The 57,384-nt window shown below is 64.8% G+C and carries 46 protein-coding genes (1 of these 46 only partly in view); 19 read left to right on the forward strand and 27 right to left on the reverse strand.

The window, feature by feature from the left end:
* Positions 1-211: 211 nt before the first annotated feature.
* Positions 212-1,252, reverse strand: a complete 1,041-nt coding sequence (locus ACODSK_RS08165) for a threonine aldolase family protein (RefSeq protein ID WP_489015225.1) — start codon at positions 1,250-1,252, stop codon at positions 212-214.
* Between the two features lie 352 nt (positions 1,253-1,604).
* Between ACODSK_RS08165 and ACODSK_RS08170 the strand changes: the two genes are divergently transcribed.
* The 7 genes from ACODSK_RS08170 (at position 1,605) to fdhA (ending at position 10,566) form a co-directional block, all read left to right on the forward strand.
* On the forward strand, positions 1,605-2,858 hold the full coding sequence (locus ACODSK_RS08170) for a serine hydroxymethyltransferase (protein WP_489015415.1): 1,254 nt from the start codon (positions 1,605-1,607) through the stop codon (positions 2,856-2,858).
* Between the two features lie 15 nt (positions 2,859-2,873).
* Positions 2,874-4,124, forward strand: a complete 1,251-nt coding sequence (locus tag ACODSK_RS08175; RefSeq protein WP_009404115.1) for a sarcosine oxidase subunit beta family protein — start codon at positions 2,874-2,876, stop codon at positions 4,122-4,124.
* Between the two features lie 14 nt (positions 4,125-4,138).
* Complete coding sequence (locus ACODSK_RS08180; protein WP_075801683.1) at positions 4,139-4,468, forward strand: sarcosine oxidase subunit delta; 330 nt, start codon at positions 4,139-4,141, stop codon at positions 4,466-4,468.
* Positions 4,465-7,482, forward strand: a complete 3,018-nt coding sequence (locus ACODSK_RS08185) for a sarcosine oxidase subunit alpha (protein ID WP_489015227.1) — start codon at positions 4,465-4,467, stop codon at positions 7,480-7,482. The genes ACODSK_RS08180 and ACODSK_RS08185 overlap by 4 nt, the downstream gene beginning before the upstream one ends.
* A gap of 143 nt (positions 7,483-7,625) precedes the next feature.
* Positions 7,626-8,258 (forward strand): sarcosine oxidase subunit gamma, encoded by a 633-nt coding sequence (locus tag ACODSK_RS08190; protein WP_489015229.1) that lies wholly within the window; start codon positions 7,626-7,628, stop codon positions 8,256-8,258.
* Between the two features lie 10 nt (positions 8,259-8,268).
* Positions 8,269-9,126, forward strand: coding sequence for a formyltetrahydrofolate deformylase (gene purU / locus ACODSK_RS08195; protein WP_489015231.1), 858 nt, complete (start codon positions 8,269-8,271; stop codon positions 9,124-9,126).
* A gap of 240 nt (positions 9,127-9,366) precedes the next feature.
* Positions 9,367-10,566, forward strand: a complete 1,200-nt coding sequence (gene fdhA / locus ACODSK_RS08200; RefSeq protein WP_489015233.1) for a formaldehyde dehydrogenase, glutathione-independent — start codon at positions 9,367-9,369, stop codon at positions 10,564-10,566.
* 152 nt (positions 10,567-10,718) lie between these two features.
* Here the strand turns inward: fdhA and ACODSK_RS08205 are convergent, their stop codons facing one another.
* From ACODSK_RS08205 to glnE, 8 genes are all read right to left on the reverse strand, one after another.
* Positions 10,719-12,161: a lipopolysaccharide kinase InaA family protein gene (locus ACODSK_RS08205; protein ID WP_489015235.1), complete on the reverse strand. Its 1,443-nt coding sequence runs from the start codon at positions 12,159-12,161 to the stop codon at positions 10,719-10,721.
* Positions 12,161-12,913, reverse strand: coding sequence for a lipopolysaccharide kinase InaA family protein (locus tag ACODSK_RS08210; protein ID WP_489015237.1), 753 nt, complete (start codon positions 12,911-12,913; stop codon positions 12,161-12,163). The genes ACODSK_RS08205 and ACODSK_RS08210 overlap by 1 nt, the downstream gene beginning before the upstream one ends.
* Positions 12,910-13,644 (reverse strand): lipopolysaccharide kinase InaA family protein, encoded by a 735-nt coding sequence (locus ACODSK_RS08215; protein WP_489015239.1) that lies wholly within the window; start codon positions 13,642-13,644, stop codon positions 12,910-12,912. The genes ACODSK_RS08210 and ACODSK_RS08215 overlap by 4 nt, the downstream gene beginning before the upstream one ends.
* Positions 13,644-14,450, reverse strand: a complete 807-nt coding sequence (gene rfaP / locus ACODSK_RS08220) for a lipopolysaccharide core heptose(I) kinase RfaP (RefSeq protein ID WP_489015241.1) — start codon at positions 14,448-14,450, stop codon at positions 13,644-13,646. Before rfaP ends, ACODSK_RS08215 begins: the two co-directional genes overlap by 1 nt.
* Positions 14,447-15,571, reverse strand: a complete 1,125-nt coding sequence (locus ACODSK_RS08225; RefSeq protein ID WP_489015243.1) for a glycosyltransferase family 4 protein — start codon at positions 15,569-15,571, stop codon at positions 14,447-14,449. The genes rfaP and ACODSK_RS08225 overlap by 4 nt, the downstream gene beginning before the upstream one ends.
* On the reverse strand, positions 15,571-16,632 hold the full coding sequence (gene waaC, locus ACODSK_RS08230) for a lipopolysaccharide heptosyltransferase I (protein WP_489015245.1): 1,062 nt from the start codon (positions 16,630-16,632) through the stop codon (positions 15,571-15,573). Before waaC ends, ACODSK_RS08225 begins: the two co-directional genes overlap by 1 nt.
* Positions 16,633-17,682: a lipopolysaccharide heptosyltransferase II gene (waaF, locus tag ACODSK_RS08235; protein ID WP_489015247.1), complete on the reverse strand. Its 1,050-nt coding sequence runs from the start codon at positions 17,680-17,682 to the stop codon at positions 16,633-16,635.
* 134 nt (positions 17,683-17,816) lie between these two features.
* On the reverse strand, positions 17,817-20,750 hold the full coding sequence (gene glnE / locus ACODSK_RS08240; protein ID WP_489015249.1) for a bifunctional [glutamate--ammonia ligase]-adenylyl-L-tyrosine phosphorylase/[glutamate--ammonia-ligase] adenylyltransferase: 2,934 nt from the start codon (positions 20,748-20,750) through the stop codon (positions 17,817-17,819).
* Between the two features lie 384 nt (positions 20,751-21,134).
* On the opposite strand from glnE, the gene aceE reads away from it, so the two are divergent.
* From aceE to ACODSK_RS08265, 5 genes are all read left to right on the forward strand, one after another.
* Positions 21,135-23,780: a pyruvate dehydrogenase (acetyl-transferring), homodimeric type gene (gene aceE / locus ACODSK_RS08245; protein ID WP_489015251.1), complete on the forward strand. Its 2,646-nt coding sequence runs from the start codon at positions 21,135-21,137 to the stop codon at positions 23,778-23,780.
* Between the two features lie 13 nt (positions 23,781-23,793).
* On the forward strand, positions 23,794-25,443 hold the full coding sequence (aceF, locus tag ACODSK_RS08250; RefSeq protein ID WP_489015253.1) for a dihydrolipoyllysine-residue acetyltransferase: 1,650 nt from the start codon (positions 23,794-23,796) through the stop codon (positions 25,441-25,443).
* A 386-nt stretch (positions 25,444-25,829) separates the two neighbouring features.
* A complete protein-coding gene (locus tag ACODSK_RS08255; protein WP_489015255.1) occupies positions 25,830-28,520 on the forward strand; it encodes a putative bifunctional diguanylate cyclase/phosphodiesterase in 2,691 nt (896 codons plus the stop codon).
* A 91-nt stretch (positions 28,521-28,611) separates the two neighbouring features.
* Positions 28,612-29,280 (forward strand): peptide-methionine (S)-S-oxide reductase MsrA, encoded by a 669-nt coding sequence (gene msrA / locus ACODSK_RS08260; protein WP_489015257.1) that lies wholly within the window; start codon positions 28,612-28,614, stop codon positions 29,278-29,280.
* A 9-nt stretch (positions 29,281-29,289) separates the two neighbouring features.
* On the forward strand, positions 29,290-29,916 hold the full coding sequence (locus tag ACODSK_RS08265) for a glutathione S-transferase (protein WP_489015259.1): 627 nt from the start codon (positions 29,290-29,292) through the stop codon (positions 29,914-29,916).
* A gap of 345 nt (positions 29,917-30,261) precedes the next feature.
* Here ACODSK_RS08265 and creD read toward each other — a convergent pair whose 3' ends face one another.
* The 4 genes from creD to rloA2 form a co-directional block, all read right to left on the reverse strand.
* Positions 30,262-31,593: a cell envelope integrity protein CreD gene (gene creD, locus ACODSK_RS08270; protein WP_489015261.1), complete on the reverse strand. Its 1,332-nt coding sequence runs from the start codon at positions 31,591-31,593 to the stop codon at positions 30,262-30,264.
* Between the two features lie 99 nt (positions 31,594-31,692).
* Positions 31,693-33,126 carry a two-component system sensor histidine kinase CreC gene (gene creC / locus ACODSK_RS08275; protein WP_489015263.1) on the reverse strand — a complete coding sequence of 478 codons (1,434 nt, stop codon included), beginning with the start codon at positions 33,124-33,126 and terminating at the stop codon, positions 31,693-31,695.
* Positions 33,126-33,815, reverse strand: coding sequence for a two-component system response regulator CreB (creB, locus tag ACODSK_RS08280; RefSeq protein ID WP_489015265.1), 690 nt, complete (start codon positions 33,813-33,815; stop codon positions 33,126-33,128). Before creB ends, creC begins: the two co-directional genes overlap by 1 nt.
* 73 nt (positions 33,816-33,888) lie before the next feature.
* On the reverse strand, positions 33,889-34,392 hold the full coding sequence (gene rloA2 / locus ACODSK_RS08285) for a retropepsin-like aspartic peptidase RloA2 (protein WP_489015267.1): 504 nt from the start codon (positions 34,390-34,392) through the stop codon (positions 33,889-33,891).
* Between the two features lie 178 nt (positions 34,393-34,570).
* Between rloA2 and yihG the strand changes: the two genes are divergently transcribed.
* Entirely contained in the window at positions 34,571-35,461 is an 891-nt protein-coding gene (gene yihG / locus ACODSK_RS08290) for a 1-acylglycerol-3-phosphate O-acyltransferase, YihG family (RefSeq protein ID WP_489015269.1), read from the forward strand.
* On the opposite strand, the gene ACODSK_RS08295 is transcribed toward yihG, so the two are convergent.
* The gene (locus tag ACODSK_RS08295) at positions 35,450-36,037 is read right to left on the reverse strand and encodes a DUF2780 domain-containing protein (protein ID WP_489015271.1); all 588 of its coding nucleotides are present in this window, start codon (positions 36,035-36,037) and stop codon (positions 35,450-35,452) included. The two genes, yihG and ACODSK_RS08295, sit on opposite strands and share 12 nt — an antisense overlap.
* 218 nt (positions 36,038-36,255) lie before the next feature.
* On the opposite strand from ACODSK_RS08295, the gene ACODSK_RS08300 reads away from it, so the two are divergent.
* The gene (locus ACODSK_RS08300) at positions 36,256-36,639 is read left to right on the forward strand and encodes a hypothetical protein (protein ID WP_489015273.1); all 384 of its coding nucleotides are present in this window, start codon (positions 36,256-36,258) and stop codon (positions 36,637-36,639) included.
* A gap of 41 nt (positions 36,640-36,680) precedes the next feature.
* Here ACODSK_RS08300 and ACODSK_RS08305 read toward each other — a convergent pair whose 3' ends face one another.
* The 7 genes from ACODSK_RS08305 to ACODSK_RS08335 form a co-directional block, all read right to left on the reverse strand.
* Complete coding sequence (locus ACODSK_RS08305; protein ID WP_489015275.1) at positions 36,681-36,836, reverse strand: hypothetical protein; 156 nt, start codon at positions 36,834-36,836, stop codon at positions 36,681-36,683.
* Positions 36,833-37,945 carry a PepSY-associated TM helix domain-containing protein gene (locus ACODSK_RS08310; protein WP_489015276.1) on the reverse strand — a complete coding sequence of 371 codons (1,113 nt, stop codon included), beginning with the start codon at positions 37,943-37,945 and terminating at the stop codon, positions 36,833-36,835. Before ACODSK_RS08310 ends, ACODSK_RS08305 begins: the two co-directional genes overlap by 4 nt.
* Positions 37,946-38,064: 119 nt before the next feature.
* Positions 38,065-40,485 carry a TonB-dependent siderophore receptor gene (locus ACODSK_RS08315; RefSeq protein WP_489015278.1) on the reverse strand — a complete coding sequence of 807 codons (2,421 nt, stop codon included), beginning with the start codon at positions 40,483-40,485 and terminating at the stop codon, positions 38,065-38,067.
* 219 nt (positions 40,486-40,704) lie between these two features.
* Positions 40,705-41,682, reverse strand: a complete 978-nt coding sequence (locus tag ACODSK_RS08320) for a FecR domain-containing protein (RefSeq protein ID WP_489015280.1) — start codon at positions 41,680-41,682, stop codon at positions 40,705-40,707.
* Positions 41,679-42,197: an RNA polymerase sigma factor gene (locus ACODSK_RS08325; RefSeq protein WP_489015282.1), complete on the reverse strand. Its 519-nt coding sequence runs from the start codon at positions 42,195-42,197 to the stop codon at positions 41,679-41,681. The genes ACODSK_RS08320 and ACODSK_RS08325 overlap by 4 nt, the downstream gene beginning before the upstream one ends.
* Before the next feature lie 118 nt (positions 42,198-42,315).
* Positions 42,316-43,026 carry a 3'-5' exonuclease gene (locus ACODSK_RS08330; protein WP_489015284.1) on the reverse strand — a complete coding sequence of 237 codons (711 nt, stop codon included), beginning with the start codon at positions 43,024-43,026 and terminating at the stop codon, positions 42,316-42,318.
* 10 nt (positions 43,027-43,036) lie between these two features.
* On the reverse strand, positions 43,037-44,974 hold the full coding sequence (locus ACODSK_RS08335; protein WP_489015286.1) for a DUF294 nucleotidyltransferase-like domain-containing protein: 1,938 nt from the start codon (positions 44,972-44,974) through the stop codon (positions 43,037-43,039).
* Between the two features lie 210 nt (positions 44,975-45,184).
* Here ACODSK_RS08335 and ACODSK_RS08340 point away from each other — a divergent pair, with 210 nt between their 5' ends.
* Positions 45,185-45,628 (forward strand): response regulator, encoded by a 444-nt coding sequence (locus ACODSK_RS08340; protein WP_489015288.1) that lies wholly within the window; start codon positions 45,185-45,187, stop codon positions 45,626-45,628.
* A 140-nt stretch (positions 45,629-45,768) separates the two neighbouring features.
* Here the strand turns inward: ACODSK_RS08340 and ACODSK_RS08345 are convergent, their stop codons facing one another.
* Positions 45,769-47,946, reverse strand: a complete 2,178-nt coding sequence (locus ACODSK_RS08345; RefSeq protein ID WP_489015289.1) for a malate synthase G — start codon at positions 47,944-47,946, stop codon at positions 45,769-45,771.
* Positions 47,947-48,385: 439 nt separating this feature from the next.
* On the opposite strand from ACODSK_RS08345, the gene ACODSK_RS08350 reads away from it, so the two are divergent.
* Entirely contained in the window at positions 48,386-48,904 is a 519-nt protein-coding gene (locus ACODSK_RS08350; RefSeq protein WP_489015291.1) for a glycine cleavage system transcriptional repressor, read from the forward strand.
* 226 nt (positions 48,905-49,130) lie between these two features.
* Here ACODSK_RS08350 and rarD read toward each other — a convergent pair whose 3' ends face one another.
* From rarD to ACODSK_RS08375, 5 genes are all read right to left on the reverse strand, one after another.
* The gene (gene rarD, locus ACODSK_RS08355; protein ID WP_489015293.1) at positions 49,131-50,018 is read right to left on the reverse strand and encodes an EamA family transporter RarD; all 888 of its coding nucleotides are present in this window, start codon (positions 50,016-50,018) and stop codon (positions 49,131-49,133) included.
* Between the two features lie 60 nt (positions 50,019-50,078).
* Positions 50,079-51,053, reverse strand: a complete 975-nt coding sequence (locus ACODSK_RS08360) for a serine/threonine protein kinase (protein WP_489015295.1) — start codon at positions 51,051-51,053, stop codon at positions 50,079-50,081.
* A gap of 200 nt (positions 51,054-51,253) precedes the next feature.
* On the reverse strand, positions 51,254-53,158 hold the full coding sequence (locus tag ACODSK_RS08365; RefSeq protein WP_489015297.1) for a PhoX family protein: 1,905 nt from the start codon (positions 53,156-53,158) through the stop codon (positions 51,254-51,256).
* A 65-nt stretch (positions 53,159-53,223) separates the two neighbouring features.
* Positions 53,224-53,988 carry a TOBE domain-containing protein gene (locus ACODSK_RS08370; RefSeq protein ID WP_489015299.1) on the reverse strand — a complete coding sequence of 255 codons (765 nt, stop codon included), beginning with the start codon at positions 53,986-53,988 and terminating at the stop codon, positions 53,224-53,226.
* 60 nt (positions 53,989-54,048) lie between these two features.
* Positions 54,049-54,786 carry a ComFC family protein gene (locus ACODSK_RS08375; protein WP_489015301.1) on the reverse strand — a complete coding sequence of 246 codons (738 nt, stop codon included), beginning with the start codon at positions 54,784-54,786 and terminating at the stop codon, positions 54,049-54,051.
* Between the two features lie 89 nt (positions 54,787-54,875).
* Here ACODSK_RS08375 and bioB point away from each other — a divergent pair, with 89 nt between their 5' ends.
* The 3 genes in view from bioB to ACODSK_RS08390 are tightly spaced (at most 7 nt apart) and all read left to right on the forward strand, a layout consistent with a single transcriptional unit that may run on beyond the window.
* Positions 54,876-55,934, forward strand: coding sequence for a biotin synthase BioB (gene bioB, locus ACODSK_RS08380; protein WP_489015303.1), 1,059 nt, complete (start codon positions 54,876-54,878; stop codon positions 55,932-55,934).
* A 7-nt stretch (positions 55,935-55,941) separates the two neighbouring features.
* A complete protein-coding gene (bioF, locus tag ACODSK_RS08385) occupies positions 55,942-57,114 on the forward strand; it encodes an 8-amino-7-oxononanoate synthase (RefSeq protein WP_489015305.1) in 1,173 nt (390 codons plus the stop codon).
* On the forward strand, positions 57,107-57,384 hold the start of the coding sequence (locus ACODSK_RS08390) for an alpha/beta fold hydrolase (protein WP_489015307.1). Its footprint extends 454 nt past the window's final position; the window shows 278 of its 732 coding nt (coding positions 1-278); the start codon lies at positions 57,107-57,109; its stop codon lies off the right edge, out of view. Before bioF ends, ACODSK_RS08390 begins: the two co-directional genes overlap by 8 nt.

Consider the following 57,384-nt stretch of genomic DNA (forward strand, 5'->3'; position numbering starts at 1 on the left):
CTCACCATGGCAATCGCGGCGGTCCGGCGTTCCGGTAAACCCGCTCCCACAGGGTTCGCGTCGCTTTTAGACCTGTTCTCTGCGCGAGAGCGCAGCCTGAAAGGCTGGGCGGACTCCCACAGGGATCCCGGTTTACCTCAGGATCCAGGTCAGACGTACAACCGGTGGGAGCTGGCTTGCCAGCGATGAGGCCTTGGAGCGCAGTAAAAACTCAGGCTTGCATGACGGCCCGGATATCCGCCGCCAGCTCCCGCACCCGGGCCTCCTCGGTATCCCACGAACACATGAACCGCGCCCCGCCGCTGCCGATGAAGGTATAGAACCTCCAGCCTTTATTACGCAGCTTCTCCAGCGCCGGTTCCGGCATTTGCAGGAACACGCCGTTGGCCTCCACCGGGAACATCAACTCGACCTGCGGAATATCCGCCACCAGCCCGCTCAGCAGTTGCGCGCAATGGTTGGCATGCTGCCCGTGGCGCAGCCAGGCGCCATTCTCCAGCAGGCCGACCCAAGGGGCCGAGAGGAAGCGCATCTTCGACGCCAGTTGCCCGGCCTGCTTGCAGCGGTAGTCGAAGTCTTCGGCCAGCTTGCGGTTGAAGAACAGGATCGCCTCGCCCACCGCCATGCCGTTCTTGGTGCCGCCGAAGCACAGCACGTCGATCCCGGCTTTCCAGGTCAGCTCCGCTGGCGAGCAGCCGAGGAAGGCGCAGGCGTTGGAGAAGCGCGCGCCGTCCATGTGCAGGTTGAGGCCCAGCTCCTTGCAGGTTTCGCTGATCGCCTTGAGCTCTTCGGGGCGGTAGACGCTGCCGACTTCGGTGGCCTGGGTGATGGTCACCACGCGGGGCTTGGGGTAGTGGATGTCCTGGCGCTTGAGTGCCACTTCGCGGATCGAGGCCGGGGTCAGCTTGCCGTTCTCGCTGCGTGCGGTGAGCAGTTTGGAGCCGTTGGAGAAGAACTCCGGGGCGCCGCATTCGTCGGTCTCGACGTGGGCGGTCTCCGAGCAGATCACGCTGTGGTAGCTCTGGCACAGCGACGACAGGGCCAGGGAGTTGGCCGCAGTGCCGTTGAAGGCGAAGAACACTTCGCAGTCGGTTTCGAACAATTGGCGGAAATGGTCGGCGGCGCGGGCCGTCCATTGGTCGTCGCCGTAGGCGCGTTCGTGGCCCTGGTTGGCCTTTTCCATGGCCGCCCAGGCTTCCGGGCAGATGCCGGAATAGTTGTCGCTGGCGAATTGCTGGCTTTGTTCTGTCATGGCTCGGGTCCTGTTAGCAAGGCAGGAGAGCACTCTAAAGCATCGCCTGAGAGGTTGCCTATACAACCTGGTTGCGATGTCGTTTTTGCGGGCCAATCGCCGGCAACGCCGGCTCCCACAAGGGCGTGATCGCCGCCGAACCCTGTGGGAGCTGGCGTTGCCAGCGATGAGGCCCTAAAGGCCTTGCACCGGGACTATCGCAAACAAGACAAAACAATGTCGTAAACGCACCTTTGCGTGGCGTGCGCAGGCATCTGGCCGGCGGGGGGCGGTCATACCATCGCTGCAAAGGATGCCATCGATGTCATGGCCTCCCACCTACAAGACTTATGCCGCTGCCGGGAGAGATGCGATGTTCAGCAAGCAAGACCAGATCCAGGGTTACGACGATGCACTGCTGGCGGCGATGAATGCCGAAGAGCAACGTCAGGAAGATCACATCGAACTGATCGCCTCGGAAAACTACACCAGCAAGCGCGTGATGCAGGCCCAGGGCAGCGGCCTGACCAACAAGTACGCCGAAGGCTACCCAGGCAAGCGCTACTACGGCGGTTGCGAGCATGTGGATAAAGTCGAGGCCCTGGCCATCGAGCGCGCCAAGCAGCTGTTCGGCGCCGACTACGCCAACGTCCAGCCACACTCCGGCTCCTCGGCCAACGGCGCGGTGTACCTGGCCCTGCTGCAGGCCGGCGATACCATCCTCGGCATGAGCCTGGCCCACGGCGGCCACCTGACCCACGGCGCCAAGGTGTCGTCCTCGGGCAAGCTGTACAACGCTGTTCAATACGGCATCGACACCAACACCGGCCTGATCGACTACGACGAAGTCGAGCGCCTGGCCGTCGAGCACAAGCCGAAGATGATCGTCGCCGGCTTCTCCGCTTACTCGAAAACCCTCGATTTCCCGCGTTTCCGCCAGATCGCCGACAAGGTCGGTGCCCTGCTGTTCGTCGACATGGCCCACGTTGCCGGCCTGGTCGCCGCTGGCCTGTACCCGAACCCGATCCCGTTCGCCGACGTGGTCACCACCACCACCCACAAGACCCTGCGCGGTCCGCGTGGCGGCCTGATCCTGGCCAAGGCCAACGAAGAGATCGAGAAGAAACTCAACGCTGCCGTCTTCCCAGGCGCGCAAGGCGGCCCGCTGATGCATGTGATCGCGGCCAAGGCCGTGTGCTTCAAGGAAGCCATGGAGCCTGGCTTCAAGGCCTACCAGCAGCAAGTGATCGACAACGCCCAGGCCATGGCTGGCGTGTTCATCGATCGTGGCTACGATGTAGTGTCCGGCGGCACCGACAACCACCTGTTCCTGGTCAGCCTGATCCGCCAGGGCCTGACCGGCAAGGATGCCGACGCCGCCCTGGGCCGTGCCCATATCACCGTCAACAAGAACGCCGTGCCGAACGACCCGCAGTCGCCTTTCGTGACCTCGGGCCTGCGCATCGGCACCCCGGCCGTCACCACCCGCGGCTTCAAGGTCGCCCAGTGCGTGGCCCTGGCCGGCTGGATCTGCGACATCCTCGACAACCTCGGCGACGCCGATGTGGAAGCCGATGTGGCGCGCAACGTGTCGGCACTGTGTGCGGACTTCCCGGTTTACCGCTGAGTGGAGCAAAGAACCATGCAACGTTATTCGGGCTTCGGCCTCTTCAAGCACTCCCTCAGCCACCACGAAAACTGGCAGCGCATGTGGCGCACGCCGACGCCGAAGAAGGTCTACGACGTAGTCATCGTCGGCGGTGGCGGCCACGGCCTGGCCACGGCCTACTACCTGGCCAAGGAACACGGCATCACCAACGTCGCGGTGATCGAGAAGGGCTGGCTGGGCGGCGGCAACACCGCCCGCAACACCACCATCGTGCGTTCCAACTACCTGTGGGACGAGTCGGCGCACCTGTACGAACACGCCATGAAGCTGTGGGAAGGCCTGTCCCAGGACATCAACTACAACGTGATGTTCTCCCAGCGCGGCGTCTACAACCTGTGCCACACCCTGCAGGACATGCGTGATTCCGAGCGTCGGGTCAACGCCAACCGCCTCAACGGCGTCGATGGCGAGCTGCTCAACGCCAAGCAGGTGGCCGAGGAGATCCCGTACCTGGACTGCTCGAAGAACACCCGCTACCCGATCATCGGCGCCACCGTGCAGCGTCGCGGCGGCGTGGCCCGTCACGATGCCGTGGCCTGGGGCTTCGCCCGTGCCGCCGACGCCCTGGGTGTCGACCTGATCCAGCAGACCGAAGTGATCGGCTTCCGCAAGGAAAACAACACCGTCATCGGCGTGGAAACCAACAAGGGCTTCATCGGCGCCAAGCGCGTCGGCGTGGTCACCGCCGGTAACTCCGGGCATATGGCGCGCCTCGCCGGCTTCCGCCTGCCGCTGGAATCCCACCCGCTGCAAGCGCTGGTGTCCGAGCCGATCAAGCCGATCATCGACAGCGTGATCATGTCCAACGCCGTGCACGGCTACATCAGCCAGTCCGACAAGGGCGACCTGGTCATCGGCGCCGGTATCGACGGCTGGGTCGGCTACGGCCAGCGCGGTTCCTACCCGGTGATCGAGCACACCCTGCAGGCCATCGTCGAGATGTTCCCGATCCTTTCCCGGGTGCGCATGAACCGCCAGTGGGGCGGCATCGTCGACACCAGCCCGGACGCCTGCCCGATCATCTCCAAGACCCCGGTGAAGAACATGTTCTTCAACTGCGGCTGGGGTACCGGCGGCTTCAAGGCCACCCCGGGCTCGGGCAATGTCTTCGCCGCCAGCCTGGCGAAAGGCGAGATGCACCCGCTGGCCAAACCGTTTTCCATCGACCGTTTCCACAACGGCGCCCTGATCGACGAACACGGCGCAGCCGCTGTCGCCCACTAACAGGAGAAACCCTCATGTTGCACATCTTCTGTCCACACTGCGGCGAACTGCGGTCCGAGGAAGAGTTCCACTCGTCCGGCCAGGCGCACATTCCGCGTCCGCTGGACCCGAACACCTGCACCGACGAACAGTGGGGCGACTACATGTTCTTCCGCGACAACCCGCGCGGCCTGCACCACGAACTGTGGATCCACGCCGCCGGTTGCCGCCAGTACTTCAATGCCACCCGCGACACCGTGACCTACGAGATCCTGGAAACCTACAAGATCGGCGCCAAGCCGCAAGTCACCGGTAAGAGCAGCGCCCCGCAGTTGGTCGCCAATGGCCAGGGAGAAAAGGTATGAGCCAGGTTTATCGCCTCTCCAGCGGCGGTCGCATCGACCGCAGCAAAGTCTTGAACTTCACCTTCAACGGCCAGACCTACCAGGGCTACGCCGGTGACAGCCTGGCCGCCGCGCTGCTGGCCAACGGCGTCGATATCGTCGGCCGCAGCTTCAAGTACTCGCGTCCGCGCGGCATCATCGCCGCCGGTGCCGAGGAGCCGAACGCCATCCTGCAGATCGGCGCCAGCGAAGCCACCCAGATCCCCAACGTGCGCGCTACCCAGCAGGCGCTGTACTCCGGCCTGGTCGCCACCAGCACCAACGGCTGGCCGAGCGTGAACAACGACGTCATGGGCATCATCGGCAAGGTCGGCGGCAAGATGATGCCGCCGGGCTTCTACTACAAGACGTTCATGTACCCGCAGTCGTTCTGGATGACCTACGAGAAGTACATCCGCAAGGCGGCCGGCCTCGGTCGTGCGCCGCTGCAGAACGATCCGGACACCTACGACTACATGAACCAGCACTGCGACGTGCTGGTGGTCGGCGCCGGCCCTGCCGGTCTCGCCGCTGCCCTGGCCGCTGGCCGTAGCGGCGCGCGGGTGATCCTCGCCGACGAGCAGGAAGAATTCGGCGGCAGCCTGCTCGACAGCCGCGAAAGCCTCGACGGCAAGCCGGCGGCCGAGTGGGTCTCGGCGGCGGTCAACGAACTGAAGGGCATGCGCGAAGTCACCCTGCTGCCGCGCTCCACCGTCAACGGCTACCACGACCACAACTTCCTGACCATTCACGAGCGCCTGACCGACCACCTCGGTGATCGCGCGCCGATCGGCCAGGTGCGCCAGCGCATGCACCGTGTCCGCGCCAAGCGCGTGGTGCTGGCTACCGGCGCCCACGAGCGTCCGCTGGTCTACGCCAACAACGACGTGCCGGGCAACATGCTGGCCGGCGCCATCTCGGTGTACATCCGCCGCTACGGCGTGGCCCCGGGGCGCAAGCTGGTGCTGTCGACCAACAACGACCACGCCTACCGCGTCGCCCTCGACTGGCACGACGCCGGCCTGCAAGTGGTCGCCATCGCCGACGCCCGCCACAACCCGCGTGGTTCGCTGGTGGAAGAGGCGCGGGCCAAGGGTATCCGCATCCTCACCTCCAGCGCCGTGGTCGAGTCCCGTGGCAGCAAGCGCGTGACCGGTGCCCGCGTTGCCGCCATCGACGTCAAGGCGCACAAGGTCACCAGCCCCGGCGAGTGGCTGGACTGCGACCTGGTGGCCAGCTCCGGCGGCTACAGCCCGGTGGTCCACCTGGCTTCGCACCTGGGCGGCAAGCCGGTCTGGCGTGAAGACATCCTCGGCTTCGTGCCGGGCGATGCACCGCAGAAACGCGTGTGCGTCGGTGGTATCAACGGCGTCTTCGCCCTCGGCGACAGCCTGGCCGACGGCTTTGCCGGCGGTGCCCTGGCGGCCAGCGAAGCCGGCTTCAAAGCCCCGGCGGTGACCGTGCCGAAAACCCTGGCGCGCCAGGAAGAAGCCACCGTCGCCCTGTTCCAGGTTCCCCACGACAAGAACACCGCCCGTGCGCCGAAGCAGTTCGTCGACCAGCAGAACGACGTCACCGCCGCCGCCATCGAACTGGCGACCCGCGAGGGCTTCGAGTCGGTCGAGCACGTCAAGCGCTACACCGCCCTCGGCTTCGGTACCGACCAGGGCAAGCTGGGCAACATCAACGGCCTGGCGATCGCCGCACGTTCCATGGGCATCACCATTCCGGAAATGGGCACCACCATGTTCCGCCCGAACTACACGCCGATCACCTTCGGCGCGGTCGCCGGGCGTCACTGCGGTCACCTGTTCGAGCCGGTGCGTTTCACCGCCCTGCATGCCTGGCACGTGAAGAACGGTGCCGAGTTCGAAGACGTCGGCCAGTGGAAACGGCCGTGGTACTTCCCCCGCGCCGGCGAGGACATCCACGCCGCCGTGGCCCGTGAATGCAAGGCCGTGCGCGACAGCGTGGGCCTGCTGGACGCCTCGACCCTGGGCAAGATCGACATCCAGGGGCCGGATGCCCGCGAGTTCCTCAACCGCATCTACACCAACGCCTGGACCAAGCTCGACGTGGGCAAGGCCCGCTACGGCCTGATGTGCAAGGAAGACGGCATGGTCTTCGACGACGGCGTGACCGCCTGCGTCGGCGACAACCACTTCATCATGACCACCACCACCGGCGGCGCGGCGCGTGTCCTGCAGTGGCTGGAGATCTACCAGCAGACCGAATGGCCGGACCTGAAGGTGTACTTCACCTCGGTCACCGACCACTACGCGACCCTGACCCTGTCCGGCCCGAACAGCCGCAAGCTGCTCGCCGAAGTCAGCGACATCGACCTGGACAAGGACGCCTTCCCGTTCATGAGCTGGAAGGAAGGCCTGGTCGGCGGCGTGCCGGCGCGGGTGTTCCGTATCTCGTTCACCGGCGAGCTGTCCTACGAGGTGAACATCCAGGCCAACTACGCCATGGGCGTGCTGGAGAAGATCGTCGAGGCCGGCAAGAAGTACAACCTGACCCCGTATGGCACCGAGACCATGCACGTGCTGCGGGCGGAGAAGGGCTTCATCATCGTCGGCCAGGACACCGACGGCTCGATGACCCCGGACGACCTCAACATGAGCTGGTGCGTGGGCCGCAACAAGCCGTTCTCGTGGATCGGCCTGCGCGGCATGAACCGCGAGGACTGCGTGCGCGACAACCGCAAGCAACTGGTGGGTCTGAAGCCGGTCGATCCGACCAAGTGGCTGCCGGAAGGTGCGCAACTGGTATTCGATCCGAAGCAGCCGATCCCGATGGACATGGTTGGCCACGTCACCTCCAGCTATGCCGCCAACTCCCTGGGCTATTCCTTCGCCATGGGTGTGGTCAAGGGCGGGCTCAAGCGCATGGGTGAGCGGGTCTACTCGCCGCAGGCCGATGGCAGCGTGATCGAGGCGGAGATCTGTTCCTCGGTGTTCTTCGATCCGAAGGGTGAGCGGCAGAACGTTTGACGCGCGACCTGTGGGGCCCCAATCGCTGGCAAGCCAGCTCCCACAGGTACTGCATGTACCGCTCTTGTGGGAGCTGGCTTGCCAGCGATGAGGCCCCCAAGAGCGACACAGGTCCAACAGAATTCAAGGCAGGTATAAAAAAGATGAGCGCCATCAACGTCTACGAACAACGCCCTGGCTCCGACGCCAAGGCCGAATCGCCGCTGCACCACGCCGACCTGTCCAGCCTGGTCGGCAAGGGCCGCAAGAACCCCGGTGTGACGCTGCGCGAAAAGAAATTCCTCGGTCACCTGACCATCCGTGGCGACGGCCATGACCCGGCCTTCGCCAGCGGCGTGTTCAAGGCCATCGGCCTGGAGCTGCCGGTGGCCCTGACCGTGGTCGCCAACGGCGACATGTCGCTGCAATGGCTCGGCCCGGACGAGTGGCTGCTGATCGTTCCCGGCGGCCAGGAAGTGCCGGTGGAGAATGCTCTGCGTGACGCGCTGGAAGGTCAGCACATCCAGGTGGTCAACGTCAGCGGCGGGCAGACCCTGCTGGAACTGAGCGGTCCCAAGGTCCGCGAAGTACTGATGAAGTCCACCAGCTACGATGTGCACCCGAACAACTTCCCGGTGGGCAAGGCGGTCGGTACCGTGTTTGCCAAGTCGCAACTGGTGATCCGCCGTACCGGCGAGGAAACCTGGGAACTGCTGATCCGCCGCAGCTTCTCCGACTACTGGTGGCTGTGGCTGCAGGACGCTTCGGCCGAGTACGGCCTGGCCATCGAAAACTAGGAGCGCAGTCATGAGCCGAGCCCCGGACACCTGGATCCTCACCGCCGACTGCCCGAGCCTGCTCGGCACCGTGGACGCGGTCACCCGCTTCCTCTACGAGCAGCGTTGCTATGTGACCGAGCACCATTCGTTCGATGACCGGTTGTCCGGGCGCTTCTTCATCCGCGTCGAGTTCCGCCAGCCCGAGGACTTCGACGAACATGCCTTCCGCGCCGGCCTGGCCGAGCGTGGCGAGGCGTTCGGCATGGGCTTCGAGCTGACCGCGCCGAACCACCGGCCGAAGGTGGTGATCATGGTCTCCAAGGCCGATCACTGCCTCAACGACCTGCTCTACCGCCAGCGCATCGGCCAACTGGGCATGGACGTGGTGGCGGTGATCTCCAACCACCCGGACCTCAAGCCGTTGGCCGAGTGGCATCACATTCCGTACTACCACTTCCCGCTGGATCCCCACGACAAGCCGGGGCAGGAGCGCAAGGTGTTGCAGGTGATCGAGGAGTCCGGCGCCGAGCTGGTGATCCTTGCCCGCTACATGCAGGTGCTGTCGCCCGAGCTGTGCCGGCGCCTGGATGGCTGGGCGATCAATATCCACCACTCGCTGCTGCCCGGCTTCAAGGGCGCCAAGCCGTATCACCAGGCCTACAACAAGGGCGTGAAGATGGTCGGTGCCACTGCGCACTACATCAACAACGACCTGGATGAAGGGCCGATCATTGCCCAGGGCGTGGAGGTGGTGGATCACAGCCACTATCCCGAGGACCTGATTGCCAAGGGGCGGGATATCGAATGCCTGACCCTGGCTCGGGCTGTTGGGTATCACATTGAACGTCGGGTGTTCTTGAACGCCAATCGAACTGTAGTGCTCTGACTGGCCTCATCGCTGGCAAGCCAGCTCCCACAGGAATCCTTGTGGGAGCTGGCTTGCCAGCGATTTGCATTTCTGAAACCGACAAAAATCCTGCCGCCTACAGATAACCCGCTGTCGCAATCAGTCACTGCATCCCCGCCAACCAAGCCCACAATTCCCCCATTCCAGTAACACATGCCGCCCATGGACGGTGGCGCTTCAACCAACGCTGCATAACTACAAGTCAAGCGAGGTAAGAGCATGTCTGGCAATCGTGGAGTGGTGTATCTCGGCTCCGGAAAGGTCGAGGTGCAGAAGATCGATTATCCGAAGATGCAGGACCCGCGTGGTCGCAAGATCGAGCACGGGGTGATCCTCAAGGTGGTCTCCACCAATATCTGCGGCTCCGACCAGCACATGGTGCGCGGTCGTACCACCGCCCAGGTCGGCCTGGTCCTGGGTCATGAAATCACCGGCCAGGTGGTCGAGAAGGGCAGTGATGTCGAAAACCTGAAGATCGGCGACCTGGTCTCCGTACCCTTCAACGTCGCCTGCGGCCGCTGCCGGTCGTGCAAGGAGATGCACACCGGGGTCTGCCTGACCGTCAACCCGGCCCGCGCCGGCGGCGCCTACGGCTACGTCGACATGGGCGACTGGACCGGTGGCCAGGCCGAGTACGTGCTGGTGCCCTATGCCGATTTCAACCTGCTGAAACTGCCGGACCGCGACAAGGCCATGGAGAAGATCCGCGACCTGACCTGCCTGTCCGACATCCTGCCGACCGGCTACCACGGCGCGGTGACCGCAGGCGTTGGCCCGGGCAGCACCGTGTATGTCGCCGGTGCCGGCCCTGTCGGCCTGGCGGCTGCTGCGTCGGCGCGCCTGCTGGGGGCGGCCTGCGTCATCGTTGGCGACCTCAATCCGGCGCGTCTGGCCCATGCCAAGGCGCAGGGCTTCGAAGTGGTCGACCTGTCCAAGGACACGCCGCTGCACGAGCAGATCGTCGATATCCTCGGTGAGCCGGAAGTGGACTGCGCCGTCGATGCGGTCGGCTTCGAGGCGCGTGGCCACGGTCATGAAGGCGCCAAGCACGAGGCTCCGGCCACGGTGCTCAACTCGCTGATGCAGGTCACCCGGGTGGCCGGCAAGATCGGTATTCCGGGCCTGTACGTCACCGAAGACCCGGGTGCGGTGGATGCCGCGGCGAAGATCGGTGCCCTGAGCATCCGCTTCGGCCTGGGCTGGGCCAAGTCGCACAGCTTCCACACCGGCCAGACCCCGGTGATGAAGTACAACCGCGCGCTGATGCAGGCGATCATGTGGGATCGCATCAATATCGCCGAGGTGGTTGGGGTGCAGGTGATCAGCCTGGACCAGGCGCCGGAAGGTTATGGCGAGTTCGATGCGGGTGTACCGAAGAAATTCGTGATCGACCCGCACAAGATGTTCAGTGCGGCGTAAGCCGGAATGAAGAAGGGGCCAATTCTGGCCCCTTTTTTTGTGTTGTCGGATCTGGCCTCATCGCTGGCAATGCCAGCTCCCACAAGGTTTGGCGGTGTATGCAGAACCTGTGGGAGCCGGCATTGCCGGCGATGAGGCCAGCAGCAACACCATCACTCGGAAATTTTCGGCAGGCACTCATCCAGCCGCTTGTACAAGGCACTCTCCACCGGCCAGTTCCTCAGCAACCGCGCCCGGTCCTTGGCGAAGGCCGGGGCAAAGCTCAGCTGGGTCGCGTGCTGGCTCATGGCATCGAGGTCGATCAGCGCCCATTGCCCGTCCTGCCAGAACAGGTTGTAGGCCTTGAGGTCGCCGTGGCTGATGCGTTCGTGGATCAACTGGGCGAGCAGGTGCTGCAAGGCCGCCAGTTGCTCCTCCGGCACCTCGCCGCTTTCGACATAGGGCGCAAAGGCAGCCATCAGGTCCGGCCCTTCCAGCAACTCGGTCACCAGGTACGCCTTGCCCCGCAGCCCCAGGGTGCGGGTTTCCAGCACCGCCAGCGGCCTGGGCGTGGCGAAGCCGAGAAACGCCAGGCGGTGCCCTTCGATCCACGAATGCCAGGCCCGGCTCGGGCGCCAGAAGCGCTTGAACCAGTGGACGGTGTCCTTGATGTTGTAGCGCTTGATCACCAAGGGCCGGCCCTGGACCTCGACCCGCGCGACGCTGGCTGCGCCGCCGGTCTTGTACAGGTGACCCTGGTCGACCAGCGAGTCGGCCTGCTCCAGCACCGGCAGCATCGCCGCCAGCTCCGGGCGGGCAATGGCACGCAGGCCCGAGGCCCCGCGCTCGACGGCGAACAGGGTGCAATCACGACCGGCCTTGTCCAGATAGTCCTTCATGCGCCAGTGGCGAACCTTGTCGATCTGCTTTTGCAGGGCTTCCAGCGGCAGGGCGTGCTCGCTGTTGGCCAGCAGGTAATGCACCAGCAGCTCTTCGATAAAGGGCTCCAGGCGCTTGGGCAACTGGGCGAACAGCACGCCGAGGTTTTGCAGGACCTGCGGGCGCGACAGGGGCTGGCCTGGCGTTTCGGCCTTGATTCCGCCACCGTCGATGACGAACAGTTGGCCATTGTGGCGCAGCAGGTTGTCCAGGTGCAGGTCGTCCTGCCACAGGCCCTTGGCATGCAGCTGGGCCACGGCGGCGAGGGCTTCGCCGAGGATCAGGCTCTGTTCATCGCTCAGCGGCGCCTGGCCTTCGACTTCGGCCCAGGCAGCGCCCAGGCTGGTTGAGCCTTCTAGGAATTCGAACAGCAGCCAGCCACCTTCGCCTTCCTTGAGGCCGTCGGCCAGCAGCAGCGGGGTGGTGACGCCGTTGCTGGCCAGCAGGCGCACGCCGTCCAGCTCGCGCTGGAAATGCCGCGGGGCATTGCCGCCGACCAGCAATTTGGCCAGCACCGGCTTGCCGCGCCACACGCCGGCGCCGACATAGCGTTGCCCCGGCAGCACCCGCAACAGGCTCAGCAGTTGCAGCTCGGCGCTGCCGGCGGCGTCCGCCAGGTCGATGTTCAGGGGCAGTTGCGGGGTACGGCCGGCATCCTTGAGTTGCGACAGGCGCATCAACGGGTCTCCTTGTGGCGGCGGCGACGCACCAGGCGCTGCAGCCAGGCTTGCACCAGCGTGCTGTCCGCCGACTGGTCGAGGTAGGCGGCCAGCAGCAGGCGGACCTCCGCTTCGCTCCATACCGGGGCGCGGCGCAGCAGGGGTTCCAGGTCTTTCAGCCGGTCACGCTGGCCGAGCAGCAGCGGGCGGGTCTTTTCCAGGTCGATCAGTTGCGCCGACCAGTCACCGCCACGCTCGCGCAGGAAGATGTGCTTGGGGTAGAAGCAGCCATGCACCTGGCGGGCGCGGTGCAGGGTGCGGGCCAGGTGGCCGCAGGCACGGAGGATGCCGTGGCGCTGGCCGACGTCGAGTTGCTCCCATTGGCCAAGCAGCTGATCGAGGTCGGTCCACTCGTCCAGGGCCCGGGTCATCAGCAGCGCCCGGCGCTGGCCATCGACCTTGCGCTCGCCGTAGTACACCGCTTGCAAGGCCGGTATCCGCAGCTTCTGGTAACGGCTGATATTGCGGAACTCGCGGGCGAAGGTCGGCTCGCCGAAGGGCGCGTGCAGGGTGTGGGTCAGGTAGTTGCTTTGGCGCTTGAGGTAGTAACCCTTGCCCTCCAGCTCCAGGCGGAACACGCTGCTCCAGCCCCCACGGCCCGTGTTGGGTTCGTCCACCGCGTCCAGTTGCAGCGCCCAGAGCTGGTCGAAGCCGTTCAGACCATGGCGTTCGAGCAGCGCCACATCGGCACTGGCGACAAAATCACTCATTCACGTCCCTCGAAAAACTTCACGATATGGCGGATGCGCTTCTTGTCCGACGCGTTCAGGCGCTCGCGCTGGCGGTATTGCAGGTAGAAGCGCAGGCGCTGGGTGGCCGAGAGGTGATACTTGGCCACTTTGTCCAGGCACGCCAGGTCCTTGGTGATGCGATAGCGCAGCATGAAGCCCCACCAGAAGTCACCGGTCGGGCAATCGATGAAGAATAGCGTGCCGGCGTCATCCACCAGGAGATTGCGCCATTTCAGGTCGTTATGGGTGAAGTGGTGGTCATGCATGACCCGGGTGTGCCGGGCCAGCTGGCGGCTGACATGGTCGACCCAGGCGCGGTCCTTCAGGCGCGGATCGTTGCGTTCGGCAAGGACGATCAGGTCTTCGGTCTTTGGCAACTCGCGGGTGATCATGGCGCCACGGCCGAAGCTCAGGCCGTTGCGCTCCAGGCCGCAGGCGACCACTTCGGCGGTGGGGATGTCCCACTTGGCGAACTGCTTGAGGTTCTGCCATTCGGCCTTGATCCGCGGCCGGCCGAGGTAGCGGCGCAGGTGCTTGCCGGCGCCGGTGTAGCGTTTGACGTAGTAGTTGATCCCGTCGCGCTGGACGCGGATCACCTCGCTCAGCGGGTCGCGGGTCAGGCGCTCGCCCTGCAGGGCGAAGACCGCCTCGATACTGCCGAAATCCTGTGCCAGGGCCGCGTACTTCGGCTCCAGTGTCCAACCCGCCATCAGAGCGCGTCTCCGTACCGTTGCTTGCGCTCGTAGAGCTTTTGCGCCTTGCCGTCGAGCCAGGCCAGCAAACCGGCGTGCTCGGCGAGGATCTGCCGCAAGGGTTGCTGGAAGTAGCCACGCAGGAAGCGCAGCTTGTCGCGCCGGGTCAGGCCGATGTCCAGCGCCGAGAAATACAGGGCGGCCAGGTCCTTGTCGCGCCAGCGCCGGGAGATCTTGTCACGGGTCTGGGCGCGGTGCAGGTCGATGACCGACAGTTTGAAGTCATCCGCCGTCACCGGGCGGTCGGTGTGCAGCAGGAAGTGGCAGATATAGCAGTCCCGGTGGTTGACCCCGGCGCGGTGCATGCCGCCGGTCATCTTCGCCACTTCGGCGATCAGCGCACGCTTGAGGCGCGGCTCGGGCGGCTGCTTGACCCAGTCGAGACTGAAGTCTTCCAGGCTGACGGTCGGCGCCAGTTCCTCGGTGACGATGAACGAGTGCTGGGTCGCCGGGTTGCTGCCACGCTCGCCGTAGGCCACGGCGGTCATGGTCGGCACGCCGACTTCATGCAGGCGCTGGATGGCGGCCCATTCCTGGCCGGCACCGAGCACCGGCAGCTTGGCGCTGAACAGGTTCTTGAAGATCTCGCCCCAGCCGATGCCGCGGTGGATCTTGACGAAGAAGCCTTCGCCGGCGACTTCGGTACGCAGGGTGCGGCGGCCTTCCAGCTCGCGGTAGACCTCGCCTTGCAGGGCCTCGACCGCCTCGAAGGGGTCGCGGCCGCTCCAGAGCCGCTTGAACGGCTCCTTGAGTATCAGTTTCATGGGCGCTCCTGACCGAGGATCACGTCGGCGGCATGCTCCGGCATGCTGTACAGATCGGCGGTTTCGGCGAAGGCCAGGCCGTTCTGGCCCCAGCTGGCGCGGGCGGCGGGATCTTCGAGCATGCGTTGCAGGTAGCCGTTGAGCTGGTCCTGCTCGAAGGGTTCGTCCAGCACCAGACCGCTGTCGGCCTCGGCGATGTAGTGGGCGTAGCCGCACACCGCGGTGACCAGCACCGGCAGACCGGCGACCAGCGCCTCCAGCAGCACGGTGCCGGTGTTTTCGTTGTAGGCCGGGTGGATCAGCAGGTCGGCCCCGAGCAGGAAGCGCGGGATGTCGCTGCGGCCCTTGAGGAACTGCACCTGATCGCCGAGACCGAGGGTCGCGGCCTGCAACTGGAAGACCTTGGGATCGTCCTGGCCGATGACCATCAGCCGGGTGCGCTTGCGCAGGGCCGAGGGCAGGGCGGCGAGGGCCTTGAGGCTGCGGTCGGTGCCCTTGGTCTTGAAGCCGGAACCGATCTGCACCAGCAGCAGGTCGTCGTCGCCAAGGTTGAATTCGCGGCGGAACCCGGCACGGATCTCGGCGGCGTTGGCCGGGGCCCGGCGGTCCTGGGAGATGCCCGGTGGCAGCAGGTGGAAGCGCTCTTCCTGGGTGCCGTAGTGCTTGATGAACAGCGGCTGCTGCACCTCGGAGATCATCAGGATCTCGGTGCGCGCCTCGCGGGCGAATACCGCGCGCTCGTATTCGGCAAAGTGGCGGTAGCGGCCCCAGCGCCGGTACAGGCCGCCGCGCAGGGTCTGCGCCTTGTCTTCGAAGCAGCCGTCGGCGGCGTAGTAGACGTCCAGGCCGGGCATCTTGTTGAAGCCGATCAGGCGGTCCACCGGGCGCTTGGCCAGGTCCGCTTCCATCCAGGCGCTGAGTTTTTCGTTGCGGCGATGGTTGAACAGCGCCTTGACCGGCGCCACCAGCACCTCGAAGCCGGGCGGCACGTCGCCTTCCCAGATCAGGGTGTAGACGCGGATCTGGTGTCCGCGGCGCTGGCACTCCAGGGCGATGCGCATGAAGTCACGCTGCAGGCCACCGAACGGGAAATACTTGTAGAGCACGAAAGCCAGTTGCATCAACGAACATCCTCGGCCCGCAGCAGCTCGCCCAGTTGGCGCGCTACCCGTTCGGGATTCAGGCGAGTGAAGCACAGCGGCCACTCACGTTTGAGATCGAACCGGCGCAGTTCCTCGGCGCTCGGCTTGTAGTTGCACTTCTTGCGCAGGCAGGGGGCGCAAGGGAAGTCGCTGGCGACATGGACCTGGGACTTGCCGTAGGCCCCGGTCAGGCCCGGGTTGGTCGGGCCGAACAGCGAGATGGTCGGCACGTCCAGTGCCGCCGCGAGATGCCCGAGGCCGGTATCGACGGCCACGCAGGCCGTGGCCGAAGCCAGCACCCGGCCGACCCCGGCAAGGTTCAATTTGGGGAGCACCCGGGCGTTCTTCAAGCCTTGGGCGATGCGCTCGGCGCGGGCCTTCTCGGTCGGGTTGCCCCACGGCAGGCACACATGCAGGCCGGCGCGGCCGAGGCGTTCGGCCAGTTGCCGCCAGTACAGCTCGGGCCAGTGCTTGGTGTCCCAGGTGGTGCCGTGGAGGAACACCACGTAGGGCGCCACGCCGACTTCTTCCAGGCGGCTGCGGTCCAGGCCGTAGTTGCCGATGCCTTCGGGAATGTCGTAGCCCAGGGCCAGGGCGAACAGCTGGCGCACGCGTTCTACCGCGTGCTGCCCCTTGGCTACCGACAGGCGGCGGTCATAGAAGCGGCTGGAGAAACCTTCGCGGGCCGAGTAGCGGTCGAGGCCGGCGATCGGCGTCTTCTTCACGTAGCGGGTCAGCCAGGCGCTCTTGACCAGGCCCTGGGCGTCGATCACCAGGTCGTACTTGCGCGCGCGGATGCGCTGCTTGAACTGGCGCCATTCACCGCTCTTGAGGGTCTGCCAGAGGTTCTTGCGCCAGCGGCGGATGGCCACCGGGATCACCTGGTCGACCGCCGGGTGCCAGGTCGGGATCTCGGCGAAGCCTTCTTCCACCACCCAGTCGAACTGGATGCCGGGAATGGCGTGGGCGGCGTCGGTCAGGGCCGGCAGGGCGTGGATCACATCGCCCAGGGATGAGGTCTTGATCAGCAGAACCCGCACTTAGTCGACCTCTGGGCTGATATCGACCAGCGACGGGCCGTTGAGCCGTTGCAGGGCGCTGTTGACCGCGTCCGGTTCGAGCTGGCGCAGGCAGTTGTAGTGGCCGTAGCGGCAGGTGCGATCGAAGCACGGGCTGCATTCCAGGCCCAGGCGCACCACTTCGACCTGGTCGGCCAGCGGTGGGGTGAAGCCCGGCGAGGTGGAACCGTAGACTGCCACCAGCGGGCGGTTCAGCGCAGCGGCGACATGCATCAGGCCGGAGTCGTTGGAGACCACGGCGTCGGCGCAGGACAGCAGGTCGATGGCCTCGGCCAGGGAGGTTTCGCCGGCGAGGTTGTACGACTCTTCACGGAAGCCCGGGATCAGGCGGTCGCGGATCTGCTCGCCGACCGGATGGTCGTTCTTCGAGCCGAACAGCCAGACCTGCCAGCCTTCGCGGATCTTCGCCTCGGCGACCTTGGCGTAGTGCTCGGCCGGCCATTTCTTCGCCTCGCCAAATTCGGCGCCGGGGCACAGGGCCAGGACCGGACGGTCCAGCTCCAGGCCGAACTTGGCCAGGGCGGCGTCGCGGCTGGCGGCTTCGATCTGCAGGTCGGGGCGTGGGTAAGGTTGCGGCAGGTCGCTGCCCGGCGGGTAGGCGAGGGCCATGAAGCGCTCGATCATCAGCGGGTAGCGTTGTTTATCGAGGCGGCGTACGTCGTTGAGCAGGCCGTAGCGGAATTCGCCACGCCAGCCGGTGCGTTTGGGGATTCCGGCGAAGAACGGCACCAGTGCCGACTTCAGCGAGTTGGGCAGGAGGATCGCCTGGTCGTACTGGCCGGCCAGGGACTTGCCGATGCGCCGCCGCGTGGCCAGATCGAGCGCGCCATGGCCGAGCGGGAAGCTCAAGGCCTGGCGGACTTCCGGCATGCGTTCGAGGATCGGCCGGCTCCATTCGGGCGCCAGCACGTCGATCACGCAATCGGCGTGACGCTGCTTCAGGACCTGGAACAGCGTTTGCGCCATTACCATGTCGCCCACCCAACTGGGCCCAATGATCAAAATTCTCATGCTTTATCCAGAAACGATCAGGGAGGCTGCAGCCTGTCTAAAACAGCCTGGCCTCCCTTCTTTATATTCAGGCTAGGTCCATCAGTGTAAGCCACTGGCTCCCGGCTGGCCTCCTGCCAGCCGGATCTACCCCTTCAACTGAGCCCCAGTTCACTCCAGATCCGCCGCACTTGCTGGCGTTCGCTCACGAACTGGCTGGCATCGATCACCCCGGCCTGTTTCTGCAAGGCCTGGCGGTGAGCGGCGGAACGGAACGCCTTGTACACCTCGCGCAGCAGCACCGCATCGCTGGCCGGAACCAGCCCCGCTTCTTCGAGACCTTCGAGAATGCGGATGTTGTCGGTGTAGCGCAGCAGCGCAGGATGGCTGTGGGACCAGGCGAGCGCGGCGTATTGCACCATAAATTCAATATCGACGATACCACCGGCATCCTGCTTGATATCGAAGGGAACGCCGCTGTCGTAGGCGTTGGCAGCGGTGCCGGCAGCGGTGGATTTGCTGCCGAGGTTGTCACGCATCTTGGCGCGCATCTCGCTGACTTCGGTGCGCAGCCCGTCGAGGTCGCGCTGCTTGCCGAGGACCCGCGCCCGCACATCCTCGAAGGCTGCGCCGACCTGCGGGCAACCGACCAGCACCCTGGCGCGGACCAGGGCCTGGTGTTCCCAGGTCCAGGCTTCGTTCTGCTGGTAGCGCTCGAAGGCGCCGACCGAACTGACCAGCAGTCCCGAGGCGCCGGACGGGCGCAGGCGCATGTCGACGTCGTAGAGCTGGCCGGAGGCGGTCTGGGTGGTCAGCAAGTGGATGATGCGCTGGCCCAGGCGGGTGAAGAACTGCGCGCTGTCGATCGGCTTGGCGCCGTCGGTTTCGGCCTGGGGATCGCCGTCGTGGATGAACACCAGGTCGAGGTCCGAACCGTGGCCCAGTTCCAGACCGCCCATCTTGCCGTAGCCGACGATGATAAAGCCCGGGTCGCACGGGCTGCCGTCGCTGCGCTGCGGGCGGCCGTGGCGGGCCACGGTCTGGCGCCAGGCCAGGGCCAGCACCTGGTCGAGGATGGCCTCGGCGAGCCAGGTCAGGTAGTCGCTGACTTTCATCAACGGCAGGCTGCCGGCGATTTCCGAGGCAGCGACCCGCAGGCTGTGGGCCAGCTTGAAGTGACGCAGGGCCTCCATCTGCTGCTCCAGGTCGTCCTCGGGGATGCGGGTCAGGCGTTCGCGCAGTTCGGCGGCCAGTTCCGGCGCCTGGGGCGGGCTGAACAGGCGGCCTTCGTTGAGCAGTTCGTCGAGCAGCAGCGGGAAGCGGGCGATCTGCTCGGCGATCCACGGGCTGGCGGCGCACAGGGTCAGCAGGCGGCGCAGGGCCCCCGGGTTTTCCGTGAGCAGCACCAGATAGGCCGAACGACGGGCCACGGCTTCTACCAGAGGCAGCACCCGTTCCAGCACCAGGTCCGGGTCCTTATGCTCGACAGCCTGGGCCAGCAGGCGCGGAATGAAGGAGTCCAGGCGCTCGCGGCTGAGGCGCTGCATGGAGCGCAGGTTCGGGCTGGAACGCAGGCCGGCGAGCAGCTTGAGAGCCCGCGGCGCATCGCGGAAACCGGCATCTTCCAGCTGGCGGCAGGCGGCTTCCTCGTCCTGGGCTTCTTCCCACAGCGGCAGCCATTCGCCGCCGACCACCACCTCGCCTTCGCCTTCTTCGTCGTCCGGATCGGAAATCACCTGGCGGAAGTGCCAGTCGATGCGCCCGCGCCAGTGCATCAGCTGGGCGTGGAACGCCGCCCAGTCGGGGAAGCCGAGCATGAAGGCGATGCGTGCGCGGTCGAGGTCACCGTCAGGGAGCATCTGGGTCTGGCGGTCGGCGATGGCCTGGATGGCGTGTTCGGTGTAGCGCAGGAACAGATAGCCTTCGCGCAGTTCGTCGACCACCGCGGCAGGCAGGTAGCCCTGGCCTTCGAGGGTGGCCAGCACCTTGAGCAGCGGCCGCTGTTGCAGGCTCAGGTCGCGGCCACCGTGGATCAGCTGGAAGGCCTGGGCGATGAACTCCACTTCGCGGATGCCGCCGGCGCCGAGCTTGATGTTCTCCGACATGCCTTTACGGCGCACTTCCTGCTGGATCAGCTGCTTCATGGTGCGCAGTGCTTCGATCGCCGAGAAGTCCAGGTAGCGGCGGTAGACGAAGGGTCGCAGCATCTCCTGCAACTGCGCGCCGGCGACCTGGTCGCCGGCCACCACCCGCGCCTTGATCATGGCGTAGCGTTCCCAGTCGCGGCCCTGGTCCTGGTAGTACTGCTCCAGGGCGTTGAAGCTCAGGGTCAGGGCGCCGGACGAGCCATAGGGGCGCAGGCGCATGTCGACGCGGAAGACGAAGCCGTCGACGGTGATCGGGTCCAGAGCCTTGATCAGGCGCTGGCCGAGGCGGGTGAAGAACTCCTGGTTGTCCAGCGAGCGCTTGACGCCTTCGGTCTCGCCGCCTTCCGGGAAGGCGAAGATCAGGTCGATGTCCGAGGACAGGTTGAGCTCTACCGCGCCGAGCTTGCCCATGCCCAGCACCACCATCTGCTGCGGCAGGCCGCTGCGGTTGCCGATCGGCGTGCCGAACTGCTGGCAATGGCGCGGGTACAGCCATTGATAGGCCTGGTCGATGGCGGCGTCGGCCATGTCGGATAGATCGCGGCAGGTTTCCACCAGGTCGGCCTGGCGGGTCAGGTCGCGCCAGATGATCCGCACCTGCTGGCGGGTGCGCTGGCGGCGCAGGTTGCGCGCCAGTTCTTCTTCTGTAGTGGCGGCCTGGGCTGCGGTGGCCAGTTGCGTGCACAGCTCGCCGGGAGCGAAACGCCGGTCCAGCTCGCCGCTGTCGACCAGGCCCAGCAGCATCGCCGGGTCGCGCACACTTTGTTCAAGGACGAACTCGCTGGCAGCAGAGACCCGGGCGAAGCCGGCCCAGCGCTCGGCGGTCCAGCTGTCCAGGCTCAGGCCATCGACGGCGGCCACGGCGCTGCGCAGCGACTGTTCGTTGCTGCTGGTCAGGTGTTTGAGGGTATCTGGCAGTTCGACCAGCGAAGGCAGGCTCATGGTCTATCCTTGATCGGCGGGAAAAAGCAGGCGTTGGCTACAGCGCGAAGGCGCGGCCCGGGTTGGACTGTCGTACAAAGGTTGAAAATAGCGGCGATCGAATCTTTCTTGGCAGAAAACATCACGGCATGCCTTTTCTCAACTGGTTTTTAATCACCGGTATCGTTTTTTCCCACAAGCCAGAAGCAAGGCTTCGATGGGTTTGATGTAGTTTTACTACTGCTTTTTTCAGTCGAAGGCGTGTAAAGGCGGATCGATTTGTAGTAAAACTACACGCCGCCGAGACCACCCTCGGTAATCCAAGAATTCATGTCGTCTGCCCAAAAGGCCAGTCGCAAACTTCAGGCAACCGATTCTGGAAGCCTTTCCGCCCTGGAGCAAGCCATGCAAGACCTCGATCCCGTCGAAACCCAGGAATGGCTGGACGCCCTGGAGTCGGTCCTCGACAAAGAAGGCGAAGACCGCGCTCACTACCTGATGACCCGTATGGGCGAGCTGGCCACCCGTAGTGGCTCGCAGCTGCCATACGCAATCACCACGCCATACCGCAACACCATTCCGGTAACCCACGAAGCACGCATGCCTGGCGACCTGTTCATGGAACGCCGCATTCGCTCGCTGGTTCGCTGGAACGCCCTGGCGATGGTGATGCGCACCAACCTGAAAGACTCGGACCTGGGCGGCCACATCTCCTCGTTCGCTTCCAGCGCCACCCTGTATGACATCGGCTTCAACTACTTCTTCCAGGCTCCGACCGAAGAACACGGCGGCGACCTGATCTTCTTCCAGGGCCACGCTTCTCCAGGCGTCTACGCCCGCGCCTTCATGGAAGGCCGCATCAGCGAAGAGCAGATGAACAACTTCCGTCAGGAAGTCGATGGCAAGGGCCTGTCGTCCTACCCGCACCCATGGCTGATGCCTGACTTCTGGCAGTTCCCGACCGTTTCCATGGGTCTGGGTCCGATCCAGGCGATCTACCAGGCGCGCTTCATGAAGTACCTGGAAGCCCGCGGCTACATCCCGGCCGGCAAGCAGAAAGTCTGGTGCTACATGGGCGACGGCGAGTGCGACGAGCCGGAATCCCTGGGCGCGATCGCCCTGGCCGGCCGCGAGAAGCTGGACAACCTGATCTTCGTCATCAACTGCAACCTGCAGCGCCTCGACGGCCCGGTTCGCGGCAACGGCAAGATCATCCAGGAACTCGAAGGCGTGTTCCGTGGCGGTGGCTGGAACGTCAACAAGGTGGTCTGGGGTCGCTTCTGGGATCCACTGCTGGCCAAGGACACCGACGGTATCCTGCAGCGCCGCATGGACGAAGTCATCGACGGCGAGTACCAGAACTACAAGGCCAAGGACGGCGCGTTCGTCCGTGAGCACTTCTTCAATACTCCAGAACTCAAGGCCATGGTCGCCGACCTGTCCGACGACGAGATCTGGAAGCTCAACCGTGGTGGTCACGACCCGTACAAGGTCTATGCGGCCTACCACCAGGCGGTCAACCACAAGGACCAGCCTACCGTCATCCTGGCCAAGACCATCAAGGGTTACGGTACCGGTGCCGGCGAAGCCAAGAACACCGCGCACAACACCAAGAAGGTCGACGTCGACAGCCTGCGTCACTTCCGCGACCGCTTCGACATCCCGGTCAAGGACGAAGACCTGGAAAGCCTGCCGTTCTTCAAGCCTGAAGAAGGCAGCGCCGAAGCCCGCTACCTGGCCGAGCGCCGCGCCGCACTGGGCGGTTTCGTGCCACAGCGTCGCGCCAAGTCGTTCAGCATCCCGACTCCGCCACTGGAAACCCTGAAGGCGATCCTGGACGGTTCGGGCGACCGCGAAATCTCCACCACCATGGCCTTCGTGCGGATCCTCGCGCAACTGGTCAAGGACAAGGAAATCGGCCAGCGCATCGTTCCGATCATCCCGGACGAAGCCCGTACCTTCGGTATGGAAGGCATGTTCCGCCAGCTGGGCATCTACTCGTCCGTCGGCCAGCTCTACGAGCCAGTCGATAAAGACCAGGTGATGTTCTACCGCGAAGACAAGAAGGGCCAGATCCTCGAAGAAGGCATCAACGAAGCGGGCGCCATGTCCTCCTTCATCGCTGCCGGTACTTCGTACAGCTGCCACAACCAGCCGATGCTGCCGTTCTACATCTTCTACTCGATGTTCGGCTTCCAGCGTATCGGCGACCTGGCCTGGGCTGCCGGCGACAGCCGTACCCGCGGCTTCCTGATCGGCGGTACCGCCGGCCGTACCACCCTGAACGGTGAAGGCCTGCAGCACGAAGACGGTCACAGCCACATGATGGCCGGTACCATCCCGAACTGCCGCACCTACGATCCGACCTACGGCTACGAGCTGGCGGTGATCATCCAGGACGGCATGAAGAAGATGACCGAAGAGCAACAGGACGTCTTCTACTACATCACCGTGATGAACGAGTCGTACCAGCAGCCAGCCATGCCGGCCGGTGTCGAGGACGGCATCATCAAGGGCATGTACCTGCTGGAAGAAGACACCCGCGACGCCGCGCACCACGTTCAGCTGATGGGCTCCGGCACCATCCTGCGTGAAGTCCGCGAAGCCGCGAAGATCCTGCGTGAAGAGTTCAACATCGGTGCCGACGTCTGGTCCGTCACCAGCTTCAACGAACTGCGTCGTGACGGCCTGGCCGTCGAGCGCGCCAACCGCCTGAAGCCTGGCCAGAAGCCACAGCAGACTTATGTCGAGCAGTGCCTGAGCGGCCGCAAAGGTCCGGTCATCGCCTCTACCGACTACATGAAGCTGTTCGCCGAGCAGATCCGTCAGTGGGTTCCGAGCAAAGAATTCAAGGTCCTGGGTACCGATGGCTACGGTCGCAGCGACAGCCGCAAGAAGCTGCGTCACTTCTTCGAAGTCGACCGTCACTTCGTTGTGCTGGCTGCCCTGGAAGCCCTGGCTGACCGTGGCGAGATCGAACCTAAAGTGGTGGCCGACGCCATCGCCAAGTTCGGCATCGACCCGGACAAGCGCAACCCACTGGACTGCTGAGGAGTATTTTTAAGTGAGCGAACTCATTCGCGTACCTGACATCGGCAGCGGTGAAGGTGAAATCATCGAGCTGTTCGTCAAGGTCGGTGACCGTATCGAAGCAGACCAGAGCCTGCTGACCCTGGAGTCCGACAAGGCCTCCATGGAGATCCCCGCGCCGAAGGCCGGTGTGATCAAGGCACTCAAGGTCAAGCTGGGCGACCGCCTGAAAGAAGGCGACGAGCTGCTGGAGCTGGAAGTCGAGGGCGCCGCTGCCGCGGCCCCCGAGGCACCTGCCGCCGCTCCGGCCGCTGCTGCACCTGCTCCGGCCGCCGCCCCGGCTGCCGAAGCTGCACCAGCCCCTGCTGCTGCCCCGGCCGCTGCCGCTGTCCAGGACATCCATGTCCCGGATATCGGTTCGTCCGGCAAGGCCAAGATCATCGAAGTACTGGTCAAGGTCGGCGACACCGTCGAAGTCGACCAGTCGCTGATCACCCTGGAGTCCGACAAGGCCTCCATGGAGATCCCGGCCCCGGTGGCTGGCGTGGTCGAAGCCGTGATCGCGAAACTGGACGACGAAGTCGGCACCGGTGACCTGATCCTCAAACTGAAAGTCGCCGGCGCTGCACCGGCTGCTGCTCCGGCGCCTGCCGCCGCTGCACCGGCCCCGGCTGCCGCTCCTGCTGCTGCCCCGGCTCCAGCTGCTGCACCTGCCGCCGCGCCAGCCGCCGCTGCTCCGGCTGCCGCGCCTGCGCCAAGCGGTGCGAAAGTTCACGCCGGCCCGGCCGTGCGTCAACTGGCCCGCGAGTTCGGCGTCGAGCTGAGCGCCGTGGCGCCGACCGGCCCGCACGGTCGCGTACTGAAGGAAGACGTGCAGGTCTACGTCAAGGCCATGATGCAGAAGGCCAAGGAAGCACCGGCCGCTGCTGCTGGCGCCACCGGTGGCGCGGGCATCCCGCCGATCCCGGCCGTCGACTTCAGCAAGTTCGGTGAAGTGGAAGAAGTGGCCCTGACCCGCCTGATGCAGGTCGGTGCTGCCAACCTGCACCGCAGCTGGCTGAACGTGCCGCACGTGACCCAGTTCGACTCGGCCGACATCACCGAGCTGGAAGCCTTCCGCGTTGCGCAGAAAGCCGTCGCCGAGAAAGCCGGCGTCAAGCTGACCGTGCTGCCGCTGCTGCTGAAAGCCTGTGCCCACCTGCTGAAAGAGCTGCCGGACTTCAACAGTTCGCTGGCACCAAGCGGCAAGGCGATCATCCGCAAGAAATACGTGCACGTCGGCTTCGCCGTGGACACCCCGGATGGTCTGCTGGTCCCGGTGATCAAGAACGTCGACCAGAAGAGCCTGCTGCAACTGGCTGCCGAAGCGGCTGCCCTGGCCGAAAAAGCCCGGACCAAGAAGCTCTCGGCGGACGAGATGCAAGGCGCCTGCTTCACCATCTCCAGCCTCGGTCACATTGGCGGCACCGGCTTCACGCCGATCGTCAACGCGCCGGAAGTGGCGATCCTCGGTGTCTCCAAGGCCACCATCCAGCCGGTATGGGACGGCAAGGCCTTCCAGCCGAAGCTGATGCTGCCGCTGTCGCTGTCCTACGATCACCGCGTGATCAACGGTGCTGCCGCCGCCCGTTTCACCAAGCGTCTGGGCGACGTGCTGGGCGACATCCGCACCCTGCTGCTGTAACTGCTGTCCGGCCTGTGTCCCTCTGCCGGGGGACACAGGCCTGCAACCCTTTCGAGCTGCCACGCTCGTACCTCAACCCCGTCGTTTGGCGGGGCTTTTTTTTGCCTTTTTCAAGGTGGCACCGTCCCTTGTGGGAGCTGGCTTGTCGGGACGCCGAACCGCAGCGATTGCAATGGTGAATTCACCACAGTCATCGCTGGCAAGCCAGCTCCCACAGGGTCAGCAGTGCCGCTCCAGAATTGAAGAAATGCATCGCCAGGCCGATATAGATCAAACAGCCACCAACCTTGGTGCTTGTCAGCCCCCGGCGCATGATGCAACCTTGCCCGACGTGCATAGCAAAGTGCCAACGCCTGTGCCATCAGTCTTATTCGAGCGAGCTTTCCATGAAGAGCCAAACCGATGCTGCCAGCCGTCCGGCGGCCGAGGTAGTGACGCAGTTACCGGTGCCCTCGCGGCTCGGCATGCTGCGCTTCGAGCGGCTGAACGAAGCGAGCTGGGCAATGCTCTACCTCGATCCGGGCTGCGAACGTCAATTCGGCTTGCCGGCGGTGGAGCTGTGCGCGCTGGTCGGCTCGCCCTACGCCAGCCTGATGGAGCCCGAGGCCCGCTACAAGCTGCATGACAGCATCCAGGCGCAACTGGTCAACGGCAGCCATTACCTGAGTCGCTACACCCTGCACACCAGCCACGGGCCGATGTACATGCTCGAACTGGGCGAGGCCTACAAGCAGCACAACCGCCAGTTGCTGCGCGGCTACCTGCTGGTGCTCGACGAGCAGGAGGGCATCAGCCCCGAACTCAGCGCCGACGACCTGGAAACCCGCAACAACCGCCTGCAGATCGCCCTCAAACTCAACCAGCAGGCGCAGCAGGAACAGCTCGAACACCTGGAGCGGGTGCGCGCCCAGCAGGAACTGATCCTGCACCTGGCGCGGCACCGCTACAGCGCCGGCAATTCCCTGCAGGAAGCCGCCGAGCTGATCACCCGCAGCGCCTGCGATATCTACAAGATCGAATGCGCCAGCCTCTGGTACCTCGAAGGCCAGCGCCTGGAGCCGATCTCCGCGTTCTACCGCGAGACCCGCGAGTACCGCACGCCCAAGCCGATCGATGCCGGGCTTTTTCCGGATTACCTGGAAGCCCTGCACACCAGCCGGGCCATCGATGCGCACAACGCCAGCCACGACCCGCGCACCCGGGATATCACCGAGAGCCTGCGCCCGCGCGATGTGATCGCCATGCTCGATGCCAGCATCCGCATCGACGGCCAGGTGGTCGGCGTGCTGTGCCTGGAGCACGGTGGCAGCCCGCGGGCCTGGCAGAGCGACGAGATCGCCTTCGCCGGCGAGCTGGCCGACCAGTTCGCCCAGGTCATCAACAACCACAACCGCCGTGCCGCGACGAGTGCCCTGCACCTGTTCCAGCGTGCGGTGGAGCAGAGCGCCAACGCCTTCCTGCTGGTCAACCGCGATGGCGTGGTGGAGTACGTCAACCCGAGCTTCACCGAGATCACCCAGTACAGCTCGGAAGAAGTCCAGGGACATCGCCTGTCCGAGCTGTCGGCCCTGGAGAACCTCAGCGAGCTGCTCTCCGACGAGTCCAGCCTGGCCGTGGGCAACAGCTGGCAGGGCGAGTTCAAGAGCCGGCGCAAGAACCTCGAACCCTACTGGGGCCAACTGTCGATTTCCAAGGTGTATGGCGACAACCGTGAGCTGACCCACTACATCGGCATCTACGAAGACATCACCCAGAGCAAGCTGGCCCAGCAGCGCATCGAGCGCCTGGCCTACACCGACAACCTGACCGGCCTGGGCAACCGCCCGGCGTTCATCCGCAACCTCGACGATCGCTTTGCCCGCGACAGCGATACGCCGATCTGCCTGTTGCTGGTGGATATCGACAACTTCAAGCGGATCAACGACAGCCTCGGCCACCAGACCGGCGACAAGCTGCTGGTCAGCCTGGCCCGGCGCCTGCGCAACAGCCTCAGCCCGGGCGGCAGCCTGGCGCGCTTCGCCAGTAACGAATTCGCTGTGCTGCTGGACAACACCGACCTGGAAAGCGGTCAGCAGACTGCCCAGCAACTGCTCAACACCCTCGACAAGCCGATGTTCGTCGACAACCAGTTGATCAACGTCACCGGCTCGGTCGGTCTGGCCTGCGCGCCGCTGCATGGCAGCGACCCGCAGACCCTGATGAAGAACGCCGGCCTGGCCCTGCACAAGGCCAAGGCCAACGGCAAGCACCAGGTCCAGGTGTTCACCGAGGCGCTGAACGCCGAGGCCAGCTACAAGCTGTTCGTCGAGAACAACCTGCGCCGCGCCCTGGCGCAGAACGAGCTGCAGGTGTTCTACCAGCCCAAGCTTTGCCTGCGTACCGGGCGCCTGCTCGGCCTGGAGGCGCTGCTGCGCTGGAACCATCCGGAAAAGGGCATGATCCGCCCGGACCAGTTCATCAGCGTCGCCGAGGAAACCGGCCTGATCATCCCCATCGGCAAATGGGTGGCACGCCAGGCCTGCCGCATGAGCCAGGAGCTGGCGGCCGAGGGCATGGGCAACCTGCAGGTGGCGATCAACCTGTCACCCAAGCAGTTCTCCGACCCCGACCTGGTCGCTTCCATCGCCAACATCCTTCAGGAAGAGGCGCTGCCGCCGCACCTGCTGGAGCTGGAACTGACCGAAGGCCTGCTGCTGGAAGCCACCGAAGACACCCGCCGCCAACTCGACCAGCTCAAGCAGCTCGGCCTGACCCTGGCCATGGACGACTTCGGCACCGGTTATTCCTCGCTCAGCTACCTGAAGAAATTCCCGATCGACATCATCAAGATCGACCGCAGCTTCATCAACGACATCCCCGACAGCCAGGACGACATGGAAATCACCTCGGCGGTGGTGGCCATGGCCCACAACCTCAAGCTCAAGGTGGTCGCCGAAGGCATCGAGACGGCGGAGCAGCTGGCGTTCCTGCGTCGGCATCGCTGCGACGTTGGCCAGGGTTACCTGTTCGACAAGCCGATCCCGGGGGATGAACTGGTCGACAAGCTCAAGCGTTATCCACGCGGACCAACGGCCTGACAGCCACGCAACACTCGGGCACACTACCGGTCTATCCCCCTGAAGGCATCGCTGCGGCGGTGCCTGCCTACCTGACAAGAGGAATGGGTTCATGGTCTTGCGTTCGGAAATCCTCGTGAATAAAAGCGTCCTGCCTACCGCGGAACAGGCCCTGCCTGGCCGCGAAACCCCGATGGCCCTGCCGGAAAAACACTTCGTCTTCACTGAAACGCCGCTGCTTGGCCCGTTCTTCGAAAGCGCGGTGGATTTCGCCATCTTCGGCCTGGGCTGCTTCTGGGGTGCGGAACGGCGCTTCTGGCAGCGCGAAGGCGTGATCAGCACCGTGGTCGGCTACGCCGGTGGCTTCACCCCGAACCCGACCTACGAAGAAGTCTGCTCCGGCCTGACCGGCCACACCGAGGTGGTGCTGGTGGTGTTCGACAAGGACAAGCTCAGCTACCGCGAACTGCTGTCGATGTTCTGGGAACTGCACAACCCGACCCAGGGCATGCGCCAGGGCAATGACATCGGCACCCAGTACCGCTCGGTGATCTACTGCACCTCGCCGCAGCAACTGCAGGAAGCCGAGGAAAGCCGCGAGCAGTACCAGGCCGAGCTGGACAAGGCCGGTTTCGGCGAGATCACCACCGAGATCGCCCAGGCGCCGACCGTGTATTTCGCCGAGGCCTACCACCAGCAATACCTGGCGAAGAACCCGGATGGCTATTGCGGCATCGGCGGTACCGGTGTCTGCCTGCCACCCAGCCTGCAAGGCAACTGAGGAGCTGCAATGTCCACACCGAGCATGACGCTGTTTCACTCACCCTTGTCGCCGTTCGTGCGCAAGGTCCTGGTGGTACTGCACGAGACCGGGCAGATCGACCGGGTTGCCCTGCAGTCGGTCAATGTCAGCCCGGTCAGCCCGGATGCCGACCTCAACCAGGGCAACCCGGCGGGCAAGCTCCCGGCGCTGCGCCTGGACGATGGCAGCGTATTGCACGACAGCCGGGTGATCGTCGATTTTCTCGATCACCAGCATGTCGGCATTCCCCTGATTCCCCGCGAAGGTTCGGCGCGCTGGCGGCGCCTGACCCTGGCGTCGCTGGCCGACGCGATCATGGATGCGGCGGTGCTGACCCGTTACGAAACCTTCCTGCGTCCGGAAGACAAGCGTTGGCCGCAGTGGGTCGAGGCCCAATCGGAAAAGATCCGCCGCGGCCTGGCGGATCTTGAGGACAACCACTTCGCCGAAATCGCCTCGGGCTTTGATGTCGCCGCGATCGGCGTGGCCTGTGCCCTGGGCTATATCGACCTGCGCATGCCGGACTTCGGCTGGCGTGAACGGCAGCCGAAGCTGGCAGGGTGGTATGCCGAGGTGAGTCAGCGCGAGTCGATGAAGGCGACCGTTCCGGCCTGATCCTCAATGTCGGTGGCGACCTCGATCCCTGTGGGAGCCGGCGTTGCCGGCGATGGCGGCAGCAGGTTCAACACTGTTGCCTGCCAGGGCCTCATCGCTGGCAATCGGATCGCCGCCCGGCCAGCTCCCACAATGACCGCGTCGAGCACAGATACTGTGAATGGCCCGGTACCCTGTGGGAGCCGGCATTGCCGGCGATGAGGCCAGCAGTCACAACATCAATCTGCTTGTCTGCCACCATAGAATCTCCCACAAGGTTATGTGCCAGCAGCACCTGTGCGTTCCACAAGACCCTGATCCCCTGAACCAGGGCCTCCCCAAACTCCCGCTCCTCCCGCAACCCGCTCATGTCCGCACCTGCCCGGCCCGATACCAGTCCAGCCGCCGCGTCAGCACCATGAACACCCCCAGCAGGGCAAACAGCAGCAAGGCCCCCATCAGCAGCGCATAGTCCTCGGCGCTCAACAGCCCGTACAGCAGCGCATAGAGCAGCGCCAGTCCGGTAGCGAAGCCGAGCCCGCGTCCCATGCTGTGCAGCACATGGCACAGGTAGAAGCCGATCAGCAGTACGCAGCCACCGGCCGACAGCAGGTACGCCAGGCCAAAGCCGAGGTGCTCCGACAACGACAGCAACAGCAGGTAGAACAGCGCCAGGGCAGCCCCCACCAGGGCGTACTGGATCGGGTGCACGCTGAGGTTGCGCAGCACCTCGAAGAGGAAGAAGCCGGCAAAGGTCAGGGCGATGAACAGCAGCGCGTATTTGATCGCCCGTTCGCTCTTCAGGTACTGGTCCACCGGGTCGACGAAGCTGACCCCGAAGGCGCGTCCCTGGAAGCCGGCGCAGTTCTGGATGTTGATGCAGCGGGTCAGGGCCTCTTCGAGGTTGGTGGAGAAGAACGAGGTCTGCCATTGCGCCTTGAAGCCCGTGGCGTCGATCTCGCGGCTGTTGGGCAGGTAGTTGCCGACGAAGCTGGGGTGCGGCCAGTTGGCGGCGAGGGTCACGTGGCTGCTGCGTCCCACCGGCAGCACATGCAGTTGCCCGGTGCCTTGCAGGTTGAGGTCGAAGGCATAGGCCATGTTCATCTCGGCCTTGCTGTCGAGGTTGTCGACCACGGCATGCACGCCACCGCCCAGCCAGTCGAGCTTGCTGCCGGCCGCGAAATCCAGGGTGCGGTCATCGAGCTTCAGTTGCAGGCCGTTCTGGATGCCGCGGATATCACTGATGCCAACGGCGATGAACGGGGTTTCGAAGCGGTAGTCGTCCAGATCGCTGGTGATGCCCCAGTTGGCCGGGATCTTGAACCGCCCGCTGATCCGACTCTGGGCATGGAACAACCGCGCTTCGTAGATGCCCCGGGAGCGCAGCTCGGTGCTGGCAGTGCCATCGAGGACGAAGCTGTCTGGGAGAAACGCCAGGTAGCTCTTGCGGATCTGGGTTTCCTGGTAGCTCTTGCCGTCCTGCACCTTCCACACCCGCTCGTACTTGCTGTACGGCACCACCAGCAGCGGCCCGCTGATCTGCTGGGCGTGGCTGGAGCTCTGGGCGATATCCTCGACCACGCTGTCGCGCAGGGATTGGCGTTCGTCGATCAGGCCGCTGATCATCAGCAGGGGAATCAGCAGCACCATCACCAGCAAGGCGATGGTGCCGAGTTTCAGGCTCAGTGATTTGTTCATGCAAAGGGCTCCGCTTGAGAAGGAGCCCAGTCTGCTGGCGCTGTGTGGAGGCTTTCGGGAGCTTGTGTGGAGCTTGTGTGGGATTTTGCCGCGAGGAGGTCAGCCCAGGCGGCTGGCTGGCAGCCACAGGCGCACGCGCACGCCGTCCTCGACGTTGGCGATTTCCAGCGAGCCACCATGCAACTGCAGCACTTCCTCGACGAAGTTCAGGCCCAGGCCGGTACTTTTACGCCCGGTGCCGGGGCGCGGCAGGGAATAGAAGCGCTCGCTGAGGCGGCCCAGGGCGTAGTCCGGAATCGCCTCGCCCTGGTTGTACAGGCTAAGGGCCACGCGCTGCGCGTCGTGCTCCAGCTCGAACACCAGCAGACCGCCGGGCGGGGTGAAGTCGAGGGCGTTTTCCAGCAGGTTACCGATGGCCTGGCGCATCAGGAACGGCTCGCAGTACAGGCGCGCGGTCGTGGGAATACGCTGGCGCACCTGCAGCCCGGCGCTTTCGATACGCGGGCTGCGGGCCATCAGCAGCTCGTCGACCAGCGGTGCCACGGCCACTTGCTGCTGGTCCTCCAGACCCTGGCGCTGTTCGACCTGGGCCAGGCCGAGCAGGCGTTCGATCAACTGCTCCATACGCGCGCTTTCGCTTTCGATATTGCTGGCGAAGCGCTGGCGCTGCTCTTCCGACATCGGCCCCTGCAACAGCTCGCTGGCGCCACGTATGGCCGCCAGCGGGCTTTTCAGTTCGTGGGTCAGGGTGTGCACGTAGCGCTCGACGTAGTCCTTGCCTTCCAGTTGGGTGCGCATGCGTTCCACCGCGCCGGCCAGCATTGCCAGTTCGCCGCCGCGGTAGTGGGGCAGGGCGACCCGCTCGCCCTCGCTGACCGCCTGGGCATAGCGGGTCAGGCGGCGCAGCGAGCGCGCCAGCCACCAGGACAGCGCCGCCCCCACCAGCAGGCCGAGGACGATCAGGCTGGCGCCGAGGGTGACCAGGCGTTGCTCCGAGCGATCGATATAGGGCTTGAGCGACAGGTTGGGCTTGGCCACGGTGACCACGCCGATCAAGGTCTCGCCGTCGCGGATCGGCGCCGCCACATGCATCACCGAGGAGTCCGGATCGTTCGGGTTGCTGCGGGTCGAGCGGGCGCCGTACTCGCCGCGCAGGGTCAGGTAGACGTCGTTCCAGCGCGAGTAGTCCTGGCCCACCGCCTCGCCACTGGAATCGAGCAGGACGATGCCCTTGGCGTCGGTGACATAGATGCGGTGATTGACCTCGGTCTTGGCCAGGCCCCAGATCTGCGCATTGGGCCGGCGCTGGCCGTAGGCCTTGAGCAGTTGCGGCAGGTCGCTCTGGCCGAGGGTGCCGGCCTTGACCTGTTCACGCAGGATCTCCGCCAGCAGGTTGGCGGTGTCCACCAGGGTTTCCTCGGTGGACTGGCGCACCGCCGGGCGCACCTGCTCGCGCACCGTGTTGAGGACGAAATACGCGGTCAGCCCGACGAACAGGAAGTACACCAGGAAGATGCGGATGCCCAGGCGCATCAGCTGTGCGCCGGGTTGTAGCTGTAGCCGAGGCCGCGGTGGGTCTGGATCGGCTCGGCGTCGGCGGCGACCGTGCGCAGCTTGGCGCGCAGGCTCTTGATATGGCTGTCGATGGTGCGTTCGTAGCCGACGTCGGCAGCCACGCCCAGGGCATCCAGCAGTTGCTCGCGGCTGAAGACCCGCTCCGGTTGCTCCAGCAGGCATTGCAGCAGGCGGAATTCGTGGCGGGTCAGGCTGAGCAGCTGCTCGCGGTAATGGATCTGCATGCGCAGGGTGTCGAGGCGGAAGGGCGTGTCGGCCCGGACCTGGACCGGGGCTGCCGCTGGCGGCGCCATGCGCTTGAGGATGGCGCGCACCCTGGCGCTGACTTCCCGCGGGCTGAACGGTTTGACCACATAATCGTCGGCACCGATCTCCAGGCCCACCACCCGGTCGATCTCGCCGTTGCGGGCGCTGAGGAACATCACCGGCACCTCGCTGAAGCGCCGCAGTTGCCGGCAGGTCTCGAAGCCGCTGATGTCCGGCAGGCCGATATCGAGGATCACCAGGTCCGCCGGCTGCTGGCGCTGGCGTTCCAGGGCGAGCTGGCCGAGGCTGACCCACTCGGTGGTGTGGCCGTCGCCCTGGAGGGCGAAGACCAGGGTGTCGGCGATGGCCGCTTCGTCTTCAACGATGAGGATGTGGGGCATAGGGCAGTGACACGCAGCAAGTGACAAGCGGCAAGTGTAAAGCCAACTGATGGCACTTGCCGCTTGTCGCGTATTACTTGCCGCAGTCGGGCTTGCCGGCGGTGAAGCGGCGTGCCGGGTTGACCGCGGCGTTGAACTCGCGCAGGGCCTTGGCGCCGATCAGCAGCGGGTAGTTGAAGCTGCTGCGGTCGGTGAGGTTGACCTCGACGGTGCGCTTGACGTCGCCCAGGCACAGTTCCAGGTCGATCACCGGGCGGTGGGCCAGTTCGGCACCTTCCTCGTCTTCTTCGTCGGCGCGGTTTTTGATCTTGCTGATGCGCGCCAGCTTGTGTTCGTAGACCTTGTTGTCGGCATCCTTGGTGGCCAGGCGGAAGCGCACCCAGTCCTCGCCGTCACGGGTGAACTGCTCGATGTTCTTCGCCGACAGCGAAGCGGTGAGGGCGCCGGTGTCCATCTTGGCCTTGAAGGTCTGGCCGATATCGGCCACGCCGATGTACTCGTAGCGGCCATAGAGATCGGGTTCGGCGGCCATCACGGGCAGGGACAGCAGGCCGAGCAGGGCAAGTAGTGGTTTCAATGGAAAACTTCCTGTGAGCGGGACAGTGCTTAGACTGCCGTCGGGCTTCGGGTTCAGCAACAAACTGTAGAGAACACAATGTGAAACATTTGTCTGTGACCGTATGCCGGTGACGTTTGGTGTTCCTCACCCGGCTGCTTAAAATGGCCGACTGTTTTCCCACAATAAGAGTGGACTTATGCGTCGCCTGCTCACCGGCAGTTTCGTCACCCTGTTGCTGTTGCTCAACACCCTGGTCCTGATCGGGCCGCTGATGGTCTTTGCCTTGCTCAAGCTGGTTTTGCCTGGTCGCTACCGTGATTACGCGTCGTGGATGGTGATGTGGTTCGCCGAGACCTGGGCCGAGATCGACAAGCTGATCTTCTCCCTGTGCATCCCCACGGTGTGGGACGTGCGTGGCAATGCCAGCCTGCGTGCCGACACCTCCTACCTGTGCGTCAGCAACCACCAGACCTGGGTGGATATTCCGGCGCTGATCCAGGTGCTCAACCGCAAGATCCCGTTCTTCAAGTTCTTCCTGAAAAAGGAGCTGATCTGGGTGCCGTTGTTGGGCCTGGCCTGGTGGGCGCTGGATTACCCGTTCATGAAGCGCTACAGCAAGGCCTTCCTCGACAAGAATCCGCACCTCAAGGGCCAGGACCTGGAGATCACCAAGGCCGCCTGCGAGCTGTTCAAGCGCCAGTCGGTGACGGTGGTCAACTATCTGGAAGGCACCCGCTTCAGCGAGGCCAAGCGCGTCGCCCAGCAGTCGCCGTACCAGCACCTGCTCAAGCCCAAGGCGGGCGGCGTGGCCTTCGTCCTGGCGGCGCTGGGCGAGCAACTGGATGCGTTGCTGGACGTGACCATCGTCTATCCGGGCAACAAGGCGCCGGGCTTCTGGGACCTGGTCAGCGGCTCGATTCCGCGGGTGATCGTCGATATCGAAGTGCGCGAGCTGGACCCGGCGCTGTGGGCCGGCGACTACGAAACCGACCCGGCGGTGCGCCAGGCCGTGCAGGCCTGGGTCAACCAGCTGTGGCACGACAAGGACGCGCGTATCGAGCGCCTGCGCGGCGAATTAAACCGATGAGTGCGGCGTCGGGGCCAGCGGTGCCGTAGTGCCGCTGCCCCAGATGCCGGACAGGTTCTGCAGCAACGACCCGGCCACGCCCTGTTGGCCGAGGTATTCGAGGATCAGCGGAGCGAAGCGGCCGATCATACCGCTGTCCATGCCCAGGGCGCTGAAGGCGTTGCTCAGGTCGCCGGCGTTCTTCACATTGCCGCCCAGGGCATTGCTCAGGGCCGAGCCTTCGCCGTCCTTGCCGAGCAATTCGCCAAGCCCCGCCAGCCCGCCCAGGGCGTTCTCCCCGGAAAGCATGTCCAGGCCCGGCACGGCCTTGCTCAGTTGTTCATAGTCGCTGCCGCTCAGCTGGTTGCGCGCCAGGCCCAGCAGGGCGCCGGTGCCGCCGATGGCTTGTTCGGGAGTGACTTTCAACTCGCTGCCCAGGGTGTTGAGCAGATTGGCCGAGGCCTCCGGCACCTGGACCGGGGCCTTGTTCTGCTGGCCTTGCATGGTCGAGAGGGCATTGGCCGCGTCATTGAGGTTGAAGGCGTAGGCCGAAGTGGCTGCCAGGGCCACCAGGGTGACCAGCGCGAAACGTTTCATGGGGAGGGACCTCGTCAGCCGTAAAAGGCAGGGAAAACGAGGTGTTGGAGTGGCCCGGGAAGGTTTTGTTCCTTGCGTTCGGACATATAGCGAAGGCGTCACGGGCCGCGGGCAGGTATCGCGAATCGATCTTGAGACCTGACATTTTTGTCAGTAGCAAGGGGCTAGTCAGGCTCGGCAAGCTAAAGGCTCCATTATCGAGTAACGGAGTACTTGTCATGCGTATGTCGAGTTTTGCCATAGCCTTTGTCCTGGTCTCGATCACTGGTGTTGCGGGTGCGGCGACCTGCCCCGAACCGGGTGCGATCAAACAGAGCCTCCCTGTCGTAAAGGCGGGCGAAAGTCCTGAGCCGGGGGTGGTTTATTCCGTTGACCAGACCCAGTGGAAAGGTGAGAACCCGATGGGGGACTTGAGCGATGACTTGAAGAGCTACAAGTTCGATAGCGCGAAGGTCTCGGACAAATCCGTCGTCTGCCGTTACATCGGTGGTGACAGCGGCTTCGTCAGCATCTCCCTGCAGGGTGCGAAAGCGCCGGATGGCAGCGGCTGGAAGGACAGCACCTGTTCCGGCACCAACGTCTCCAGTTGCGCCTTCAAATAACGCTCGACTCTCGTGGTTCCGGTCCATGAGCCGGAACCACATCACCGCACCAGGCCGCGAAACCCATACCACGCCGGCAACCCCAACCCGATCCAGGCCAGGGCATCCCACCAGCCATCGCCGAGCAGCGCGGCGAACAACCCCGCCGCCCCGAGCACACCGATCAGCAGCGGCATGCCGAAGATCTTCCAGTTCATCGACCGGCCTCCTTCGCTGTGCGCCGACGCACCCACCAGAGATATAGGCCGCTGCCCAGCACGATGATGGTCAGCACATCCAGCGCCGCCCAGAGGATCTGCATCGGCCGGCCGCCGTAGTCGCCGAAGTGCAGCGGCGCCGACAGGCCCATGGCGTCCATGTACCACGGCCGCTCGCCGACGGCGGTGACCTGCAGGTTGCTGGCATCGATCAGTACCGGCGTCAGCAGGTGCGAGGTCAAGTGCGTGCTGCCCTTCATGAACACCGCGTAGTGATGCTCGCTGGAGAAGCGCGTGCCGGGGAAGGCGATGAAGTCCGGCTGCATGCCCGGTGCGGCCTCGGCAGCGATATCCAGCAGCCGGCTGGCCGGGGCCAGTTCGGTCAATGGCGGTGCATCGTGGTACGGCGCGACCATCGCCGTCAGGCTTTCATTGCGCCAGGCGGCGATCACCAGGTCGGACAGCGCGCTGATCACCCCGGTGACCCCGACCACCAGGGCCCAGGTCAGGGTGACGATGCCGATCAGGTTGTGCAGGTCGAGCCAGCGCAGGCGCCGCGACTTGTCATGGCGCACCGTGGCGAAGTCCAGACGGCGCATGAACGGGGCATACAGCACCACCCCGGAAATGATCGCGACGATGAACAACACCCCCATGAACGCCAGCAGCAGTTTGCCCGGCAGCCCGGCGAACATGTCCACGTGCAGGCGCAGCATGACCATCATGAAGCCGCCGTTGGCCGACGGCATCTCCACCGCCTCGCCGGTCCGGGCGTCGAGCATGAAGGTGTGCGACGAGTTCGGCTCGGTGCCAGCGGTGGCGGCCATGATCGCCACCACGCCGTTGCTGTCGTCCTCGTCCCAACCGAAGTACTGCATCACTTCGCCGGGACGATGAGCCTGGGCCTTCAGTACCAGCTGCTGGAGGTCCAGCTTCGGCGTGTCGGCGGGCATGACCTTCAGCTCGGGAGCATCGCCGAGCAGGTGGTCGATCTCGTGGTGGAAGATCAGGGGCAGCCCCGTTACTGCCAGGAGCAGCAGGAACAGGGTGCAGATCAGGCTGGTCCAGGTGTGGATCGAGGACCAGCGGCGGATGGTCTTGGCTTGCATGGTTTGGCTAACCGTCAGGTGATAGGCCGGACAGGTCTGATGCCTGTTTTACGGCCTGCTCGCTCTCTGTTGTGGGAGCGAGCTTGCTCGCGAAGGGCCGCAAGGCCCAATGGGCTTGCTTAGAACTCCAGCTGAGCCGAGAACTGGACGGTACGCGGATCACCCAGGTAGAAGCTGTTCAGCCAGTACTCCTTGTTGCCCAGGTTGGCGACGTTGAGACGGAAAGTCACGTCGTTATCGGCTACATGGGTCTTGTAGCGTGCACCGGCATCGAAAGTGGTGAACGACGGCAGGCTTTCGTGGTTGGCCTCGTCGGCGTACTGCTTGCCGGTGTAATAGGCACCGCCGGTCAAGGCCAGGCCAGGTACGGCATCCAGGTCGTATTCGGCGTACACCTTGGCCAACTGCTTGGCGACGTTGGTCGGGGCATTGCCTTCGTTGGCGGTAACGGCGGTTTTCTTCACCTTCGGATCCAGCAGGGTAATGCCGCCGACAACGGTCAGTTCAGGCACGACCTTGCCGGTTACGCTGAACTCCATGCCGTTGTTTTCCTGGCGGCCATCCTGGGTGTAGTAGCCCAGGCTGTTCTTGTAGTTGTTCGGCTTGTCGATATTGAAGAAGGCCAGGGTGAACAGGGTCTCGCCAACAGTTGCCTTGGCGCCGATCTCGTATTGTTCGCTGACCTGCGGCGGCAGAATCTGGCCGGCGTTGACGCCATCGTTCGGTACGGTCCCACCGGATTGCAGACCTTCGATGTAGGTGGCGTAGGTGGTCAGCCAAGGTACCGGCTTGTAGATGAGCGAGATGTTCGGCGACGTCTTGGTCTTGTTGTACCTGGTCTCGGTTTCCGGTGTGCCGAAGGCCTTGGCATAGACGAACTCGTTGGCGTAGCTCTTGATCTGGGTGTGGGTTACGCCAAGGATGGTCGACCATTGCTCGTTGAAGGTGATGATGTCGCCGAGCAGGAAGTTGTTGGTTTCCGAGCTGTTGGCCAGACGCTGGTCACCATGGCCGATGGAATAGGACGGCTTGTCGACCTGCGGGCGCTGGTCCAGCGGAATCTCGCCGACAGGCGAGGTGTACTGCGGGCCTGGATAGGGAATGTGGTCTTCGTACTGTTTCACCCGGCTGGTGTTGCCCTGGTAACCGACGGTGAGCTTGTGGCCCAGCGGCCCGGTTGCGAATGCCGCGTCCAGGAACAGCGAGCCGGATTTTTCCTCTGTTTCGATCGGTGCGAAGGCATACAGCGGCTGGCTGTACCTACCGGTTGTGGAAATGGTCGGCCCGGTGTAGGTGAACTCGTCGGTGTACTGCTGGGCAGCGAAGGCCGCGCGCAGGGTGAAGGTGTCGTTCAGGCGCCAGTTGGCACGCACGCCAGCCTTGTCGGTTTCGTTATCGGAGAAGGACCATTTCTGGCTGTACAGCTTGTCGTTCTTCAGTGACGAGGCATCAGGCCGCTCGGCGCCCGGATAGACGTACCAGTAGCTGCTCAGGCCGCGCACTTCGTTCTTGCGATGGGAAGCGTCGAACTGGATCTGCAGGTCGTCGTTGACGTTCCAGTCCAGCGCCGCGCTGATCATCTCGCGGCGGTGCTTTTGCAGGTCGATTGCGGTTTCGCCGTCCTGGGTCAGTACGTTCAGGCGATAGGCGAAGACGCCGGCGTCATCGATCTTGCCGCCGAAGTCGCCATGCATGTAGTAGTTCTCGCCACCGGCATTACCCAGGGTGACGCTGTTGTAGCGTTCGTAGGTCGGGCGCTTGAGCACGTAGTTCACCAGGCCGCCGGGAGTGGCCGGGCCATAGAGGAAACCGGTCAGGCCGGTGATGATTTCCAGTTGTTCGGTGTCTTCGATGAAGTTGCCGGCATCGGCACCGTTGGTGAAGCGCAGGCCGTCATTGGCGATGTTCATGTTGCCCGAACCGCTGAAGCCGCGGATGGCCACGGCACTGGCGTAACCCGCTGCACGCGGTCCGTACAGTTGGGTTGCCGGGTTGCGCTTGAACACGTCGTCGAGGCTGGTGGTCTGGGTGTTTTTCAAAAACTCCTGGGACACCACGCTCATGGAGTAAGGCGTGTCCTGAAGCTTCATGCCGCCGAGGGCGCCGACGTTCTTCACGTTCTCTGCGCGATAGCCTGCGGCAGCGCTGCCATCGGCGCTGGTGACATTGGCGTTGATGTTGGTGCTGGGCAGGGCGAGAACCCCTTCTTCAACCGCGACCAGGCTGTAAGTCCCCGCACTGCTTTGTTGCAGTTGCAGACCCGTGCCGCGCAGCGCCTGTTCCAGGGCGACTACGCCGCTGTACTCTCCCTTCACCGGAGCCGAAGTCTTGCCACTGGCCAATGCCGGGTCCAGAGCCAGGGCGATGCCGGCCTGGCTGGCGATCTGGTTCAGGGTGCTGGCCAGGGGGGCGGCGGGCAGGTTGTAGCTGCGCTGGGTCTGTTCGGCGGCGATCAGCGGGGTGGCGGCCAGGGGCGCAGCGATGGCGATGGCCACGGCCAGCAGGCTGGGGCGCAGGAGGCTTTCGATTGAGCGGGTCATGCGGGTCCTCGACGGGAATTTTGTGCTAACTAGCCTCCATGCCGAGCGAGAAACAGAAAGTGATAGGGCTTAGTGAAAATATTTTTGATTTAGATTTCCATGGTGCTTTTGAAGGCCTCATCGCTGGCAAGCCAGCTCCCACAAGGTTCTCTGCCAGCCACAATATTTGTGCTCGGCGTGGACCTGTGGGAGCTGGCTTGCCAGCGATGAGGTCACCACCTACTTTTCGGCGCGAGCCACCACGGTCACCCACCACGGCGTACGCTGCTGCACCTGCACCGGCAGGGTCGGCAGCAGCGCCTGCAGCGCCAGGTCGGTGTCATGCAGCGGGAAGCTGCCGGTGATCCGCAGGTCGGCGACTTCAGGGGCGACGCCGAGATAACCGCTGCGATAGCGCCCCAGTTCCTCCACCAGGTCCGCCAGGCGCACGTTGTCCACCACCAGCATGCCGCGGGTCCAGGCATCGGCACCGACGCCGAGCTTGTCGACCCGGCCCAGGCGGTCGTGGCTGATCAGCACCTGCTGGCCTTCCTGGACCACCTGCTCGGCGCCACTGTCCTGCGGCTTGGCCGCTACCGCCGACTGCAATACGCCGAGGCGCGTGCCGCCGTCTTCCAGGCGGACCAGGAAGCGGGTGCCCAGCGCGCGCATGCGCCCATCATCGGTCACCACCACGAACGGCCGCTGGTCGTTGTCCTTGTGCCCGGTCTCGATGGAGATCTCGCCGTCATGCAGGACGATCAGGCGCTCCTTGGCGCTGAAGCGGATATCCACTGCGGAATGGGTGTTGAGGCTGATCAGGGTGCCGTCGTCCAGGCGCAGGCTGCGGGTTTCGCCGGTGCCGGTGCGCTGGTCGGCGAGCCAGTAGCCCAGTGGCTGATGCACATTGATCCAGCTGAGCAGGCCGCCCAGCAGCACCAGGCTGGCCAGCCCGCCGCCGAGCTTGCGCACGCGTTGGCGCAGGCCGACGCGGGATTGCTGCAAGGCCTTGCGCGCCGGGCCGGCGGCTGCGGCGAAACGCTGGTCGAGCATGCCCAGTTGCAGCCAGGCGCGGGCGTGTTCTTCGCTGGCGGCGTGCCAGCGTTCGAAGTCGGCGCGCTCTTGGGCGCTGCCGCTGCCGGTGTCGAAGCACAGTTGCCAGTTGATCGCGGCATCGAGGACCCGGGCCGAGACCGGCGCGCTGTTCATCCCGTTCATGTCGGCTCGCCGTACAGGGCGATGTAGCACTGGCGCATGCCCTGGGCCAGGTATTGGCGTACCCGGGGCACCGAGACACCGAGCTTCTCGGCGATCTCGCCGTGGCTCATGCCGTCCAGGCGGTTGTACAGGAAAGCCGCACGGGCCTTGCTCGACAGCTTGCCGAGCAGGCGGTCGATGGCCTTGAGGTCTTCGAGGATCAGGTGCAGGGCTTCCGGCGAGGGGTGCTCGGCTTCCGGAACGAGCAGCAGTTCTTCCAGGTAGGCCTGTTCCAGGGCGGTACGGCGGAAGTGGTCGAACAGCAGGCCCTTGGCCACGGCCATGAGGAACGCCCGCGGCTGGCGCGGCGCCGGCAGCTCGTCGCGGCCAAGCAGGCGGACGAAGGTGTCCTGGCTCAGGTCTTCGGCGCGCTCGGCACTGGCGAGGTTGCGGCGCAGCCAGGCAAGCAGCCAGCTACGGTGGTCGCGGTACAGTGCGCCAACCAGCTCGCTATGAGGGCTAGGTACGGACGACAAGGTGTTCCCCGGAAACGGAAGGTGTTAACTAACGAGAATTATTCGCGATTGTGTCAGAGCATGTGGCACTGTGCAATTAACGCTCATCGGATTGCTCGTCGGTTTTCCGGGAAAGGTATTACAGGCCGTGATGCTGCTGACGCTTGCGTCGCCATCCTGCCAGGCGTTGCTCCAGTTGGCGCGGGCTATCGAGCAACTGGCGGCGAGCCTGGCTGAACAGGATCAGCGCCAGTTCGGCGGTGACCTGGGCATCGGCGCTGGCGTTGTGGCGTTCCTCGACGTGCAGGCCGAAATGGGCGACCCAGTCGTCCAGGCCGGCATCGCGCAGCACCACGTCGGGGTTGAGCAGCGGTGCCAGTTCGGCGACGTCCATGAACGGGTGCTGCAGCTTGTAGCCGAGGCTGTCTTTCAGCGCGCGGCCGAGCATGCGCTGGTCGAAGCCGGCGTGGAACGCCAGCAGCGGGCTGTCGCCGATGAAGTCCATCAGGTCCAGCAGCGCCTCCACCGGATCGCAGCCGGCGGCGATGGCGCTCGGCGCCAGGCCGTGGATCAGTACGCTGGGCGCCAGCTTGTGGTCGTGGCGGTGCAGGGTGCGTTCGAACTGCTGGCTGAAGTCGATGGCGCCATCCTCGATCACCACTGCGCCGATCGACAGCACCTGGTCGCGGTTGACGTTGAGGCCGCTGGTTTCCAGGTCCAGCACGACCCAGCGCTGCTGGCGCAGGCTCAGGTCGCCGAGCAACGGGGCGCCGGGCAGTTGCGCCAGGCGCTCGCGCTGCGGGTCTTCCAGGGTGGGTTGGCTGGGACGCAGCCAGGCAAACAGACTCATGACGGATGGCTCATAACTGATAACGCAAGGCCAGGCTGCTTTGCAGGCGCTGGGCCTGGCGCAGGGATTCGCGCAGGATGCGCCGGTCCAGGTCGTTGAGGTCGTCCGGGTCGACGCGGTTGGAGTAGGGCAGGTTGTGCCGGCTCTGGATCTGATGCTGCTGCATGCGGGTCTGCTGGATGAAGTGGTAGGCCTCCTCGAAAGCGCCGCCGTCCAGCGGGTTGATGACTTCCTTTTCCACCAGCTGGCGCAGGCGTTCCAGGGTGTTGTTGGCGCTGACCCCATTGGCCAGGGCCAGCAACCGCGCACCGTCGACGAAGGGGGTCAGGCCCTGGACCTTGAGGTCGAGGGTCGCCGCCTTGTCGTTGCCGCTGCGGGTCAGGACGAACTCGCGGAAACGCCCCACCGGCGGTTTCTGGCGCAGCGCGTTCTCGGCCATCATGCGTTGGAACAGGCGGTTGTCGGCGACCTGTTCGAGGATGCCCTGGCGCAGTTGCTCGCAGCCACGGTCATCGCCCCAGACCACCCGCAGGTCGAAATAGATGCTTGAGGCCAGCAGGTTTTCCGGGGTCGCCTCGCGGATGAAGGCGGAGAAGCGCCGCGCCCATTCGCTGCGCGACAGGCACAGCTCGGGATTGCTGGCCATGATGTTGCCCTTGCACAGGCTGAAGCCGCACTGCGCCAGGCCCTGGTTGATGTGCTGGGCCAGGGGCAGCAGGCGACCGCGGATCTCGGCGGCTTCCACCGCGTCCTTGGCTTCGAAGAGGATGCCGTTGTCCTGGTCGGTGTGCAGGGTCTGCTCGCGGCGGCCTTCGCTGCCGAAGCACAGCCAGGTGAAGGGCACGCCGGGGTCGCCCTTTTCCGCCAGTGCCAGCTCGATTACCCGGCATACGGTGTGGTCGTTGAGCAGGGTGATGATGTGGGTGATCTGGGTCGACGAGGCGCCATGGGCGAGCATGCGCTCCACCAGCTGGCCGATCTCGCCGCGCAGCGCCACCAGATTTTCCAGGCGCGCGGCGCTGCGGATGGTGCGGGCCAGGTGGACCAGGTCGACCCGTTGCAGGGAAAACAGGTCGCGCTCGGAGACCACGCCACACAGGCGCCGGTCTTCCACCAGGCAGACGTGGGCGATATGCCGCTCGGTCATGGCGATGGCGGCGTCGAAGGCGCTGGCCTGGGGCGTGAGGTAGAAGGGCGAGGCGGTCATGTGGCCGGAGACGGCGGCGTCGAAATCGGTATCGGCCCGGGCCACGACCTGGCGCAGGTCGCGCAGGGTGAAGATGCCCACCGGGAAGCGCTGTTCATCGACGATGACGATGCTGCCGACCTGGGTCTCGTCCATCATCCGCACCGCTTCACGCAGGCTGGTCTGCGGTGTGCAGACCACAGGGTGACGCATCGCCAGCTCGCCGAGGCGGGTGTTCAGCGAATACTGGTTGCCGAGGGTTTCCACGGCACGGCGCTGGACCTGTTGGTTGACCTGGTCGAGCAGGCTGCTGACCCCGCGCAGGGAAAAATCCCGAAACACATCGGACAGGGCAAACAGGCGGATGAAGGCGGCCTTGTTCAGTTGCAGGCAGAAGGTGTCCTCGCCGGCAATATGTTCGGTGCGGGTGGCCCGCTCGCCCAGCAAGGCCGCCAGGGGGAAGCATTCGCCGCGGGTGATTTCGAAGGTGGTTTCGGTGTCGCCCTTGACCACATGGGTGCGTTCGCCGACTACGCGGCCCTGCTTGACGATGAAGAAGTGCTCGACGGGCCCGTCGGCGGGTTTGATGATGCTGTCGCCGGCGGCATAGAAGCGCAGTTGGCACTGTTCCACCAGGTACGCCAGGTGGGCGTTCTCCATCTGGTTGAACGGCGGGAAACGTTGCAGGAACTGCATGGTCCCTTGGATGTTCTGCATTACCGCGGTTTTACCGGCCTGGTCGAACGCGTCCATTTTGCTCATCAGCGGCACCGTCTTGGGGTCTCGTGCAGCGAAACCGATTGTTGTTATTGCCCCCATGGTCGGTCGCGGGCACCCCGGTGCCCATTGGACGTAAGTCTATAAAGAGGCAGGCTGCCAGCCGCCCGACGAAATGCAGGTTGCAAGCGCTTTGATTGCAGTCTGAAATTGATTTAGCGAGCCCTTTGCGTGCTCCGGAACGATGAGATGCCCATGCCTGACCACGACGATTTATTGAGCGATGCCGAGCGCGAGGCTCTTGCGGAACTGACCGCGCCGCCGCCTCGGCCGCTGAAAGTGCTGATCGTCGACGATGACGAGGACGCCAGTGAACTGCTTGCCCAATACCTCGATGCCGAGGGAATCGAGTGCGTGGCCCTGACCAATGCCCGTGAAGCCTTGCAGACCATCCTGCAGGACCGGCGTATCGGGTTGTTGATCACCGATCTGCGCATGGGGCCGTTCGATGGCCTGGAGCTGATTGGCAAGGTGCGCGGATCGGAGCGGGCGGAGTTGCCGATCATCATCATTTCCGGCGATGCCGAAGTGCAGGATGCGATCACGGCGATGCATTTGAGCGTGGTGGATTTCCTGCTCAAGCCGATCGATGTGGGGAAATTGATGGAGTTGGTGCGGCGGGAACTGGGGATCAGCTGAGGGGGTTGTTGCTGCTGAGGGCCTCATCGCCGGCAACGCCGGCTCCCACAGGTTCAGCGGTGCACGCGATCCTTGTGGGAGCCGGCGTTGCCGGCGATAGGGCCAGCCCAGGCAACATCATTGCTTGGGCTGTACATCAGTTACAGGCCGTTACGCGCCTTGTACTCGCGACGACGACGATGCAGCACCGGCTCGGTGTAGCCGTTCGGCTGCTTGGCGCCTTCGACCACCAGCTCGACCGCCGCCTGGAAGGCGATGTTGCTGTCGAAATCCGGGGCCATCGGGCGGTACAGCGGGTCGTTGGCGTTCTGCTTGTCCACCACCGGCGCCATGCGCTTCAGGCCTTCCACCACCTGGGCTTCAGTGACCACGCCATGGCGCAGCCAGTTGGCCAGCAACTGGGCGGAGATGCGCAGGGTGGCGCGGTCTTCCATCAGGCCGACGTCGTTGATGTCCGGCACCTTCGAACAACCCACGCCCTGGTCGATCCAGCGCACGACGTAGCCAAGGATGCCCTGGGCGTTGTTGTCGAGCTCGTTGCGGATCTCCTCGGCGGACCAGTTGGTGTCCGGTGCCAGCGGGATGGTCAGGATGTCGTCCACCGAGGCCGGGGCGCGCTTGGCCAGCTCGGCCTGGCGCTCCTTCACGTTGACCTTGTGGTAGTGCAGCACGTGCAGGGCAGCGGCGGTCGGCGACGGTACCCAGGCGGTGTTGGCACCGGCCAGCGGGTGGGCGATCTTCTGTTCCAGCATGTCGGCCATCAGGTCCGGCATGGCCCACATGCCCTTGCCGATCTGGGCGCGGCCTTGCAGGCCGGTGGCCAGGCCGATGTCGACGTTGGAGTTCTCGTAGGCGCCGATCCATTTCTGCGCCTTCATGGCACCCTTGCGCACCATCGCGCCGGCTTCCATGGAGGTGTGGATCTCGTCACCGGTACGGTCGAGGAAGCCGGTGTTGATGAACACCACGCGCTCGCTGGCAGCCTTGATGCAGGCCTTGAGGTTGACCGTGGTACGGCGCTCCTCGTCCATGATCCCGACTTTCAGGGTGTTGTGCGGCAGGCCGAGCATGTCTTCGATGCGGCCGAACAGCTCGTTGGTGAACGCCGCTTCTTCCGGGCCGTGCATCTTCGGCTTGACGATGTACACCGAACCCTTGCGGCTGTTCTTGCGCGAGGTGTTGCCGTTGAGGTTGTGCATCGCCGCGAGGTTGGTGACCAGGCCGTCGAGGATGCCCTCCGGCACTTCGTTGCCGTCCTTGTCGAGGATCGCGTCGATGGTCATCAGGTGACCGACGTTGCGCACGAACAGCAGCGAACGACCGTGCAGGGTGACAGTGCCACCGTTTGGCGCGGTGTATTCGCGGTCCGGGTTCATGGTGCGGGTGAAGGTCTGGCCGTTCTTGCTTACGCTTTCCGCCAGGTCGCCCTTCATCAGGCCCAGCCAGTTGCGGTAGACCACGACCTTGTCGTCGGCGTCCACGGCAGCGACCGAGTCTTCGCAGTCCATGATGGTGGTCAGTGCGGCTTCGACCAGGATGTCCTTCACGCCGGCGGCGTCGGTCTGGCCGACCGGGGTGGTGGCGTCGATCTGGATTTCGAAGTGCAGGTCGTTGTGCTTGAGCAGGATGCCGGTCGGCTCGGAAGCCTGGCCCTGGAAGCCGATCAGTTGCGCATCGTCACGCAGGCCGCTGTTGCTGCCGCCCTTGAGCGCGACGATCAGCTTGCCGCCTTCGATGCTGTAGCGGGTGGCGTCGACGTGGGAGCCGGCGGCCAGTGGTGCGGACTCGTCGAGGAAGGCGCGGGCGAAGGCGATGACCTTGTCGCCGCGGACCTTGTTGTAGCCCTTGCCCTTTTCGGCGCCGCCTTCTTCGCTGATGGCGTCGGTGCCGTACAGCGCGTCATACAGCGAGCCCCAGCGGGCGTTCGAGGCGTTCAGGGCGAAGCGGGCGTTCATTACCGGAACCACCAGCTGCGGGCCTGCCATGACGGCGATTTCTTCATCGACGTTCTGGGTGGACACCTGGAAATCCGTCGCTTCTGGCAGCAGATAACCAATTTCCTGGAGGAAAGTCTTGTAGGCTGCGGCGTCATGGGCCTGGCCTTTGCGCGCCTGGTGCCAGGCATCGATCTGCGCTTGCAGGGTGTCGCGTTTGCTCAGCAGGGCTTTGTTCTTTGGAGCGAGGTCGTTGATGATCTTTTCCGCACCTGCCCAGAATTTCTCGGCGCTGACGCCGGTTCCGGGAATGGCTTCGTTGTTCACGAAGTCGAACAGGACTTTGGCGACCTGAAGGCCACCGACTTGAACGTGTTCAGTCATTGCTTGCCTCACTCTGCTCAGCTATATCGCTTTTCTATTTATGCCTTGCGCGCTTCTCTAAACACGGCACCGAAGCTGCCCTCGCGGACGACTGGATGCGGCCCGCCAGGCTGGCTGGAGGGCGGTTGCGCATTTTCACAGGCGCTTGGCAGACATCGATCGGAACGTTTTGTAGTCCACGCCGCGGCATACTACATGATGCGCTGCGCATGTGAAAATTAGACTAAATACGTCGTTCTGCGACCGCTTGGTCGCATGGGGTCACGCTGGGAGGGCATATGTTCGCAAAAAACGTGTGGATTGTTCCAGATAAATCTTAAAACAGTACACGATTTGATTTTCCCGTCCCCTGCGGCAGGTTGCCGCGCCTTGCCTATACTTTCCCGACGTCCCGCTGCCTCGGGCGTTTCCACGGGTATTCCAGCAGAGGGTCGTCCGCGTGAATCATCTTGTCTTAACCGTCATTGCCGCCGACAAGGCCGGCCAGGTCGAGCGTATCGCCCAAACCATCGCCGAGCATAACGGCAACTGGCTGGAAAGCCGCATGTCACGCATGGCCGGGCAGTTTGCCGGGATCCTGCGCATCGCCGTGCCGGCGGAATCCCATGATGAACTGGTCGATGCCCTGCAGGCCTTGGGCGAGCGCGGTATCCGCGTGCTGATCGCGGAAAGCGGGATCGAGCCATCCTGCTCCTGGAAGCCGATTGCCATGAGCCTGGTGGGCAATGATAGACCCGGGATCGTCCGCGACATCACCCGCCTGCTGGCCGAGCAGGGGGTCAACGTCGAGCGCCTGAGTACCGATGTGCGTCCTGCACCGATGAGCAGCGAGCCGCTGTTCCACGCCGAGGCCTTGCTGGCGGTGCCGCTGACGCTCGCCCTGGACAGCCTGCAAGGGCGCCTCGAAGAACTGGCCGATGACCTGATGGTGGAGCTGGAACTGCGCCCTGAGGAGTAGTTATCCCCAACCCACTTATCCCGTTTTCACGGGGATCGCCCTGTGGATAAGCTGGGGGCTCCGCCTTGCAGGCCACGCGGATCAAGGCGTTGCCAGGATTGAGCAAAAAATCGCCAGAAATCAGAGCCTTGTGCACAAAGCGCGGGGATGAGGGTGTGGATAACCTTTGGAGATATCGCTACAGGCCACGAACTGCGTGGCCTGTAGCGTTTTGATCGTTTTTTGATCAGGCGCGTTTGCGCAAGCTCAGCCAGGCATCGACGCTATACAGGGCCAGACCGGCCCAGATGAACATGAACGCGATCAACTGGCTGCTCGACAGATGCTCGTCGAACAGCAGGACCGCCTGCAGCAGCACCAGGGTCGGCGCCAGGTACTGCAGGAAGCCCAGGGTGGTGTAGGGCAGGTGGCGGGCGGCGGCGTTGAAGCTCACCAGCGGCACCAGGGTCACCGGCCCGGCAGCCATCAGCCACAGCGCCTGGGTGGTGGTGTAGAACTCCGGCTGGGCGCTGTTGGCCATGGGGTTGAGCAGCAGCCAGCCGATGGCGATCGGCACCAGCATCCAGGTTTCCACTACCAGACCGGGCAGGGCCGCTACAGGCGCCTGCTTGCGGATCAGGCCATAGAAACCAAAGCTCAGGGCCAGGGCCAGCGATATCCAGGGCAGGCTGCCCACCTGCCACACCTGCTGCGCCACGCCCAGCGCCGCCAGGCCCACCGCGACCCATTGCAGGCGGCGCAGGCGCTCGCCGAGCAGGAGCATGCCCAGCAGCACGTTGACCAGCGGGTTGATGTAGTAACCGAGGCTGGCTTCGAGCATGCGGCCGTTGTTCACCGCCCATACGTAGGTCAGCCAGTTGAAGGCGATCAGCGAGCCGCTCAGGGCCAGGATCGCCAGGCGCCGCGGGTTGTCGCGCAGTTCGCGCCACCAGCCCGGGTGTTTCCAGAACAGCAGCAACAGTGAGCCGAACAGCGCCGACCAGAGCACCCGGTGGACGATGATTTCCACCGCCGGAACGCTTTGCAGCAGCTTGAAGTAGATAGGGAACAGGCCCCAGATGATGTAGGCGGTCAGGCCGAGGATGTACCCGCGACGCGGGTTGGCGGCAGTCATTGTGGATCCTTGCTTAGCTAGCTAAATGCGCGGCTATTGTAGACAGGCGGGTTGCCGCTTCTAGAACAATTTCAGGGGCTCTTCGTCCAGCGCCGCGCACTGTTCGCGCAGCGCGAGGATCTGGTCGCCCCAGTAACGCTCCTGGCCGAACCAGGGGAAGCTGCGCGGGAACGCCGGATCGTCCCAGCGCCGCGCCAGCCAGGCGCTGTAGTGCAGCAGGCGCAGGCCGCGCAGGGGCTCGATCAGGGCCAGTTCGCGCGGGTCGAAGTCGTGGAATTCGTTGTAGCCGTCCATCAGTTCGGCCAACTGGCCGAGGCGCTCTTCGCGGCTGCCGGCGAGCATCATCCACAGGTCCTGCACCGCCGGGCCCATGCGGCAGTCGTCGAGGTCGACGATATGGAACACCTCGTCGCGGCACATCAGGTTGCCCGGGTGGCAGTCGCCGTGCAGGCGGATCTGCTGGTGCGGCGTGCGGGCGTAGATGGTTTCGATGCGTTTGAGCAGGTCGCGGGCCACGGATTCGAAGGCGGGCAGCAGGCTCTTCGGTACGAACTCGCCTTCGAGCAGGGTAGCGAGCGAGGCGTGGCCGAAGTTATCCACTGCCAGGCTTTCCCGCTCGGCGAACGGACGGCTGGCGCCGACGGCGTGCAGGCGGCCGAGCAACTGGCCGAGGCGGTACAACTGGTCGAGATTGCCCGGCTCTGGCGCGCGGCCACCACGGCGGGGGAACAGGGCGAAGCGGAAGCCGGCGTGTTCGAACAGGGTCTTGCCGTTATGCAGCAGTGGCGCGACCACCGGCACTTCGCACTCGGCCAGCTCGGCGGTGAAGGCGTGTTCTTCGAGGATGGCGGCATCGCTCCAGCGACCGGGGCGATAGAACTTGGCGATCACCGGCTCGGCGTCTTCGATGCCGACCTGGTAGACGCGGTTTTCGTAGCTGTTGAGCGCCAGGACCCGGGCATCGCTGAGCAGGTCCTGGCTTTCGATGGCGTCCAGGACCAGGTCGGGGGTGAGGGTGTCGAAGGGGTGGGACATGCGCGACTCCGGCTGTGCGGCAAGAAAAGAGCCGCATCGATTCGGCATGGTAACCCAGGGGGTGATTGCTGGAGAGGTCCAATTTCCAAGGCTTGTGGGGGATTTGATGGCCCCATCGCCGGCAACGCCGGCTCCCAGAGGGGCCGGCGGCGGATGCGATCCCTGTGGGAGCCGGCGATGCCGGCGATAGGGCCATCAAGTCAGGCGCCGATGATCCCGCCATCCTCCCGGGTGATCGCCATCACCGACGACCGCGGCTTGCCATTGGGCAAGTGCTCGGGGAAGGTCGAGCCGCCGGTTTCCCCCGGGTGCTGGATGCCGACGAACAGGGTCTTCTGGTCCGGGGCGAAGGCGATGCCGGTCACTTCGCAAGCCACCGGGCCGACCATGAAGCGGCGGATCTCGCCAGTCGCCGGGTCGGCGCAGAGCATCTGGTTGTTGCCCATGCCGGCGAAGTCCCCGGCGTTGCTGTAGTCGCCATCGGTGAGGATCCACAGGCGGCCGTCAGGGTCGAAGCCGAGGCCGTCCGGGCTGTTGAACATGTTCTGCGCGGTGACATTGGCCGAGCCGCCCTTGGCCGCGCCCGGATGCACTTCGGGATTGCCGGCGACGACGAACAGGTCCCAGTCGAAGGTCATCGAGCCGTGATCGTCGCCCGTCTCGCGCCAGCGCAGGATCTGCCCGTAGACGTTCTTCTCCCGTGGGTTCGGCCCGCCCACCGGCTGGCCTTCCTCGCCGCGTTTGACGTTGTTGGTCAGGGTGCAATAGACCTGGCCGTCCTTGGGGCTGACCACGATCCACTCCGGACGGTCCATGCGCGTGGCTTTCAGCAGGCTGGCCGCCAGGCGCGCGTGGATCAGCACCTGGGCCTGGTTGGCGAAGCCGGCGGCGGCGTTGAGGCCGTTCTTGCCGTGGCTCAGTTCCAGCCACTGGCCCTTGCCCTTGGGATGGTCCGGATTGCCGTCGCCATCGTCGAAGCGCGCCACGTACAGGGTGCCGTGGTCGAGCAGGTTGCGGTTGGCGGTGGGGTTCTTGTGGTCGATGCGCTCGCGGCTGACGAACTTGTAGATGAACTCGCCGCGTTCGTCGTCGCCCATGTAGACCACGGCGCGGCCGTCACGGGTTTCGCCGAGGGCGGCGTTCTCGTGCTTGAAGCGGCCGAGGGCGGTGCGTTTGATCGGCGTGGATTTCGGATCGAATGGATCGATCTCCACCACCCAGCCGTGGCGGTTCAATTCGTTGGGGTTCTTCGCCAGGTCGAAGCGCGGATCGTGCAGGTGCCAGCCGACTTCCTTGCCCGTCACCGAGGCGCCGTAGCGTTTCTGCCCGGCATCGAAGGCCTGTTGCGCGTCGCTGCTGCCGAAGCAGTCGGTGAAGTTCTCTTCGCAGGTCAGGTAGGTGCCCCATGGGGTCTTGCCGTTGGCGCAGTTCTGGAAGGTGCCGAGCACCTTGCTACCGCTGTTGTCGGCGGCGGTACGCAGCCAGGCATCGCCGGCGGCCGGGCCGCTGAGGCGGATCGGCGTGTTGCCGTGGATGCGCCGGTTGTATTTCGAGCCCTGGACGAACTGCCACTGGCCGTTCTTGCGCTGCACTTCGATCACCGACACGCCTTCGGCGGCTTGCGCCTTGTGCACGTCTTCGGCGTTGGCCGGCTGGCCGCCATGATCGAACAGGTAGCGGTAGTTGGTGTACTCGTTGTTGATCGCCATGAGCGCCCGGTTGTCATCGCCGGGGAAGGGGAACAGGCTCATGCCGTCGTTGTTGTCGCCGAACTGGACTTCCTGGGCCTTGGCCGTGCCCTTGCCGGACGGGTCGAAGGCCGGCGAGTCGGCGTGCAGGGGCTGGCCCCAGCTGATCAGCACCGAAGCCTTGTAGCCCGGGGGCAGGCTGATGCCGTCGGCGGTGGATGAAGGAATGGCGCTAAAGCCGAGCAACGGGCTGCCGGCGGCGGCACTGACGCTGGCGGCCAGCACGCTGCGGCTCAGCAGGTTGCCACCGAGAAACAGCGCCGCTCCACACAAGGCGCCGGCACCGATGAAACGGCGACGGCTCAGTCCGACCAGGTGCTCGAGATCGGTCTGCTGGTTTTCTTCTAATAGGTTCATGACAGGCTTCCTGCGGTTTGTGGCAGTCACCTTAATCAGCCCCTATGACAGTTTTGTGGCCGGATTCAGACAGGTGTTCCGAGAAGAACGTAGGTCGGTAGGAATCGAACCTGTACGACGCTTCCGACGCCAAGGTCATGGGTGCGCAGCCATTCCGGCTCGGCAAAGGCACACAGGATCTGCCCGCTGCCCAGGCTCAGGCGCAGTTCGCTGGAGCCCTGCGGGTCGGGTTGCAGTTCGTCGATCGTCGCTTCCAGGCTGTTGCTGCCTGCGGGTACCGGAGCGTCGCGGGTCGCCAGTTCCAGCCAGCCGGCCTTGATCAGGGCGACCACGGCGGTGCCGATCTCCAGTTCCAGGCGATGGGTGCTGTCGTGGGTGATCTGCGCCTGGATGCGCAGGTCGCCGGCCAGGGTCAGTTCGATGGTGTCGTTACGGCCTTGCAGGTGGATCGCGCTGACCCGCCCATGCAACTGGTTGCGTGCGCTGGTGCGCAGCATCAGGCGGCCGAGCAGGTCGAGGTCGCTGCTGTCCTCGGCTTCTTCGAGGATCTGCGCCTGGAGGATTTGCAGACGCTGGTACAAACGCAGGACCCGCCGGCCTTCATCCGACAGACGGGCACCGCCGCCGCCCTTGCCACCGGTGCTGCGTTCCACCAGTGGTCGTGCGGCGAGGTTGTTGAGTTCGTCGATCGCATCCCAGGCGGCCTTGTAGCTGATGCCTGCGGCTTTCGCCGCGCGGGTGATGGAGCCTTGCTCATCAATGTGCTGCAACAAGGCGATACGTTGCGGACGACGGACGATGTGCTGGGACAGGGGCGTAGGCAAGGGCATGGGGTCGGGTACGAAAGCTGACGATGATCGGCAGGAAAGTGCCCGCCTGCCTGCGCCAAGTCAAGCACTGCCGGGCCGCGGGGTACGCGCCAGGCAGTAGACGTCGACCCGTGCTGCACCGGCGTCGCGTAGCAGACGGGCGAGGGTCTGGGCGGTGGCGCCGGTGGTCAGCACATCGTCCACCAGGGCCAGGTGCAGGCCGTCGATGGCGTCGGGACGGGTGATGGCGAAGGCATCCTTGAGATTGCGCCGGCGGGCGCGGGCGTCCAGTTCCTGCTGTGCCGGGGTGTCGCGGGGGCGGCTGAGCAAGCGGTCATCGCAGGGGATCGCCAGTTGCGCGGCAAGCCATGTGCCGAGCATCGCTGCCTGGTTGTAGCCACGCCGGCGCAGGCGCTGTGCCGACATGGGCACTGGCAACAGCAGCGCCGGGCGCGGCAGCCCTTCGGCGAATCGATGGACCAGGCGGTTGCCGAGCATCAGTGCCAGCAACCGACCCTGTGGCCACTGGCGCTGGTGCTTGAAGCGGGTGATCAGGGCGTCGATCGGAAAACCGTAGTGCCAGGGCGCTTCCACCGTCCTGAACGCCGGGCGTCGGCGTGCGCACAGGTCGCAGAGCATGCCGTTGATCGGCAAGGGCAGGGCACAGATGCGGCAATGTTCGTCGAGCCAGGGCAGTTCGCCTTCGCAGGCTGTGCAGATGGGATGGGCCTGCTCGGCGGGTTCATCGCACAGCAAGCATGATTGGTTGTTATTTAAGCAGATGTCGACCAGTGTTTTCTTGGTGAGTTGACAGCGCATGAGGCTTCCTTAACTATGCGGGCTATCCGTGAAGCGCTGGCGGGCAATCCGGTCCCGGCGCGCATACAAGCCTAAACAAGGAAACGCCCATGAGCGCCAGCACAACTGCAACGCTTCGTCACGACTGGTCCCTGGCCGAAGTCAAAGCCCTGTTCCAGCAGCCGTTCAATGACCTGCTGTTCCAGGCGCAGATCGTGCACCGTGCGCATTTCGACCCCAATCGCGTCCAGGTCTCGACCCTGCTGTCGATCAAGACCGGCGCCTGCCCGGAAGACTGCAAGTACTGCCCGCAGTCCGGCCACTACAACACCGGCCTGGACAAGCAGAAGCTGATGGAAGTGCAGAAAGTCCTGGAGGAAGCTGCCCGGGCCAAGGCCATCGGCTCCACCCGCTTCTGCATGGGCGCTGCGTGGAAACACCCGTCGGCCAAGGACATGCCCTACGTGCTGGAGATGGTCAAGGGCGTCAAGGCCATGGGCCTGGAGACCTGCATGACCCTCGGCAAGCTGAGCCAGGACCAGACCCTGGCCCTGGCCGATGCCGGCCTCGACTACTACAACCACAACCTCGATACCTCGCCGGAGTTCTACGGCAACATCATTACCACCCGCACCTACAGCGAGCGTCTTCAGACCCTGGCCTACGTGCGCGATGCCGGGATGAAGATCTGCTCCGGCGGCATCCTCGGCATGGGCGAGTCGCTGGACGACCGCGCCGGCCTGCTGATCCAGCTGGCCAACCTGCCGGAGCACCCGGAGTCGGTGCCGATCAACATGCTGGTCAAGGTCGCCGGCACGCCGCTGGAGAACGCCGAGGAGGTCGATCCGTTCGACTTCATCCGCATGCTGGCGGTGGCGCGGATCCTCATGCCGCAGTCCCATGTGCGCCTGTCCGCCGGTCGCGAGCAGATGAACGAGCAGATGCAGGCGCTGGCCTTCATGGCCGGGGCCAACTCGATCTTCTACGGCGAGAAGCTGCTGACCACCGCCAACCCGCAGGCCGACAAGGACATGCAACTGTTCGCCCGCCTCGGCATCAAGCCCGAAGCCCGCGAAGAGCACGCCGACGAGGTGCACCAGGCGGCCATCGAGCAGGCGCTGGTCGAGCAGAAGAGCAGCGAGCTGTTCTACAACGCCGCATCCGCCTGAGGTCTGCATGAGCTTCGATCTTCGCGCGCGCCTCGAACAGAGGCGCGCCGCCGAGCTGTACCGTCAGCGCCCGTTGCTGCAGAGCCCGCAGGGGCCGCAGGTGGTGGTGGACGGGCAGCCGCTGCTGGCCTTTTGCAGCAACGATTACCTGGGCCTGGCCAACCACCCCGAAGTGATCGCCGCCTGGCGTGCCGGCGCCGAGCGCTGGGGCGTGGGCGGCGGGGCGTCGCATCTGGTGGTGGGGCACAGTACGCCGCATCACCAGTTGGAAGAGGCCCTGGCCGAGTTCACCGGCCGGCCGCGGGCGCTGCTGTTCACCACCGGCTACATGGCCAACCTCGGCGCGGTTACCGCGCTGGTGGGGCAGGGCGACACCGTGTTGCAGGACCGCCTCAACCATGCCTCGTTGCTCGACGCCGGCCTGCTCAGTGGCGCGCGTTTCAATCGCTATCTGCACAACGACGCCGACAGCCTGGAGAACCGCCTGGCCAAGGCCGAGGGCAATACCCTGGTGGTCACCGACGGGGTGTTCAGCATGGACGGTGATATCGCCGACCTGCCGGAGCTGGTCAACCGCACCCGGGCCCGTGATGCCTGGCTGATGGTCGACGATGCCCATGGCTTCGGCACCCTGGGGCGCAACGGTGGTGGCGTGGCCGAGCACTTCGGTTTGAGCCTCGAAGAACTGCCCGTGCTGGTCGGCACCCTGGGCAAGGCCTTCGGTACGGCCGGGGCCTTCGTTGCCGGCAGCGAAGACCTGATCGAAAGCCTGGTGCAGTTCGCCCGTCCTTATATCTACACCACCAGCCAGCCCCCGGCGCTGGCCTGCGCGACCCTGAAAAGCCTGGCCCTGCTGCGCGACGAGCATTGGCGTCGCGAGCACCTGGCGGCGTTGATCGCCCAGTTCCGCGGTGGCGCCCAGGAAATCGGCCTGCAACTGATGGACAGCTTTACGCCGATCCAGCCGATCTTGATCGGCGATGCCGGGCGCGCGCTGCAACTGTCGCGCATGCTGCGCGAGCGTGGCCTGCTGGTGACCGCCATTCGTCCGCCCACGGTGCCCGCTGGTAGCGCCCGTCTGCGGGTGACCCTGACCGCAGCCCACAGCGCCGCGCAGGTCCAGCTATTGTTGAATGCATTGGCCGAGTGCTATCCGCTGCTGGAGCCTGTCGATGCGTAACCACCTGATTCTCCTGCCGGGCTGGGGCCTGGGCAGCGCCGCGCTGGAACCGCTGGCGGCCAGTCTGAGGGCACAGGATGCCGGACTCCGGGTCGAACTGGCGGCGCTGCCCGAACTGGTCAGCGATGACCCGCAGGCCTGGCTCGACGAACTCGACCGGCGCCTGCCCAAGGACACCTGGCTCGGCGGTTGGTCACTGGGCGGCATGCTCGCTGCCGAGCTGGCGGCCCGCCGTGGTGATCACTGCTGCGGCCTGCTGACCTTTGCCAG

This window comes from Pseudomonas sp. FG98, from assembly GCF_057808595.1.

Bases quoted from the DNA above. Each gene is read 5' to 3' on its own strand.
- ACODSK_RS08315 (WP_489015278.1), bottom strand. From the start codon at position 40,485: ATGACCCGCTCAATCGAAAGCCTCCTGCGCCCCAGCCTGCTGGCCGTG.
- purU (WP_489015231.1), top strand. From the start codon at position 8,269: ATGAGCCGAGCCCCGGACACCTGGATCCTCACCGCCGACTGCCCGAGC.
- ACODSK_RS08330 (WP_489015284.1), bottom strand. From the start codon at position 43,026: ATGAGTCTGTTTGCCTGGCTGCGTCCCAGCCAACCCACCCTGGAAGAC.
- ACODSK_RS08370 (WP_489015299.1), bottom strand. From the start codon at position 53,988: ATGCCCTTGCCTACGCCCCTGTCCCAGCACATCGTCCGTCGTCCGCAA.
- ACODSK_RS08335 (WP_489015286.1), bottom strand. From the start codon at position 44,974: ATGAGCAAAATGGACGCGTTCGACCAGGCCGGTAAAACCGCGGTAATG.
- ACODSK_RS08255 (WP_489015255.1), top strand. From the start codon at position 25,830: ATGAAGAGCCAAACCGATGCTGCCAGCCGTCCGGCGGCCGAGGTAGTG.
- creC (WP_489015263.1), bottom strand. From the start codon at position 33,126: ATGCGCCTGGGCATCCGCATCTTCCTGGTGTACTTCCTGTTCGTCGGG.
- ACODSK_RS08175 (WP_009404115.1), top strand. From the start codon at position 2,874: ATGCAACGTTATTCGGGCTTCGGCCTCTTCAAGCACTCCCTCAGCCAC.
- ACODSK_RS08305 (WP_489015275.1), bottom strand. From the start codon at position 36,836: ATGAACTGGAAGATCTTCGGCATGCCGCTGCTGATCGGTGTGCTCGGG.
- rfaP (WP_489015241.1), bottom strand. From the start codon at position 14,450: ATGAAACTGATACTCAAGGAGCCGTTCAAGCGGCTCTGGAGCGGCCGC.
- ACODSK_RS08165 (WP_489015225.1), bottom strand. From the start codon at position 1,252: ATGACAGAACAAAGCCAGCAATTCGCCAGCGACAACTATTCCGGCATC.
- ACODSK_RS08225 (WP_489015243.1), bottom strand. From the start codon at position 15,571: ATGCAACTGGCTTTCGTGCTCTACAAGTATTTCCCGTTCGGTGGCCTG.
- ACODSK_RS08190 (WP_489015229.1), top strand. From the start codon at position 7,626: ATGAGCGCCATCAACGTCTACGAACAACGCCCTGGCTCCGACGCCAAG.
- bioB (WP_489015303.1), top strand. From the start codon at position 54,876: ATGAGCGCCAGCACAACTGCAACGCTTCGTCACGACTGGTCCCTGGCC.
- ACODSK_RS08180 (WP_075801683.1), top strand. From the start codon at position 4,139: ATGTTGCACATCTTCTGTCCACACTGCGGCGAACTGCGGTCCGAGGAA.
- ACODSK_RS08210 (WP_489015237.1), bottom strand. From the start codon at position 12,913: ATGAGTGATTTTGTCGCCAGTGCCGATGTGGCGCTGCTCGAACGCCAT.
- aceE (WP_489015251.1), top strand. From the start codon at position 21,135: ATGCAAGACCTCGATCCCGTCGAAACCCAGGAATGGCTGGACGCCCTG.
- ACODSK_RS08295 (WP_489015271.1), bottom strand. From the start codon at position 36,037: ATGAAACGTTTCGCGCTGGTCACCCTGGTGGCCCTGGCAGCCACTTCG.
- rarD (WP_489015293.1), bottom strand. From the start codon at position 50,018: ATGACTGCCGCCAACCCGCGTCGCGGGTACATCCTCGGCCTGACCGCC.
- ACODSK_RS08300 (WP_489015273.1), top strand. From the start codon at position 36,256: ATGCGTATGTCGAGTTTTGCCATAGCCTTTGTCCTGGTCTCGATCACT.
- ACODSK_RS08185 (WP_489015227.1), top strand. From the start codon at position 4,465: ATGAGCCAGGTTTATCGCCTCTCCAGCGGCGGTCGCATCGACCGCAGC.
- fdhA (WP_489015233.1), top strand. From the start codon at position 9,367: ATGTCTGGCAATCGTGGAGTGGTGTATCTCGGCTCCGGAAAGGTCGAG.
- ACODSK_RS08375 (WP_489015301.1), bottom strand. From the start codon at position 54,786: ATGCGCTGTCAACTCACCAAGAAAACACTGGTCGACATCTGCTTAAAT.
- ACODSK_RS08320 (WP_489015280.1), bottom strand. From the start codon at position 41,682: ATGAACGGGATGAACAGCGCGCCGGTCTCGGCCCGGGTCCTCGATGCC.
- waaF (WP_489015247.1), bottom strand. From the start codon at position 17,682: ATGAGAATTTTGATCATTGGGCCCAGTTGGGTGGGCGACATGGTAATG.
- ACODSK_RS08345 (WP_489015289.1), bottom strand. From the start codon at position 47,946: ATGACTGAACACGTTCAAGTCGGTGGCCTTCAGGTCGCCAAAGTCCTG.
- ACODSK_RS08205 (WP_489015235.1), bottom strand. From the start codon at position 12,161: ATGCGCCTGTCGCAACTCAAGGATGCCGGCCGTACCCCGCAACTGCCC.
- ACODSK_RS08360 (WP_489015295.1), bottom strand. From the start codon at position 51,053: ATGTCCCACCCCTTCGACACCCTCACCCCCGACCTGGTCCTGGACGCC.
- msrA (WP_489015257.1), top strand. From the start codon at position 28,612: ATGGTCTTGCGTTCGGAAATCCTCGTGAATAAAAGCGTCCTGCCTACC.
- ACODSK_RS08170 (WP_489015415.1), top strand. From the start codon at position 1,605: ATGTTCAGCAAGCAAGACCAGATCCAGGGTTACGACGATGCACTGCTG.
- glnE (WP_489015249.1), bottom strand. From the start codon at position 20,750: ATGAGCCTGCCTTCGCTGGTCGAACTGCCAGATACCCTCAAACACCTG.
- ACODSK_RS08365 (WP_489015297.1), bottom strand. From the start codon at position 53,158: ATGAACCTATTAGAAGAAAACCAGCAGACCGATCTCGAGCACCTGGTC.
- ACODSK_RS08265 (WP_489015259.1), top strand. From the start codon at position 29,290: ATGTCCACACCGAGCATGACGCTGTTTCACTCACCCTTGTCGCCGTTC.
- ACODSK_RS08340 (WP_489015288.1), top strand. From the start codon at position 45,185: ATGCCTGACCACGACGATTTATTGAGCGATGCCGAGCGCGAGGCTCTT.
- ACODSK_RS08215 (WP_489015239.1), bottom strand. From the start codon at position 13,644: ATGGCGGGTTGGACACTGGAGCCGAAGTACGCGGCCCTGGCACAGGAT.
- bioF (WP_489015305.1), top strand. From the start codon at position 55,942: ATGAGCTTCGATCTTCGCGCGCGCCTCGAACAGAGGCGCGCCGCCGAG.
- creD (WP_489015261.1), bottom strand. From the start codon at position 31,593: ATGAACAAATCACTGAGCCTGAAACTCGGCACCATCGCCTTGCTGGTG.
- ACODSK_RS08310 (WP_489015276.1), bottom strand. From the start codon at position 37,945: ATGCAAGCCAAGACCATCCGCCGCTGGTCCTCGATCCACACCTGGACC.
- creB (WP_489015265.1), bottom strand. From the start codon at position 33,815: ATGCCCCACATCCTCATCGTTGAAGACGAAGCGGCCATCGCCGACACC.
- yihG (WP_489015269.1), top strand. From the start codon at position 34,571: ATGCGTCGCCTGCTCACCGGCAGTTTCGTCACCCTGTTGCTGTTGCTC.